The organism is Parashewanella tropica (assembly GCF_004358445.1).
GTDB classification, from domain to species: domain Bacteria; phylum Pseudomonadota; class Gammaproteobacteria; order Enterobacterales; family Shewanellaceae; genus Parashewanella; species Parashewanella tropica.
The window spans coordinates 931,675-989,345 of sequence record NZ_CP037951.1 but is presented as its reverse complement, the minus strand read 5'-3'; the positions used below and the strand labels follow the sequence as shown (position 1 = coordinate 989,345).

Here is a 57,671-nt window from a genome sequence, read left to right as displayed (position 1 = left end):
AGCAAAGTGAAGACCAACTTGGGCTCGCTTACGCTACCCTTGAAAAAAAGATGCCGCGTCGCTATCAAGTTAATGTTCTTGTTCAACAACAAAGCGAACACTTTCCCATAAAAGTCGAAGAAAGCCCAAGCTATCACAGCTTATTCGGCTATGTTGAAAATGCCACCTTTAAGGGTACGGTATTTACCGATTTTTCATTGATCAGGGCTGGCAGTCTTCATAAAGCCAATGGTGGTGTTTTGATGATCGACGCGATGAAAGTCCTAGAACGCCCTTATGTTTGGGATGGCTTAAAGCGAGCACTACGAGCACGAAAATTGGATTTAAGCTCATTGGAGCGTGAAGTCACACTATCCGGCACCATTTCCATCGAGCCCGAAGCGATTCCCCTTGATGTAAAAATCATCATGTTTGGTGACCATCAAACTTATAGCCTGCTGCAACACTACGACCCAGATTTTAAAGAGCTATTTCGAGTCACAGCTGATTTTGAAACTAGTATGCCGAGAACTGAAACCAGCGAGCAACAATACGCTAGGTTCATAGCCTCTATCATCCATGATAATGGCATGCTTCATTGTGATAAATCAGCCATTGAGCGCGTTATTGAATACAGCTCTCGTCGAGCTGATGACCAAAACAAATTGTCTTTATACTCTGCAGACATTGCCAATTTACTGCGTGAAACTAATTTTGTAGCCAAAAACTTAAATGCTAAAAAAATCAGTGCTGAACATGTGAAACAAGCCTTAGACAACCAAGAGCATAGAGTTTCCAAACTTCAAGACATGATGAAAGAAGATGTCGAGTCTGGGCGGACTTTATTACAAGTCTCTGGAGCAGCCATAGGGCAAATTAATGCCCTTACCGTTATATCAACAGGCGAGCATCGTTTTGGATTACCGAGTCGTATTACTGCTAATACAGCTTATGGTGAAGGTGAAGTGTTAGATGTTGAGCATAAAGTCAAACTGGGCGGGCAAATTCATACGAAAGGCGTATTAATTTTAACATCTTACTTAGCCTCAATACTCGGTAAAAGCGCAGAAATCCCCTTAACCACTTACCTTACCTTTGAACAGTCTTATGCAGGCGTTGACGGTGACAGTGCTTCACTTGCCGAATATTGTGCAGTGTTATCTGCCATTAGTGAGGTTCCACTAAGGCAAGATATTGCTATTACAGGCTCAATGGATCAATTTGGAGTCGCTCAGCCAATCGGTGGGGTTAATGAAAAAATCGAAGGCTTCTTTGATGTTTGTATGACCAAAGGATTCAGCGAACAACAAGGGGTGATCATCCCGCAAAGCAATGTGGATAACCTAATGCTTAGAGCCGATATTGTTGAAGCCGTCAAACGAAAACAATTTCATATCTGGGCAATCAGCCATGTAAGCCAAGCCATAAAACTACTAACAGGAAAAGGCGCTGGAGAGCCGAACAATAATGGCTTTACTAAAGGCTCAGTTTATGAAGCAGCCTATTATAAGTTATCGAAACTTAGAGAAAGTGAAGTCGAAAATTGTTAGTGTCTCATCATTTACCATTCAATATGGTAGAAAAATATTTACTTAAAGAGGTACTTTTATCAGATGTTCGTCCATTATTCTCAGTCACAGTATAACTTCCACCTGATTTAATTGTGACTTTGAATTTATGGATATCCGTTTTACCACTATGATCATTACGCACTCTAGCTTCAAAAAACTTGGTATCACTATGTCCGCCTTTGAGCTTAGCTTTAGCCACAAACCCCTTAAGTGACTCTAAATCTTTTGAAGATAGATCTGCAATTTGTCCCGATTTATATACTTGAACAAAAACAAGAGCTGAGCCGACTTTAGCCATAAATACAACCCTATGTAAATCAATGAGCTACTAGGCTAACAAATCAAGCTGACGGTAAACTGAATGAGCAATTTTATTTATTCATTAACTGCCTCAACAACCGAAATACGCTCACCCATCCCATTTAGTAAACGGCAATTGCCTTCCATCACAGCAATGATATTTTTACCTTTTCGAAATGTATTAGGCAATACGATACGGCTGTTTTCGCTGTATGGTAATTCGTGTAATACGGATGAATACAAAACAGCACCGGCAGGAGCTTCAAAATATAATACGGTGACAGTTTTTGTTTTGGGGAAGTTGTTGTTCAAATCCATGATAAGGAATTAAGCCAATCTAGTAGGTTAAAATTTTGTAGTGCTTATGTTTTGCTTGCATTATCAAAAAGTATTGGGCTAATTACAAGCAATTACAGTTTCTTTGTTCAGAATTAAACTCATCGTTTGTTTTAAATCAAAAACAATCAAATATGTGACGCACTTAACACAAAATCAGAGCTTAAAAATTGGAAACATAAGCAAATGGCTCTCTTTCTCCTGCGCCATTTAAAAAATCACAGGCACCATTAAAAACTGAAAGGATGTGTTTATTTTCTCTAAAATCATCAGGGAAAATAACCCTGCCTTTATCACTGACAGGCATCTCATGCATCACCAATTTATATACTTTATCACCGGAACGAGTATCAATATAAGTGACTGTAACCGTTGCCGTTTTAGGAATGATGTTACTTTGATCCATAAATTCCTCTAAGGTCAAATAAAGCTAACTCTTTAGTTATAGTTCAAATTGGTTGGCTCTCAACTATACACCTACAAATAAAAATTGAACCTGTTAGAATTGATGAACTTTTGATTTGAGATACAGAGACTAAGATGGGAAGAGCTTTCCAAAACCGCAAAGAGTCTATGGCCAAAACAGCAGGCATGAAAACTCGCTTATACTCACGTTACGGTAAAGAAATTTATATATGTGCCAAAAATGGTGGTGTTGAGCCTGACGGAAACATCGCGCTAAAACACCTAATCACTAGAGCCAAAAAAGACCAAGTTCCTGCTCACGTTATCGAAAAAGCGATAGATAAAGCCAAAGGTGGCGGCGGTGAAGATTACGAAGGCGCACGTTACGAAGGTTTTGGTCCGAATAACTGTATGCTAATCGTAGACTGCCTTACTGATAACGTTAAGCGTACTTATACTGAAGTTCGCCAAGCTTTCGTTAAAAACGATGCAAAATTAGGCGGCCCAGGTACTGTAGCACATATGTTTGATCACTCTGCCGTATTTGTATTTGAAGGCGATGATGATGAAGCTATCTTAGAAGCTCTAATGATGGCAGATGTGGATGTGACAGATGTAGAAGTAGAAGACGGCTTAACTAGCGTTTATGCCCCGCACACTGAATACAACAAAACTCGTACAGCACTGATTGATACTTTGGGTGACATTGAATTTAAAGTAGAAAACATCTCTTGGGTACCTCAAACCATGACTGAAATCAGCGATGCTGAGCAAATTGAACAATTCGATAAATTGGTTGCTGCGCTTGAAGATTGTGATGATGTTCAGAACGTTTATCACAACGCGGAAGTGGTTGAATAAAAGATTATTTAATTCTCAGTATCTAAAAGCAGCCAGCAAAGGCTGCTTTTTTATTCTCTATCGCTCTAAAGCTTCACCAACCTAATGATTAATAATCTTTAATCATTAAGTCATATAGCCTGTGATAATTTGTTGACAAATGCATCAGATAATCAAGGTATGAGAATGGCCGAACGGACACCACCTGTAGACCCTAGTTACGCTTATCAAGCCCCCTATAATCAATATTTACATCAAACACCAGGTCAGCAATGGGGCACCACACCTCAAGGAACCTCATCACCTTATCCACCAGCCCCCCATTACTGTTCAGGTGGATATCAGTATGGTGTAACCTCAGGCCTTTCCTCGCACTACAGTCAGCCACCAGAGGGAAACGGCTATTTTAATAATAGAAGTCATCATGAAACTGATAGCGCATGGGGTCACCAAAGGCATCATGATTATCAATGGAGTCCAACCTCACCTCATTTACCAGCAGCCACAAATGCCTATTCAGCCACTTCAAGCTATAGTGAAAGTGCTGCGAGTTCTATGAGTACGAATTCAGCAGCTCAAAGTGTGACGTCTATTCAGACTAAAATCCCCCCGATAAAAAAAGAAACTGAGCCCGAACTTATACATAGATTGTGTTTTCTACTAAAAAACAAATTAGCCCCCGTGATTGGTCATCGCTAGTAAATATGATGAGAGCATTTCCTGAAATACCAGAAGTGCTTTATGAGCCTCTTACAAAAGGGAAGCAGCCAACCATCACTGTTAAAGCAATTGTGGCACTGCTAATAGCATGGTTTGACAATGTAGAAGGGGATCAGCTTGATTCATTGGTTCTATGCATAGCTCCTGTTAACCAAAGCCTTTCTAAAAAAGTATCTGAGGGTCAAAGTGTAACCGATGACGTTTCATTAACTGAATATCAAACTTTGATTTCGGAACTTCCACAGATTGCACCTACTCACAAGGCAGCACTTCTATCTCAGTTGAAAAGAATACTATCAGATAGATTAAAAAAAGATGATATGGATTGCCTTCTGGTTCTCGCATGGTCAAAAAACATGACGAGTAACGCTTCTTTACTCAGTCTTTTGGGTGAGGATAATTTAAGTTATCAAACTGGCCAATTTGTCGATATGTGGTTTGAGCAACAGTCACAAGCAGGTTCAGATAACCCCAATGAGATTTTAGCAAGCTTAAGGGAAGCCTTATATTTCCATGTCCGTAGAGCTGATATAGCGAAGAGTCTGCCTAATCCTGCAGCAGTTACCTTATCAGTTGCAGTTCCCTCTTCATCACCACAAAGTTTGGCATCAACAACTTCCAATAATGATGATAACTCGACCATGCCCTCTTTTTCAGATAATAGCGAAAATTCTAGCGTTTCAGCTGAAACCGATGGACCAAAAAGTAAAAAACCAATGAGCTAACAACTCATTGGTTTTTTTATATTAAAAAGAGTTCAGAATTAACCTAACTTTACTCGCGCATTTCTAAACATACGCATCCATGGGCTATCTTCACCCCACTCGTCTGGGTGCCACGAGTTTGCTGCCGTTCTGAACACACGCTCAGGATGTGGCATCATAATGGTTACTCTTCCATCCGTTGTGGTTAAGCCCGTGATACCGTTTGGCGAACCATTCGGATTTTGAGGATACTGAGTCGCTACTTGTCCATGACCGTTCACATAACGAAGCGCAACGGTTCCTGTTGCTTCAGCATTTGCGAGTGCATCGGCATTAGCAAATTCCGCCAAGCCTTCACCGTGAGATACCGCTATCGGCATTCTTGAGCCTTTCATACCTTCAAAGAACAACGATGGGCTTTCTTGAACTTCGACCAAGCTGAAACGCGCTTCAAAGCGTTCTGATTTATTACGTACAAAGTGTGGCCAATGTTCACTACCCGGAATGATTTCTTTCAGATTAGATAACATCTGACAACCGTTACATACGCCCAATGCGAAGCTGCTTTCACGCGCAAAAAAAGCACTGAATTCATCACGAGCACGGCTATTAAACAGAATTGACTTCGCCCAACCTTCGCCTGCGCCCAGTACGTCACCATATGAGAAGCCACCACATGCTACAAGACCTTGGAATTCTTCTAAGCTAATGCGACCAGAAAGGATATCAGACATATGAACATCACGGCTCTCAAAGCCTGCACGATCGAATGCTGCCGCCATTTCGATGTGTGAGTTTACCCCTTGCTCACGCAAAATTGCCATCTTAGGGGCGTTACCTTTCAGAATATAAGGCGCAGCGATGTCTTCTTGAGTGTCAAAGCTTAAATCAACAGTTAAACCCGGCTCATCGGCTTGAAGTTTTAAATCAAACTCTTGTTTTGCACACTCAGGGTTATCACGTAGCGATTGCATGCGGTATGTAGTTTCTGACCACAATTGACGTAATGCAACACGGCTTTCAGAGTAAATTTCAGCACCATCAGCTTTAATGGTTACTCGGTCACCTTGCGATAACTCACCAATTACATGACAAGCCACACCACCAGCATTGTATTGAGCAGCAATTACAGCGGCTTTATCCGCTGGCACTTGAATCACCGCACCTAACTCTTCATTAAACAAACGCTCAAGATGAGTACCTGTAAGCGCAGATAAGTCGATGTCTAAGCCAGTATTACCCGCAAATGCCATTTCCACTAAGGTCGTGAATACACCACCGTCACTGCGATCGTGGTAAGCAATCACGTCTTTATCGGCAACCAACTTTTGTGTCGTTTCAAAGAAATGACGCAGCAAGGCAGGGTTAGACAAATCAGGCGCTTTATCACCTAGCTCACTATAGACTTGAGCTAAGCAAGAACCACCTAAGCGATTATTGCCTTCACTTAAATCAATGAGTAGTAACTTAGTGTCGCCTTTGTCAGTACGGAGTTCTGGCGTTACGGTATTACGAATATCTCGCACCACACCAAAGGCTGAAATAACGAGAGACATTGGCGCCGTTACCGCTTTATCTTCACCATTGTCTTGCCATGCAGTTTTCATCGACATGGAGTCTTTACCAACAGGAATGGTTAACTCAAGCTCAGGACACAACTCTTCGCCTACGGCTTTCACCGCTTCATACAGACCAGCATCTTCACCTGGGTGACCAGCAGCAGACATCCAGTTTGCAGATAGCTTAATGCGCTTCATTGAGCCAATATCCGCACCTGCGATATTCATAATCGATTCTGCTACCGCCATACGTGCGGAAGCACCAAAATCAAGAAGTGCCAATGGCGTTCGCTCACCCATAGACATCGCTTCCCCTGTGTAGCTATCAAAGCTTGAAGCTGTTACAGCGCAATCTGCTACCGGTACCTGCCAAGGCCCCACCATTTGGTCACGGTTTACTAGACCTGTAACGGTTCTATCACCAATGGTGATCAGGAAGGTTTTATCAGCAACCGTTGGCAGCGAAAGCACACGCTTAACCGCATCTGCAACATCAATCTTACTTTGGTCTAGTGCTGGGCTTTGTGCCAATTTAGATACGACATCACGACTCATTTTGGGTGCCTTACCAAGAAGCACTTCTAACGGTAAATCGATAGGCTGATTATCAAAATGTGGATCGTCTAATACTAGTTCTTGCTTAACCGTTGCTTCACCTACAACGGCGAATGGAGCACGTTCGCGCTCACAAATTTTGGTGAACGTTTCAAGGTTTTCAGGCGCTACAGACATAACGTAACGCTCTTGCGATTCATTACACCAAATCTCAAGTGGACTCATGCCACGTTCATCGGATAACACGTCACGAAGATTAAAGCGTCCACCACGACCACCATCACTTACAAGCTCAGGCAAAGCATTAGATAGACCACCAGCGCCTACGTCATGGATAAATTGAATTGGGTTTTCATCCCCCATTTGCCAGCAACGGTCGATAACCTCTTGGCAACGGCGCTCCATTTCTGGGTTTTCACGCTGTACTGAAGCAAAATCTAAATCTTCTGATGATTGACCCGATGCCATTGACGATGCTGCACCGCCACCAAGACCAATGTTCATCGCAGGACCACCAAGAACGATAAGCTTAGCGCCTTCGGTGATTTCGCCTTTTTGAACGTGATCTTCGCGAATATTACCTAGACCACCCGCCAACATAATTGGCTTGTGATAACCACGAACCTCAACACCGTTGTGGCTTGAAACTTGTTGCTCATAGGTACGGAAGTAACCTAATAGCGCAGGACGACCAAACTCGTTGTTGAATGCTGCGCCACCGAGTGGGCCTTCGGTCATAATGTCTAAAGCGCTAACAATGCGATTCGGCTTACCATAATCCCCTTCCCAAGGTTGAACAAAGTTAGGGATGTTAAGGTTAGAAACACTGAAGCCCGTTAAACCCGCTTTAGGTTTAGAGCCACGACCCGTTGCGCCTTCATCACGAATTTCACCGCCTGAGCCTGTTGCAGCCCCCGGATACGGACTGATTGCCGTAGGGTGATTGTGAGTTTCAACCTTCATCAGCACATGCATTGGCTCAGTATGATAGTTATAGGTACCGTCTTGATTTGGGAAGAATCGACCTGCAACTGAGCCTTCCATCACAGCGGCGTTATCTTTGTAAGCCGATAAAACGTGATCAGGTGTCGTTTCAAAGGTGTTTTTAATCATCTTGAACAATGATTTTGGCTGCTTTTCACCATCAATTGTCCAATCGGCATTAAAGATTTTATGACGGCAATGCTCAGAGTTCGCTTGAGCAAACATCATCAACTCGATGTCATTTGGGTTACGACCTAGTTGAGTGAAATTCTCAACCAAGTAATCAATTTCATCTTCCGCAAGTGCTAAGCCCATAGATTGGTTTGCTTGCTCAAGAGCAGTGCGACCTTCCTCTAAAATGTTTACGCTAGTAAACGGCTTAGGTTCGGTTTGCACAAACAACACGCTCGCTGATTCGATATCGGTAAATACCGCTTCAACCATTCGATCATGCAATAATCCTGAAAGCACGTTCTGCTGCTCAGAAGTTAACGCATCACTTTCAACGTAATACGCAATACCGCGTTCTAAACGGTTCACTTTGCTTAAATCACAGTTGTGGGCAATATCGGTTGCTTTTGAAGACCAAGGAGAAATGGTGCCAGGGCGAGGAGTAACGAAGAAAAGTTGACCTTGTGGCTGATGCACTTCCAACTTAGGACCGTACGTAAGCAGTTTTTCTAATTGTTGTTGCTCAGTGGTTTCGAGTGGGGCGCTAGTATCAGCGAGGTGGATAAATTCGGCGTATATATTTTGCACCGGAAGGGATTGGCTGCGACATGCTTGCAGCAATTTTTGCACGTTAAAATCCGAAAGTGCTGGGGCTCCGCGGATGATCTCCATCACGTCTGTTCACCTTATGTTTATGTTGGGGTACAGGGTGTAGTGAGTTGTTAATTTTTCAGGCACACAATCAGCCGAAAAATCAGCAAACATCACCTTTATTTTTGCGCGCTATTATAGATAATTCGATGAGTGAATTCATCCTACCCACTCTAAGATCATAGGGTTTACCGCATGTTTCTACGACCTATTTTCAAAAAACTGTTTTTTATACCATTCGTATCAATTAATTGTGCCTTAGATTGAGCTTTAGCTTTGCAACTACCGCGTTGTAATTCCTCACCATAGCTACGGCTATGATTCGTCATTGCGCCTTATATTTCCTGTGCTAAAGCTCCTCTATAAACACAATTAATTAATGTGAATGGTATTTTCTGATTAATAATCTGCTACTTGTTTGATCCAATCTTGAAAAAGTCGTTATCCAGTCTTATTTCTGTAACATTACTTACCTAGATTACGCTATAGTCTGTACAAGGAGCTGTACCTTCCGAGACAGAAAAATAAACAGTTTCTAATTACAAAGGAGTAAATCATGAGAAGAAAAATAGTGAATACAGCAAACAGACGTCGCATGCACCTTAAGCAACGTCACATGCAAGTGATCAAACGACAAAAGTTATTCTTTAACTTTCTCACTACTGAGGATTAATTTTTTCAGCAGCCTGCTCTCGTTTTAAGCGTTTTAGTTCTTTGATTTCTTGTCGGCGTTTTTTGAAAAACTGACTCAGTTGATGGCTGCATTCTTGCTCTAAAATTCCAGAGCTAAGATCGACAATATGATTCGCTGACGGATGATGCAGCACATTACACGCACTACCCGCCGCACCTGTTTTTTCATCTTTTGCACCAAACACGACGCGTCCCACTCTGGCATGAATAATTGCCCCAGCACACATGCTGCAAGGCTCTAGAGTGACATACAAAGTAGTATCAATAAGCCGATAGTTTTCTAGCGCTTTTCCAGCCTCTCTTAGACAACGAATTTCAGCATGACCACAAGGATCATGAGCCGCAATACTCAAGTTATAAGCAGAGGCGATTTCTTTGTCATCTATCACCAGCACAGCGCCAACAGGCACTTCACCTTTAGCTTCAGCTTGCTCTGCAAGCTCCATTGCGCGTTGCATCCATTTTTCGTCTGTTTGGATTGATGTTATTAATGCCATAATCGGGTTAAATTAAGTGATTTTTCAAACTGCTCAATTTCATGTAGCGAAATACATGGATGCAAGCTTACTTTTATTTTTTGTTTTAGAAATTTAATCACTGAGATTACATAAAGAATATTTTCCCTAATGTTACCATTACGAGCTTTGATCGAATTCTTACACGCCAATTTTAATTTTTCTACATGATCCCGACTAATATATCTTTCTCTATTAGTAAACCAAACTTCAAATGCCCATCTAGCGTATCCGGGTAACCCACAATTTGCACAAAAGCTAATAAAAGCATCAACACAACGTAAAGCACCTTGTGTTGGTATTATAACTTCCAAATTCATGATCATAAATCGCTGAACTTTATCAATCTTCCCTAAGTTGTAGTAAGACTGAAATAATTCTAGATACATTTCCGGTGTAGCTTGTATATGCCAATAATTCAGTTTTTCGGATATCAAAAGCTCTATTTTATCTGCTCTTTTCAGGAGACGACAACATTTCAGAAAATCAATGATACAAGTAACAGTTGGTTTTTGTTTATAAACCAGCTCAATTTGATTAAAGAGCATATCTTCAGCTAAGGGGAATCGACCATATTCACAACATAATCGAATATAACACTCGAAAACTTCACATGGGATTGGCTTTAGTATCACCATGAGAGGACAAGAAAGTACCTTATTGCACTCCTTAAATACTTGTTCTACTTTTTCAACTTGCGCAGAATAGCCACCATTATAAGTTTCGCTAACATGCTGTAAACAAGCTGTAAAGAAGAGCTTTAAAATACCTTTCGCTTCCTGTTCATCGCCTCCCTTCAAAATGTGAACAACCCTCTCCCCCCATTGTTCAAGCTTTTCATTCAAAAAATAGGACACGTCGCCATTAGTAAAAACGTCTCCTTTTTTTCTACTCATAGTACATTTTGAGTCATCGTGCTTTGGTATCTCATTGTTTGTTGGAACTGAGTTTACTAATGGAATGAGATCAGGTAAGTGTGTTGTATTTGGTTGTTGCACTGGTTCACTAATGCAAGGCCGACAAAGATTGCCCTCTGGCGTTTTGGATAATTGAATCAAGCGGAAGGCTTTTGCTTTACTCCAAGGCATACATTCTAGCGCGACATCAGGCTTTGCTTCTCTGTCACTACCATCAGAGCCACTTTTATAAGAATCATCATCCGAAAACTCATCATCAAGACTATGCTGATCTGGATCTGGTATTTGGGGAGGAATACTTTGTGAACACTGAACAAACTGATAGTCCGCGCTTTGAGGTGATGCACCACTACCATGAGCTTTAAAATATTCAGATGTTGGTACTAACACTTCATTATTACCTTGGGGAGTATAAAGCCAATCATGAGTATAATTAAGTGTCAATGCATCAAGAGGAGACAGTTGATAACTAGGGTCAAACCAGCTTTGCTCTCCTCCTAAAGAAAAAACTGGCCTACCAGCCATTGCGTACCTTGAACTTGAAATAAACAAAGTGATATTTTACAAATATATCACTTTGTTTTTACTACAAATGTGACTTTATTCAGCAGTTGTTAAGCTAAATAATAGCCAATAATCGGCATTAATAATTATTCCCACTCAATAGTAGCTGGTGGCTTACCTGAAATATCATAAACCACGCGCGAAATACCATCGATTTCGTTAATGATGCGATTCGATACTCGACCTAAGAAGTCATACGGTAAGTGTGCCCAATGCGCCGTCATAAAGTCGATGGTTTCAACGGCACGAAGTGATACAACCCAATCGTATTTACGACCATCACCCATTACGCCCACTGAACGAACAGGCAAGAACACAGTAAAAGCTTGACTGACTTTGTTATACAAATCAGCGGCATGCAACTCTTCAATAAAGATAGCATCAGCACGACGTAGCAAATCGCAGTATTCTTTTTTGATTTCACCAAGCACACGTACACCAAGACCCGGACCAGGGAATGGATGACGATAAAGCATGTTATATGGCAAGCCTAACTCAAGACCGATCTTACGAACTTCGTCTTTAAACAGCTCACGTAATGGCTCAACTAAACCAAGCTCCATATCGTCAGGCAACCCACCTACGTTATGGTGAGACTTGATCACATGCGCTTTACCCGTTTTACTTCCCGCAGATTCAATCACATCAGGATAGATGGTGCCTTGTGCTAACCATTTAGCGTTCACACACTTTTTAGATTCTTCATCGAAGATCTCAACAAAGACGTGACCAATGATCTTACGCTTGGTTTCTGGATCAGCTTCACCTTTTAAGGCTTCAAGGAAACGGTTTTCAGCATCGACATGCACGATGTTTAAACCAAAGTGATCGCCAAACATTTCCATTACTTGCTTGGCTTCATTCAAACGCAGTAAGCCATTATCAACGAACACACACGTCAGCTTATCGCCAATAGCACGGTGAAGCAGCATAGCCACAACCGATGAATCAACACCACCTGAAAGACCTAAAATAACTTCATCATCGCCCACTTGCTCTTTAATACGAGCAACCGCATCTTCGATGATGTTTGCTGGTTTCCAGTTGGCATCACACTGACAAATATCTAATACGAAGTTAGATAAAATACGTAGACCTTGACGAGTATGAGTTACTTCAGGGTGAAACTGAACACCATAAAAGCGCTTGTCTTCATTCGACATGATGGCGTATGGACATGTTTCAGTTTGCGCTACAGCTTTAAAGTCATCAGGGATTTCTGAAACCTTATCACCGTGGCTCATCCACACATCAAGAAGCGGCTTGCCATGCTCAGATACAGCATCTTCAATGTCTTTGAACAAGGCTGATTCTGAGATCATTTCAACTTGGGCGTAACCAAACTCACCTTCGCCAACACCTTGGATAACTTTACCACCCAATTGCTCTGACATAGTTTGCATGCCATAGCAGATACCCAACACAGGAACACCAGCGTTAAATACGTATTCAGGAGCGCGAGGAGAGTTTTCAGCCGTTACACTTTCAGGGCCACCCGCAAGGATAATACCGTTAGGCGCAAATTCACGAATGTCTTGTTCAGAAACATCCCACGCCCATAATTCACAATAAACACCGATTTCACGGATACGACGGGCAATAAGCTGAGTATATTGAGAGCCGAAGTCTAAGATCAGGATCTTATGCTCATGGATATCGTTCATGTTTGACCTTTAGTATGATAAATCACTCCCATTCGGAAGTAATTATGATTCTTTATTTTCTGATAATTATGATGTTCATTTTAGATAAAAGCGTCGACTTATAAGGGGCGACTTTGCCATAAGACAACCGTCCGTGACAGGAAGTCACGGTCGTCAGCACAAGGACGTGCGCTTCAGTTGGCGTTGGCAAAGTTGCTCCTTAGAACACTCTCTAAAACCTACACACCAGTACGGTAATTAGGCGCTTCTTTCGTCATGGTGACATCATGCACGTGCGACTCACCCATGCCTGCTGAAGTTACTTTTACAAACTCAGCTTTGGTATTCAGCTCTTGAATCGTGGCACAACCTGTTAGCCCCATGCATGAGCGCAAACCGCCCATTTGCTGGTGGATGATTTCTTTTAAGTGCCCTTTGTAGGGTACTCGACCTTCAATGCCTTCTGGCACTAGCTTGTCAGCGGCATTATCGGTTTGGAAATAACGGTCTGATGAACCTTGAGACATCGCTCCTAAAGAACCCATACCACGATATGACTTATAAGTACGACCTTGGAATAAAATGGTTTCACCCGGAGCTTCTTCTGTACCCGCAAACATAGAGCCTGCCATGATGCACGATGCACCAGCGGCTAGTGCTTTAGCTAAATCACCAGAAAAACGAATACCACCATCAGCAATCACGGGAATATCCAAATCTTTTAACGCTTCAGCGGCATCAGAAACCGCCGTAATTTGAGGAACACCAACACCTGTAACGATACGAGTGGTACAAATAGAGCCCGGGCCAATACCCACTTTTACCGCATTTACGCCCGCTTCAACTAAGGCTAAAGCCCCTTCCGCGGTTGCTACGTTGCCGCCCACGATTTGTAAATCAGGATACTTAGCACGAGTTTCACGAATACGCTGAAGAACACCTTCCGAGTGACCGTGAGATGAGTCAATCAACAACACATCAGCGCCAGCTTTAACCAGCGCATCTACACGCTCTTCGTTACCTGCACCAGCACCAACGGCTGCACCAACACGTAATCGACCAAGCTCGTCTTTACAAGCATTAGGCTTACGCTCGGCTTTCTCAAAATCTTTAACTGTGATCAAACCTTTGAGTTTGAAGTTATCATCGACCACTAAGATTTTTTCAATACGATTGGTATGCATTAGCGCTTGAACATCAACCAGAGCTGTACCTTCTTTCACGGTAACTAAACGCTCTTTTGGTGTCATCACTTGTTCAACCGTGATGTTCCAATCAGTAATAAAGCGAACATCACGACCAGTGATAATGCCTACTAATTCGTTTGAATCATTGATAACCGGATAGCCAGCAAAACCATTACGGTGAGTTAACTCTCTCACTTCTTTTAGGGTTGTACTTGGTGAAACGGTAACAGGTTGCTGAATGATGCCTGCTTCATAAATTTTTACTTTTCGAACTTCTTCAGCTTGTTGTTCGATGCTCATATTTTTATGAATAAAACCTAAACCGCCTTCCTGAGCCATTGAAATCGCTAAGCGAGCTTCGGTTACGGTATCCATAGCAGCGGAAACGATTGGCACATTAAGATTGATGGTTTGAGTTAGGCGAGTTTGTAAATTGGCTGTGTTTGGGAGGACTGTAGAATGAGCAGGCACGAGTAATACATCGTCAAACGTGAGCGCTTCTTTTTTGAGTCTTAGCACGGCAACATCTCCCTTGAGGTGTAGGGTTGAAGGTGAAATATTGCGGACGGATTATACCCAGATACCAAGTCTGGGTAAATGTATAATAATCAAAAATTAATTTTTGTATTTTGAAACGACAAGAAATCTTGCAGCCATTTGGTGGTACTTTAGAAATTAAAACTGAAGTTATTCAGCCCACCTTCAATAGCCACAATCGCTTTTTTTATCCCTTTAATACTAAAGGTATAATGAACATCGGTGTGACCTAGAGTTACTGAGAAAGGCTTTCTTGTGTTAAGTAGCTTATCAAATATCGTTTGAATAAATGGTAAGGGATAGCCTGATACTTTCCACTGATTGTTTTTGCAAACACTCCCAATAAATCCATCCGATGAATCAATATCTAAATATAAAGGCATTTTAGAGCCTGTTTTACAGGAGTATTGGGCAGAAAACTGAATGAAACAATTTTGATGATCTGCACTACAGACCAAACTAAGCGCAGCTTCGGGATGATTCGAAGACGTTGAACGAGCAGTAATGTCCTTTGCAGAAGTAATAATCTTCCAATCGCCATAATGAATGTCTGCACTATTGGCCATAGCTGGAAACATGACTATCAACATGCTTAAGAGTATGCCTTTCACCTTCTTCCCCTTTTATAAATGAAATAAAGCGGCTTAATCACAACGCCTAATTCATAAAATTTAAAAGCTGAAATTGTTTTGTTGTCCCTCAAGGATATTGATGACTTTAGTCAAATTTACCGTATTGTAATCAGCAATTATTCCATAACCAAAATCGACTTTGAGCGAAGATGTCGTGTTCTTGAGCGCATCAAACACTTGCCCACCATATAGTTGAGAAGCATCAGCCTTCCATCCATCATTGAAACTCGTACAAGTTGTTTTTATCCCAAAGTAATGCTTATCTGCAATAAGTGCTACAGTGTTTTCTGCATCAGCATTACAACCGTTTGGGTCGGTAAAAAGGACTGAGCAATTTTTATGATCTAACCCACAATCTAAAACAATAAATCGTCCAGGCTGATCAGTTGAATCAGAAATCGCTCTGATAGATTGATCGGATTCAACCACTAACCAACTACCGTATTGATGAACCGGACCACTTGCTAGTGCAGGTAAAGCCACAAACATCATACCAAATAGTAAATTTTTCATAATACTGCCTCCCCTATTTGTTAAAAGGAAATGCTGATGAATTGAAATTACTTCGCTGTAGACCAGACGGAAGCATTAACATAATGATGTGTGTACCTCCCTTTATGCCAAAATCCATCTTACCTGTAGGCTTTTTCAACCAAACATACATGTCTTGTTTGGGCTCTCTAAATGTCTGCTCAACCGATGTGAAGATCTTCTGAACCACTTTGAAGTCTTTTTTGTTATCAGTATCCCAATGAAACTCTCCATTTTTACACTGACTCTTTATTTTCGAAGTTTTGGGGAATCCATCTGTAACAGTAAGATTGTAAGTTGCAGCATCATTACAGCTTTCACTATGCACTTTGAGCCAAACAGCGCACTCGTTTCGAAGCTGATTACAGCCTAGCCACAGGTCATTACCTGATTTCAATTTGTCCGTTGTAGAAGCGTAAATCCAACTCCCTTGTTCAGAGGTGTTCCAATCATAATATTTTGCCGCCATGGCAGGCGTTGCCAGTAAAGCCGAAGCTAATATCAAGAATTTCATAAGCGTCTTTGTAGTAAAAACAGTCTTGAGATACTATTCCGAAAGCTTTATTTGTTAAAATTCTTCAAGGATAAAAAGACCAAATTTTCAGCTGCTATTCAACTTTGTCAAAACCACAAAAATTACCCATTTGTTACTAATGTCCCGATCCATTTGTATCCATATTTCAACATGGCAATGGTTAGCCATTGATTTAATATGTAATTAATTTACATTTTTATCTTGGCAACTTAGCTCTAGTATGCGAATTTAGTGCAAGATATAACGAAAAAGAGATAGGGAAATATGTGTTCGATCTTTGGTATTCTTAACATTTCGACTGATTCAGAAAAATTAAGAACAAAAGCAATAGAGTTATCCAGTTTGATGAGACATCGTGGACCTGATTGGTCAGGTGTTTGGTCAAATGAAAATGCGGTATTGGCTCATGAGCGTTTAGCTATTGTTGGCTTAGAAAATGGTGCACAACCGCTTTTTAATCAAAATCGAACCCATATCTTGGCGGTTAATGGCGAGATATACAATCACCAAACTCTTCAAGATACCCTTACTCCAAATTACCCTTATCAGACTCGTTCAGACTGTGAAGTCATTTTGGCTTTATATGAACAAGAAGGTCATGGCTTTATTGATAAGCTAGAAGGCATGTTTGCTTTTGTATTATATGACAGCGAGCAAGACAGCTTTCTTATCGCTCGTGATCATATTGGTATCATTCCATTGTATTACGGTTATGACACTGAAGGACAAATTTATGTCGCGTCAGAGATGAAAGCTCTGGTGCCTGCTTGTACTTCAATTAAAGAATTTCCACCGGGACATTATTGGGATTCTGCTGAAGGTGAAATCAAGCCTTATTATCAAAGACAGTGGGAACACTTTGATGCGGTAAAAGACAATGCAGGTACTGCTCAAGACATTCATGATGCACTAACTCACTCAGTAAAAACTCACATGATGTCAGATGTACCTTATGGCGTATTACTTTCTGGTGGCCTAGATTCATCAGTAATTTCTGCGATTGCGCAAAAGTTCTCCCAGAAGCGTGTTGAAGATCATGATCGCAGCAAAGCATGGTGGCCGCAATTACACTCCTTTGCCGTTGGCTTAGAAGGCGCACCAGATTTAAAAGCCGCACGCTTAGTTGCCGATTATATTGGTACCATTCACCATGAATTGCATTACACGGTACAAGAAGGTATCGATGCGATTCGCAAGGTCATCTATCACTTAGAAACCTACGATGTCACCACTATCCGAGCATCCACACCTATGTATTTAATGGCGCGAAAAATTAAAGCCATGGGCATAAAAATGGTGCTTTCAGGTGAAGGGGCTGATGAAATTTTTGGTGGTTACTTGTATTTCCATAAGGCACCTAATGCCAAAGAGTTCCATGAAGAAACCGTACGAAAACTCAAGCGCTTACATATGTTTGATTGTGCCAGAGCCAACAAAGCCATGTCGGCTTGGGGCGTTGAAGCACGCGTTCCATTTTTAGATAAGACCTTTATGGACGTCGCTATGTCCATCAACCCAGAGCTCAAAATGTGCGGTAATGGCAAAGCAGAAAAACACATCCTTCGTGAAGCATTTGAAGGCTATTTACCTAAAGAAGTCTTATGGCGTCAAAAAGAACAGTTCTCTGATGGCGTAGGTTATAGCTGGATTGATTCATTGGTCGCATCAGCTGAAAAATCAGTGACAGACCAAATGATGGATAGTGCTGAACATCGATTCCCACATAATACGCCAGAAACGAAAGAAGCCTATTATTATCGTGCCATCTTCGAAGAGTTATTCCCTCTAGAAACCGCCATTAAGTGTGTGCCAGGTGGTAAGTCCGTAGCCTGTTCTACACCTGAAGCCATTGCATGGGATAAAGCTTTTGCCGCCAATGCCGACCCATCTGGTCGAGCCATGTTTGATGTTCATAATGATGGTTATGAGAAAAAGTAAAGGTAGCTGCTAGGGACTAAGTCCCCTAATAGCAATTGTAAAGACGCCAACAGAAGCGCACGTCCATGTGCTCACGACCGTGACTTCCTGTCACGGACGGTTGGCTTACCTCACAATTGCTCCTAGTATCATCAACTGCATTCGACTCTTCTTAGAAAGAGAAAAATCGTAAACCATTAAAGGGAGTTACCTTTGACATAAAAACATCATTTTTTATGAATGGCACCTACCAATTAAGAAACTTTGCTCTCACCATAAAACCCAGTATGATTCTTATTACTTATCATTGATGAATTTTACTGTGTCGACCACCAAAACAATTTTTACGGTTTCCCGCTTAAATGGCGAAGTAAGACGAATTTTAGAAAAAGAAATCGGCGAAGTTTGGCTGAGTGCCGAGATCTCTAATTTTTCAGCTCCTAGCTCAGGGCATTGGTATCTCACCTTAAAAGATCACTTCTCACAGATCCGTTGTGCCATGTTTAAAGGTCGTAACCGTCATGTGAGTTTTCGCCCGGCTAATGGTCAACAAGTCTTGGTCAAAGGCAACATCAGTGTTTACGAACCTCGTGGTGACTATCAACTCATCATCGATTCAATGCAACCAGCTGGCGACGGTTTACTCTCGCAGCAATTCGAAGCCTTGAAAATGCAACTGGCTGCAGATGGCTTATTTGCCACCGACTGCAAACAACCTTTGCCTAGTAACATTCAACGTATCGGAGTGATCACCTCGCCCACAGGCGCTGCGATTCGTGATGTTTTGCATGTACTCAATCGTCGAGATCCATCACTAGAAATCATCATTTACCCAGCCCAAGTTCAAGGTGAACAAGCATCACTGCAAATTCGTCACGCAATAGAAACAGCGAATGAACGTCAGGAAGTCGATGTGTTGTTACTTACTCGCGGCGGCGGTTCATTGGAAGATTTATGGTGTTTTAACGACGAGTTACTCGCACATACGATTTTTAATTCAGAGCTGCCGATCGTCAGCGCTATAGGTCATGAAGTAGACACAACCATAAGCGATTATGTTGCCGACGTTCGAGCACCAACCCCTTCAGCGGGTGCAGAACTGCTATCCAACGACACTGAAAATAAGCAGCAACATTTGCAGCAACTACAGCAGCGTTTGAACCAATCGATTCATCATCTACAACTTGCTCACTCTCGACGATTAGAGCAGCTATCCCATCGACTGCAACGCCATGAACCAGAACACCAACTTCAACAGTGGCAACAACGCTTTGATGAAATGCAGCTACGACTCACTTCGTTAATACAAAAACGAATCGATAATACGAAGTTGCATCAATACAATTTAGCAGCACGACTTCAACAGCAATCACCAGAACATCAAATTCGTATTGCACAGGAAAAATTGGGACATTTAAACAATCAAATGCTCAATGCTATTTCTCATAAAGTACAGCAATCAGAATCAAAATTTCAGCAAGTGAGTCAGCAGCTTGAGCTTGTCAGTCCTTTAGCCACCTTAACCCGTGGTTATAGCATCACAACCAATGATAAAGGAAAAGTTGTAACCAGCTCGAAGCAAGTTGGCCAAGGTGACGTATTAAGAACCAAGCTGAGTGAAGGTGAGCTTGTGTCTACTGTTACAAAAGTTAACTAACCCCAAACGCTAATTTTAAGCTTTGCAGAAAGTGACTATCAATGCTCATGGTTTTACCTTGAGCATCGGATATTTTGGCTACAGGCTTGCCATTACAACTGACCAACTTCAGTACCATATTGAGTGGCTGACCACCAACATCATTAGTTAACCAAGTGCCGATGCCAAACTGGGTATTCACTCTGGCTTTAAACTGCTGGTGAATGTTTAGGGCTTTTTCAAAGTTCAAGCTGTCACTAAACACAAACGTTTTGCTTTTAGCATCAATTCCTTGAGATTGATAATGAGATAATGCCAATTCTCCCCACCATATTGGATCACCAGAGTCTTGCCTTAATCCCTGATAAGTATCTGATAGTTGACCGTCAAAATCTCTAAGAAATGCCTTCATGCCAATAGTGTCTGTAAGCGCAATGCTGAGTTTATTAGGGTATTCATGTAGCCAAACTCGTAATGCTTGCTTTTGACTTTGAGATAAATCCTTAACCAAAGCTTGATGTGCTTGTAGCCATTCATGTCCCATTGTGCCTGTCACATTGAGGTTTAACTCTTTAGCCAACCACATATTACTGGTTCCAGCTAATGACTCTGAAGTTTGTTGTTTAATGATTTCCAGTAATTGTTTGTGCCACGCTTTACTGTAACGACGGCGAGTACCAAAATCACTAAATTGAAACCCTAAATGCTGTTGGTTTTTCAATTGTTCTAACTTCAAGTGCAACCGTAGACTCCCTTGCTCAATAGAAGCCTTTGGTTGTGCTTTCTGGCTATAGAGTTCGCTAATAATGGTCAGTATATAAATTTCAAATAAGGTGGTTTCAAGCCAAGGGCCTTTTACCCTGATACTTAACTGACCATCAGAAACGCTTACGACAACTTGTTTGGGGTTTAAGCGAAATTCTTTGAGCCACTCAAGGTAATCCAACTGAAATACACCGAGAGATTTTAACCACTGAATCTCATCTTTGGTCAGTGTTAACTCTGATAAATGCTCAACTTGATCTCTCACTTCAGTCTGTAACCACGATAAATCCACATCTGAACGACAATGAAATCTAGCTTCGATTAGAGTGTTCGGATAGTGATGGAATATCGCTTGTTGCATGGTGAATTTATAAAAATCCGTATCCAATAAACTCGTAATGATTGGGGTCACTTTGTACTTACCACTAATTGCTCACAGCTATTGATAATCTTGATACCCTGCCCTTGCATTTGTTTCAAGGCTTGATTAATAGATTCGGGATCTAACCCTCTGGTAGCAGCCAAATTCACCACTACCTCAAAGCCTGCATTCGATAATTGCATCACAGTTGCTCGTACACAATGCTCTAATGCTAATCCTCCGACAATGACGGTCGTGATCTCTTTAGCCTGTAAAAATTCAATGACTCCTGTAGTCAGCTTTTCTTCAAGATCATGAAAACAGCAGCCATACGGGTGTAAATCTGGCTCGACACCTTTCCATACAAAATAGTCATACTGCTCAGGTTTAGGCAATCCTTCGATAAGTTGACTTCCGAAAGTCCCCGCAATGGCATGACGAGGCCAGTGAACATCAACATTTTTTGCATCGACTGGAGACAGCATAGGATGCTCTGAACTGACTTCCCACAACCCATTAAGTGGATGAGCGTCTTTAGAGCCCACTCGAATATGAGCAAAGCACGCTTGACGGTTGAGTTCCTCAGCAATCAAATTTCCATCAGGAACAGGCAATTCATCTGGGCACAAAGAAGTAAAGGCGTTTTGAGCATCAACATCTAAAGAGGCGATGTATTTTTTATCAGGTAAGCACAATTGCGGCATTCTATAAAAATAGGTTTTAAAACGGATAGCAGATAATGAAAAGGCTTTGCTTATCGGTCAAGCAAAGCCTTTTTCTTGGTAAGTCTCAGTTAAGTTGCTTTAACCTCAGCTCTGCATAAGCCACCCTCTACAGCACAGCTACTTATGCGTATTTCTGTGTTAGAACAGCTCGAAATAGACTAGCTATTACGAACTGTTCTGCCTTGAACTACACAAAATTAGCAGCACTGTAGATAAAAAATTAATGTTTGTATTGTAAATAATAATGTTATGGATTTTGTTATACAGAGCTGAGGTTACTTTAGGAATCGACTCATTTCCTCTAAAGCACTCTTAAGGGTTTTAGTTGGAATATCTTTATCTACGTGACGATTGTGTTTATCCAAACAGTCAAACATACCACCCAGTGAGCCTGCAAAAATATTATGCTTATCAATGATCGCAAGTTTGTTATAGCTTGATGCGATAAACCAATCCCTTTGTTTGACTGGCGCAAAAAGATCAATGCCAGTTGAATAGTCGGAGGTTGGATTTTTAACACCTAAGTAATGGGTTAACAAGGTTGGCACTACGTCTTCATGGGAGCTATATGCATTTACATAATTTTGAAATCCCTGCGGTTTAAGATCTGGAGCAATGATGGCAAATGGCACTTTGATTTGAGCTTCAGTAAAGTTACCGTTATGCCCCCAATAATTTTGGTGGTTATCATTAATTTCTTGGCTGTGATCACCAGTAATAACAACTACAGTATTGTCTAAACGTCCCGACTGCTTCAACTTGTCATACACACGCTTTGCTAACGTATCAACAAACTGAACACTGGTCTTGTAACGGTTCATGATTGGAAGAGGATCAGTCTCATTATCCAATGACAAATACTTTATTGAATCAGCCATTGGCTTAAAGTTTTGTGGAAAGTCCGCAGGGAAATCATAGCCATGCGGAGCGTCAAAGAATAAAAACGAAAATCGGCTTTGATCTTTTGGTGCATTATCAAACCATTTTTCCCAGTCACTGACTAAATCAAGATCACGCTTGTATGGGCTATCCCCTTTTGAATTTAACCTTAGGTTAGGAACATTAGTAAAGATGGTCTGATTAAACTCTGGATTTTTCAGTTGTGCCGAAGCAAAAATACCAATGTCATAGTTCAATGCCTGTAATCGGTCCATGAACACAGGTGAACGACGATTGGCTAAAAATGAATGCCAATAGGTGCCAGGCATACCATAAAACAAACCAAATAAACCTGTACGAGTAGAGTTCCCCGTCGACATGTGTTGATGGTAATTTATCCCTTGTTGCCCCCAACGCCACAAATTAGGAGTCACTTCTGGACTAAACGTGTCATAACGCCATGAATCAATCACCAAAAATAATATGTCTTTGGGTGTATCGACATTCTCAGTAACCAAAGGCTTAATGGGATAATTGATGTCTTCAGCCTTCTTAGTTAGCTTAATTTTACTATCTTGCTGTTTAGTATTGACTAGACCTAATTTGTCTAACAAAGAGTTAGCTCTTAATGGGTAGTACAGTGGCAAATAACGCTGCATCGTGGTGATGGATTTTTCAGAGTTAGCCACAGCATAAGCGTTCATTAAATTAGCACTGAAAAATGCAGCAAATAATCCCCACAGAACGTTTTTTCGATGACGATTTAACACCGTGAGCTTTTCTATTTTTGAGATTAATAACCATTGCCCTAAAAAGACAACAATAATCGCTGCCGCAGCCTTTGCGATATCTGCAAAAGCAAAAGACACAATATCACCCGATGTTACTAACTTAATGATGATAGGGTTGATATGAAAGCGATATTGCTCAAATACCATAACATCAACCAATAACCCAGCTATAAAGCCCGTAAACAGTAAAGCCACGAGTACATTGGTCAATTTTTTTGGCAAAAAATACAATGGAATACAGACAAGCAGCAACAAAAATACCAGTAACGCCGCTTGGCCAAAAACCGCAAACGCAGCGTAAATCACAGAGCCTGTATTAATAAAACCTTGTGGAAAGTACTCAAAATAATTAATAAACAATAAGGCAATAATGAAGGTATTAACGATTAATAGATTTGAAAAAACACCTTTGCTGAAAGAAAACTTCATTGATACAACCTAAATAACGAAATGTTGAACAATCACATATCCCCATGCCGTACAGCACAGAAGAAGACTAATCAGGACCGCCAAAGAGCCTAAATCTTTTGCCAAACCGGAAAGTTCATGATGCTCTAACCCGACTCTATCAACAACAGCTTCAATTGCCGTGTTAACGACTTCAGCAAACATCACAAAAATCACGCTTGAGATCAGTAATAATTGCTGCGCCAATGAATCAGAAATAATAAAACTAAGAGGTATCGAGAAAAGTAATAACCAAGCTTCTTGCTTAAACGCCGCTTCGTTTTTTAACAACCACCCAAGTGCACGGTTAGAGTTTTGAAAAGCTGATATTAATCGCTTAAATCCTTGTTGTTTTTCCACTCAACACCCCAAATATTTCTGTTATATGACAAGGGGAGCGGATATTAGCATAAAATTATCAGAGTGAAAAAATGTGATGAAGAAATACAGTGGCAGTCATATTTTGAACTTTAATATTCACAAAAAAGGCTCTAAACATATTCTGAGTAGAGCCTTGTTCTTGAAGAATGTTAGAACCTATCCTAACTCCTCTTCTAGTTTCTGAGTCACTGAACTTGGCGTTCCAGTGTTTCGCGCTAGTAACCCATAAGCAGCAGGCACAACGACTAACGTAAAGAAAGTAGCCAGCATAATGCCAAATAGCACCACAACACCGATAACAAAGCGGGTTTCCGCCCCTGCTCCTGTTGCCATTACCAAAGGAACTGCACCTGCGGCTGTTGTGATACCTGTCATCAAGATTGGGCGTAAACGCTGGCACGAGGCCTGAATAACGGCTTCGTTAAACTCAAGCCCTTTATCCCGCAGCTGGTTCGCGAACTCAACTATCAAAATACCATTTTTAGCCGCTAGACCAATCAACATAATGATCCCGACTTGGCTGTAGATATTGATGCTTTGACCTGTAACATACAAGCCAATTAACGCACCAACAATCGCCAGTGGAACCGTCAACATAATGATGGCAGGATGAACATAACTCTCAAATTGTGCCGCCAAAACAAGGAACACTACGCCAAGTGCCAGAACAAAAACAAAGTAGATTGAAGAGCCTGATTCTTGATAATCCTGAGATGCGCCTTTATAGCTAACAATAGCCTCATCCGGTAAGTAATCTTTTACTAAGCCATTAAGATAACTTAACGCTTCACCTAATGAATAATCATCAGCAAGGTTAGCCGAAAAGGTAATGGCCCGCATACGATTATAGCGATGTAAGGTACTGGCATCTGCAAACTCTTGCACCGTCACTAAGTTAGATAATGGGATCAACTTTTGTGAGGTATCTGAACGAACATAAATGTTCTTCATGTCATCGGCGGTATTTTGCTGTTTGCGAATACCTTCTAATACCACATCATACTCTTTGCCGTCCCGCATAAAGGTGGTGACAACTTTCGATCCCAACATGGTTTCTAATGTGCGACCTATTTGCGATACCGACACACCCATTTGTGCAGCACGATCATGGTTGATGACGACTCGTAATTGAGGTTTAGTTTCTTTGTAATCATCATCTAAACCAATTAATTTGGGATTGTCCTTGGCCTTTTCCATAATGATGTCACGCCAATGGGCTAATTGTTCATAATCAGGCCCACCAATGACAAATTGCACTGGCTTATTCAAACCTCGGCCAAAAGCTTGTCGCATAATTGGAAAAGCACGAACACCGGATAAATCGGCTATACGGCTACGAATATCATTGATAATGGCATTAGCAGGACGACGTTGACTCCAGTCATTTAATACAATGATCCCAAAACCACCAGAGAAATCGGCCGTGCGACCAAAACCTCTTGGCGCTCGCATTAATAGGCGTTTGATATCACCAGACTTAACCAGAGGCATCAAGCGCTTTTCAATTTCATTCATGTATTCTTTGCTGTATTCGTAACTGGCACCTTGAGGGCCTGATACGATTAAGAAAATCGAACCACGATCTTCTCTTGGCGACACTTCTTGAGGCAGCTTTTTTATCAAACCGTAGCTCATCCCGACGGCAATTAAAGCAATAATGGAAATCAGAGCAGGACGACGTAGTGAGAACTCCAAAGCGCCACGATATTTTTCGATTAACCAATTCATGCCACCATCAACTTTACGCACCATCCAAGTATCTTCACTGGCTGGACGCAACAATTTGGAACACATCATTGGGCTGAGGGTTAACGCTACAATGCTTGAGAAAAACACCGCGGCACTCATGGTCACCGCAAACTCTTTAAATAACTGCCCTAAATCACCGTCTAAGAAAGTGATCGGCATAAACACCGACATCAATACCGCAGTCGTCGCAATCACCGCAAATGAGACTTGTCTAGAACCTAAAAACGCTGCGACCAATGGAGATTCACCGTCTTCGATTCGACGGTGAATATTCTCTAGCATCACAATGGCATCATCCACCACCATACCAATCGCGAGGATCATCGCCAGCAAGGTCAATAAGTTAATGGTGTAACCGAACCAATAAAGAACAATAAAGGTACCCATTAATGACACTGGCACAGTTACCGCAGGAATGAACATGGCTCGCACACTACCCAAGAACAAGTAAATCACAATGATCACTAAGGTAATGGCAATAAACAGTGTGTTATATACCTCCTGCACTGACTTTTCGATGAACACCGAACTATCATATGAACGTATGATCTTCATCCCTTCAGGCAAGGTTGGATTGATTTGATCAACCAACTTATTCACTTGGCGTGCAACGCCTAAAGTGTTAGCAGTAGACTGCTTGGCAACACCAAGTCCCACCATGTTCTGACCATTACCGCGGAACATCAACCGATTTTCTTCCGCCGCAACTTCAACTTTGGCCACATCACCTAATTTAACAAGGTAACCGTCACTGCCTTTTTTCAGTACTAAGCCTTTAAAGTCATCCGCCGTTCTGAATCCTCTTTGCAATCGAACGGTAAATTGACGATCTTTTGATTCAATCGACCCTGCTGGAAGTTCAACGTTTTCCGATCTCAGCTTATTCTCAACATCATTGACGGTTAGGTTACGCGCCGCTAATGCTTTTCTGTCTAACCAGACACGCATAGCATATTTTTTTCCACCACCAATGATGATATTAGACACGCCATCAACAACGGAAAATCGGTCTTTTAGATAACGGTCTGCATAATCGGTTAACTGAAGCGTATTCATGCTGCCGGAAACGAGGTTCAACCACATCACGACTTCATCACCACTATCCGCTTTTTCTACTTCAGGTGGATCGGCTTCAACAGGCAAGCGGTTTCGCAATCCCGATATACGATCACGAATATCGTTGGCCGCAGAATCCAAATCAGTTTTCACCGTAAATTGCAGCGTAATACGAGAACGACCATCCTGACTGTTTGAGGTAATGGTTTTTAAACCTTGAACGCCACTAATGCGGTTTTCAATAACTTGAGTAATTCTGCTTTCTACAACTGCCGCACTGGCACCACGGTAACTGGTAGAGATGGAAACAACAGGAGGATTAATATCTGGGTACTCACGTAATGGTAGCTTATCAAAAGCAACCAAACCGAAAACCACCAAAAGCAAACTGATAACCGAAGCGAGAACCGGACGCTTAACAGAGAGATCGGTCAGTATCATGCTTCTTCCCCTTGGGCGTTTTGCTTAAAGGTAAAGTTTTCTTGAGTATGAGGCTGCACCGTCATCCCCGGTCTCACTTTAAGTTGACCACGTGTAATAACCGACTCGCCCTCTTTCAAGCCAGAGGTGATTTCAACAATACCAAATTTACGTATACCTACGGCAACTTGCTTTTGCACAACTTTATTATTGTCATCAACGACATAAACGTAATGGCGGTCTTGTCGAGGAATAATGGCATCTTCGGGTAACACTAATGACGTTTTGTGATCTCTAATTAGATTCACTGTCATCAACATGCCCGGCAATAATTTCATATTGGGATTTTTCAACACCGCGCGGATAACCACGGCACGAGTTTCAGGGTCAATGCGACTATCAATCGATTTAACCTTTCCTTTGAAAGTTTTCCCCGGATAAGCGATAGCTTTGGCTTCAACTTCTTTGCCAACTTGTAAGGTCTGCAGGTAACGCTCTGGTACTGAGAAATCGAGTTTTACCGTAGACAAATCATCTAACGTTGTAATAACAGTCGATGGCGTCACTAACGCCCCAACACTCACTTGTCTTAAGCCTAGACGGCCAGAAAATGGCGCAACAATCTTACGATCCCTAACATCGGCAATCGCACTTTTCACTTGAGCTTTTGCAGTATCAATTTGAGTTTGAGCTTGGTCTTTTTCGGTTTCCGCAATGGATTTATCTTTTACCAATTGCACAATACGGCGCAAATCTCTTTCATCATTGGCCAACGCCACTCTTGCTTGTCGTAATGCCGCTTGCTGGCTAGCATCTCTTAGCTGAACGAGTAGTTTCCCTTTTCGTACCATTGCACCATCATCAAAATACAAATGGGTAACCAATTCACTGACCTTAGACGTCAAATCAATCGATTCATTGGCTTTAATATTGCCCAAAGCTTCAAGCTCGTCAGTCAATTGTTTTGTTTCAACTTTAGTGACAACCACTGGGGTGATGATATTACCGAAACGCTTTTGTTGAGGAGACTGAGATTCAGGATTAAAGATGTAATATCCCAAAACACAAAGTGCAACCACAAGAGAAATTAGAGAGAGCTTTTTCATAAAATCCTATACGAAAAAAAGAGTGAGATTTTGTTCAATTTTACTGAACCCGATAGCGCACGCAAGTAGCTTTACTTTTGCTTACAAATTTAGGGCGTATTGATCTTTCAGGATTGAATTTTGTGCTATTTGAGCACTTTTCTGTTCAAGGCGTGAGCAGTGAAGCTTAGCCATCTAAGTAAGCTGCTCACAACACAGAACAGGAAGTGCTCAAAAGCATCAAAGACAGCGTAAATTTAGTCACTTCTGCTGCGTTATCTTTTGTTTATGTGGAGCAACCACACGGCACAAACTCTGCCTTGCATAAAGTAACCAATTTGTCGCTGCAAAAATAATCCCGAAAGTTCAGCACGCCCTATACTTTTTTTCTATTGAGAATCATTTCATTGAACTGACAATTTAATCTTTGATTTCCATTTATGGACATAAGGGAAGGTTGGATCAATTCAATTTAGAACAAGCTTTAAAATGTAAAAACATCTTTTCATAATGTTAATTCATTTAACAATGTAGTGGATTTAACACTTATAAATGGTAATTAACGCTGAGAATTTAAACTTAGCAAAATTTATTTTCACTTTTAAAAACAACCTAACTCCTTGTCATGACTAAATAAGGCTTTTTCTTAGTATTTCAGCTCTAATAAAGTTCCGTTTCTAGTGTGATTGCTCTTTAAAACCAATGATAAAATCTTGTGAAATAAATCAATTAATCAGCCTATTTATTACATTGCTAACATTTCAGTAAGTGATTGGCGCTTAGTTTTTATCGTACTGGTAATCAATGTAAATGCAATTTTTAAATAAGGTAATCGATACATTCATTAAACATAGTTTGAGGGGACACATGTTTAAAACCATTTTAAAAAGTCGCGTTGCGCTTAGCATTTTACTTGCGACAACAACTGCTGCTAATGCTGAAGAAATTAGTTATTTTAAAAACTTCGTACAGCCAGATAATTATGTAGCAGAAACACACTATAACATCGCTAACAATTTCAGCCGTCCACTTCGCTCTAGTGCTGACCGTCCAATGTGGCAACATGTTGATTTAAAACATTCAAATAAATTCGAAGAAGAATGGAAGTCAGTCAAATGGTACGGAATTCTTGTTAGAGATTTTGGCATAAACGGGCATGAAAAAGCCATTGCCGACCGCAGTAAAAACTACGCTGATTACTTAAAAATGAACTTCCAAGTGGTTCTTAGAAAACAAGCACCACATACCTTTATTGGTTCAAATCCAAGTCAAATCAGTGATGTGATTGCAACAGGCATTCACAATGATTACTCATTTGTTGGTAAACCTGCAGCCAAAGTCGTACGCGAGTGGGTTTTCCCAGTGCCACAAGACTATAACGTAACAGATGAAGTTCATGAGAATACCACTCTTGTTCGCTCAAACAAGCCTGGGGACTTCTTTTGGCCTACCACTCGCGTTTATCTAATGGAATTTTCAGCCAACGTTCCGGTAACTAAACTGAAAAAAGGCAACTACTTCTTAACCATTAACCCACTTATCGGTAAAGATGAATTTTCTGAAGGTCGCACCTATTGGCATTGGGTTGTGAATGATATCAAGGAAGCAGAAGCAACGCCGCGTGAAACTGATAACAATGCAAATCACTATTCAGCTGAATTGAAGAATGCTATGCGCATGCTAAATGGTATTCCTCACGCAGCATTAAGCCGTGGTTTTACTGCTTCAATGGGACTTTTTGATGATGAACTTACAAATATTCCTACCTTAAAAGCACATAGCCTAAGTGAGCTGGACTACAAAGCCCGAGCAGGCTCTGCTGCAGATGCTGAACTGAAAGAAGAAAACAAGCAGTTAACCACACGTAATGCTGATCTTAGTACTCAATTAAGCTCGGTTAATAACCAACTTACGGCTCGTACTAATCAAGTTAACCTATTAACCAACCAAGTGAACAAAGCCAATACACTCTCTGAGCAGTTAACACAGCAAAAGCAACAGCTAACGCAACAGAAGCAACAACTTGAGCAACGTAACAACAGCCTAAATGCTGAGAAAAACACGCTTCAAGCTAACTTAAACAATGCGAATAACCGCATTGCTGAAATTACAGGCTTCCAAGAGAATAATGTTTTCCGTATTCGTGGTCATGCATCAGGCAAATGTTTAGATGTAGCTCACTTCCGTTTAGCCAATAACACCAATGTACTGAGTTATCAGTGTCACGGTGGTAATAACCAGAAGTGGGTATTTAATCCAACTACAGGTCAGATCAAAACTAAGCTTGGTAACCAATGTTTAGATATTGGTGGTAATCATAATAGTGGTGCAAACTTAAAAACATGGGAATGTTTACCTTATGGACACCCTCATATGAAAAACCAGAGCTTTATTCTTAATGGTCATTTGATTCACTCTAAAGCCAACCCAAGAATTGCATTTGATTCTATCGGCAACCATAACAGTGCTAACGTAATCATGCACCATGTACATGGTAATGCGAATCAACGTTGGGATCGTATTAAGTAATTAATACCAATCTTGAATACCAAAAGGCTGAACAAAAGTTCAGCCTTTTGTTTTTTTGGCTATATCAAATTAAACCACTCTATCCTGATAAATTTTCCCTGTTGGAAATACGTGCTTAATTTGCTCAGAGTTAAGTTGCCAATGTTGTGATAGAGCTGTTGCTAGCCAATCAAAGGTATTGGTCGTCGGCATTAAATCTCGGTTTTGGAATAACTGGTCATCTTTCAATCCAGGCCATTTACCAAGTACCTGACCTCCCTTCACACCGCCACCCGCTAAAAACATGACTCCGCCGGTGCCATGATCGGTGCCTTGAGTTCCATTTTCTCTCGCTGTTCGACCGAACTCGGTGGCAATCGCTACAACTGTATTTTTCCATTCTTTGCCCATCGCTTGTTTTAGCGATAATAAACCAGCATCTAACTCTCTTAGCTGCCGATCTAAGCGACTATGTTGAGCATTATGAGTATCCCAGCCTACGGTTTCTAGCATCGCACAATCCATAGTTTTACTTTTTAATAGTAGATTGGCGCAGTCAGCGGTTAATTCTGACAACGAGCCTTTTTTGGCTTTACTGTCTTTCATTCCACCCGCATTGGCTTTGAGCTCTAACCCGCCCTTCAAGCTTGCAGTAAGACGTTTATCTCCTTGATAAAGTTTCTCAAGGGTGGAAAACACATCGTTGTCAGCTTCTTTAAGCTTAGAGGGGTACCAAGTGGTAACTTTACTTGAGCCTCGTAAACTTACTGGCTTAGCGTAATCAATCGCTACCGCCTCAACTTGTTTTTGATCGACAGCTCTAGCTAACCAACCCGATTTAATATTTTGAGTACCGGTTCCACCTTCTAAAAAATCTTGCCCATCAAAATGTGAACGACTCGGATAACCACTACCTACAGCTACAATGGGTAATAACTCTTTCTGTTGATAAAGCTTATACATATTTTGCATGGCTGGATTAAAGGCAAAGCCTTTACCAATTTTCAAAGTAGGTTCAGTGATTTGTTTTGAGAGCCTTGGACGCAGTTTGGTGTACTCGCTGTCAAACTCAGGTATCACTGTATGTAATGAGTCCATAGCCCCACGTAAAATGATCCAAATAAATTTTTTGTTGCGATCAGTCGCCATTGAGGGAGAAGCAAACACCAATCTAGGGCTTTGCATCAATAAAATAGTGCCACCAACGACTTTAAAAAAATCACGACGTTTCATATTACTCTCCTCATTAGCGGCGCAAGAACTCAGGACTCATTAACATCACGGTCAGAGCTTGTGGGCGACTTTCAGCACGTTTCACCGCTAATTCAGTGGTGTTACTCACTTGCTCTCCCAACAATTGCCTCATTGTGTATACGGGATCGAGAAAACCACGGCTTTTCGCTATTTGTGATGACCAATTTGCCCGTGACATAACTGCACTAGGACCATTCCAATCGGCTTCAATATCGCCATAGCCTTCAGGGGAATTAGCTTGAAACGGGCTTTGCCCCAAGCTCTTCAAAAACCACAAAAACGCTTGCTGCTTTTTAGGTTGAAAATTCAAAGCCCGGCAAGTTGAGATCACGTACTCCCGCGGAGACTTAAATTTCTGACGTTCTTGATGCCAAGCTTCATCTGATTTTATTAAAGTAATCATAACTTCTTTCAGATTGCCATCTGTGTCCAGCCAACGATCAGTCATTTTTTTAATAAGCGATTCGGGTGGATTATCTGACACAAAATGACGAGCAAGTTGAGTAGAAACATGCTTTGCTGTTGCGGGGTGACGAGCAACCGCTTTGATCATGGCAACTCCTTGTGCTTCTCCACCTTGACGATAGGTTTTACCTAGTAACACTCGATGACCGGGTTCGTGACCATTGGCTCTAAACATAAACCCAGTCGTATCGTCTCGCTGTGGTCTTGCCACGCTCCAGCCTGTTATACCTTTGGCCATTTCAATCACGTCGGCTTGAGTGTAACCAGAGCCAACGCCCATGGTATGTAGCTCCATCAACTCGCGACCTAAATTTTCATTGAGACCTTTACCACGTCTGCCAATTCTAGAATTGGGACCAAACGACTTATCATTATTCAAATAAACCAGCATCGCAGGGTGATGCATTACCGCCAGCACCATTTCATGGAAAGGACCGAACATGCGAGGTGCAATGGCTTCACGTTCTAACGTTGGCGCTAATACTCGCATCATTTGGCCTTTGGCAGTCACACTAAAATGATTCGACCAGAAATCCAGTAACCGCCACGCTAATGATTGCTCTGAATGAATCGCTCTTTGTAAAGTGTCACAACATAAGGCTCTAAAATTTCCACCAAGATATCGACGGATTTGCTTTTGCTGCTTGGCGAAATCTTTCGCTTGTTCAGAGTCAGGTTCTTTCTTCATCAAGCGCTTTTGTTGTTGATAATTGGCTAAATGAATAGAGAGTTGATCAGAATTAGGGAGCTTTTCATTAAAGCTGATTGGCTGTAGTTGGTCGATGAGATATTGAACCGGATCGCGACTGGCTTTTTCCAATTCCCCTTTTCTGGCTCCCATACCAAAACGATTGACCGCTATAACGGCATCCGCAGACATGATGATATTCTCCGCAAAAATGGCTGTTTATTTGACCATAGAGAATTTGTCAGAGAAGTCGAGTAGCTTTACAACTCTTTACTTTTGACTAAGAAAGTTCATATTCAATGAACATACAGGTTAATTTGATAAATTAAATTATTAAAGTGCCGATGAGACTAGCAGAGCCGTAACAATGAAAGCATTAATTCTTTTAGCTGTACTCAGTGCGCCAGCATTTGCAGGTGGTTCTATCAAAGTCTTTGGAGATTGGAAGGTCATTAGTGATAATGGAGCGCAAGTGATGACTGCTACTCCAACCAATTCATCTGATCGTATTTTTTCAATGGCCTGTACCTATCACGCTCATTGTTTTGTTTCTTATACTGTTCCATCATTAAAGTGTAATACGAGTATATCTAACCATCTCAGAGCCACGGCAAACTATCATTCAATCGAGTCACCTTTCGATTGCAAAGACCATGAGTGGGTTCAAAGTTCCAGTGATTTTATGAAAGTGATAAAGCTAAATCTTCTTGATGCTCAGGCTATTACCATTAATTTACCCGACTATCCAAATACCAAAAATACTTACCGAACCAATGGCTTTGCTCATGCAATGAAGTTTATATTAGGGACTTCCAACAACTTCAACCAATAATTCATAGTTCCCAAAGTATGGAAAGAAAACCTAGAGGGTGCCCCTAATCAAAGCGTTTTGATTAGAGCGTCCCTCCAGACAAAAATTAGCAATTTTTTTCCATAGCTAACTGCCTTTCTGTTTTAACTCCCATTTTCTTGAAAACAAGTGCCATTGGACAAAACCCAGTAAAGCTGAATTGAAAAAGGTTGGCTCCCACAAAAACGGTAAACCAAATAAAATATGGACTGACATAGACGGTTAATGCCACTGATAACAGCACCATAAAACCGGCAAATCGATAAATGGCTTTTTCTATACTCATTGTGTTCTTCCTTATATTTCCATCTTGTTAGTAACTCGCCCGTATTCGTAACCATACGTTGGAGTTATCTCTGTGTTGTCCAAAAAAGCTGTAACTTTTAGAGCCGCCAAATACGTTGGCTCCAAGGTTTATTTGCCACTGATCATTCATTTGATAAATCACACTAGGCTTGAGATAAAAATCTTTATCCGTTGGCGACCAAAAACTGAAGAGTTTCCAAGTAAGGGTTTGCTGTAGAGTTTGCCAAGTCAGTCTCATCGTCATCAGTTGGCGGTTTTGTTTAGGTTCAAATTGAGGAAAACGGCTGTGTTCAGTCAGCCTTTTGTGATTTAAGGTTCGCTCTAAATAATATTGACCAGACAAGGTTAAATTAGAGATCAACTCTCTTTCATAACCGATAAGCGCTCGAAATTGGGAATTAGCAATCGCAGGATTATTACCTGAGCGATCTTCTCGACTGTCATACCAAGCAATTTCGGAGTTAAATACGCCAGATGCGAGTGGGCTTAGAATACTGGCTCCCCATACAGAGAGCTTTGGAAAATAAGGTTTACCAACCGTATTAACGCCAACAGGCGTGTTCCATCTTCCCCAATAGCCATAGAGCGCATATTCCACATTGTTATGAGTTGATGCGACTTTCATTGCCCAAGTAGGATCACTGGCTTCATCTACACTAAGTTTGTTTGCTGCTTGAGCTGCAGTGCGCGGTGAAAAATACGAGAATCGTTCACCATTGATATATTCATCTGGGGTAAACTCTGGTGTCGACACAAGGTGAATGCTGACATCATTGTGATACCAACTGGCTTTGATACTATTAGAGCTGGCTTTCAGATATTCATCATCACGACCAGAAAAAAAGGATTGCCAATCTTTAGGGAATAAATCATTGAGAAAGACATAATCTCCCGTTCCCCAAGTCAGCACCTGACGACCTAATTTGATATCCATCGAAGAATTGAGTTTGTGATCTACACTCGCGACTCGAACATTAAGCTTGGTTTTATTAATCACATTATCAAACAGCAAGTCTGTTCGAGATTCAAAGCGCCATTCTGGATGCTCTGGATTTTGATAATTCAGCGCTAATCGACCACGGATTTCCTTTAACGTTGAGCTCTTTTCGATAGCTGGATCCGTTTTAGTTCTACGACCGTAGGCACCTTCTAAGAAACCATAATACTCCCATGAACTTGTCTCTGCCTCGTCATCCCAATCTTCCCATTCATCATTGCTTTCACTCACTTCTACATCATTTGCATAGGCAGTAAATGTACCGCTGCCCAAAATCAAAATGAGTGATAACCAAAACTTATTCATGGCTTTTACCTCAACCACTTAATCGGAGGATTTTTCATGCTACGTTCAGAGAAAATGGCTTGTGGTAACCCCAAATCAAATTTGATCCGACGCATTTGCATTAAGGTAGTGCTGCCAGTGTCAAAGTTCTTCATTTCGGCACTCACTGCAATGGGGTGTCCCTGAATCACTTTGGTTTTTAGCACTTTCATTTGGCGGTATAGCTTGCCATTTTGGTCGTAATACTTAACCAACATAGGTAAGAATGTTTGCTTATCAATCCATGACTCATAACGACTGAATTCAACCAATGATGGATCTTTCGGTGTGCTCGATAAATGGAATTGCTCACCATTATCTTTCAGTAATTTGTGAGTATCAGCATTGGTGTTACGACCAGAAATGTCTTCGTAAAAGAAATCTGCCCCCACAAACGATGTCCGTTTGTCTCCCGATGAAATGCGTTTTACCAAGTCTAAGCTTGGTAAATACAACCAACGACTATCATCCGTTTCAGGTTGGCGGATCACTCGAAAAGCGGTATTTTTAACGTCCGTTGGACGCGAGAAAAACACCAACATTTGTTGTTGACCACCATCTTCATCATCTCTTCGTAAAATAGTGAATTGGCGTAATCGTGTTCTTCCTTGAGCATCCGTGATTTTCATTCTGGCTTCAGCTCGACCATCGTCCCCCGCATAATAAGAACTTAAGTTCGCTTTACGAATGATCTCATCCGCCGTTAACTTCTCGGCACTGCTTGTAAAGCTAACCAATGAAAGCAAGGCAAAACCTAATAATTGAATCATTTTCATACTTTGCTCCTTTTGAATGAGAGAATGGCTGGCAGTACTAATAAAGTCACTAAAGCAGAAGCCGCCATGATGCTGGCGAGGAATAAACCAACGGTGATGTATGGAACTAAAGGGGCAAATAACAGCGGAGTAAACCCAACAGCAATTACGATGGCATTGCGAGAAATGGCTCTAGCGGGCTCTTCAAACATGGCTTTTAGGGCTTCAGAAACTGAGCCAAACTGGGCTAAGTTCACTCTAAACCGTTCAATAAAGTGGATAGCAAAGTCCACCGATAAGCCTAATGTCAAAGCTGAAAGTACCGCAATAGGCATGTCATAATCTTTACCAATCCAGCCAATCAGCCCGTATATCATGGTAATGGTGAGTGTGAGTGGCAGCATGGCCAATAGTCCGTACTTTATTGAGCGGAACAGCAATACCATCATCAAAAACACCACCAAAAACGATGACAGCAAGCTCTCCAACATTCCGTTGACCATGGCTTTTTGCCAAATCACATTGATGTAAGCCTTACCCGCCCAATTTAAGGAAATCCCTTCAGGTAATGGGCGTTGCTTTACATAGCCATCCACAAAATCAATCACTTTTGACATATGCTGGTTATCACCACTGGTAAGCTGCAACCACATTAAGCTTGAGCGATAATCCGGAGTGACAAAATGCCAAAGATCTTGTGGGCGATGCGACGATTGATATTGCAACAGTGTTTGGGCAATTGCAGGTTGAGTACTTGGTAAAACAAAGTGATGCGGCTCGCCACCTTTTAGTTCTCGATTAACTGTTTTGATAATATCTGGCAGTCCGTTGACTTTGCCGACTAAAGGCGAATCAACCAAAGCCTGATTTAGCCCTTCCATCCAATTAAGAATTTTGGGCGATAAGAATTGTTGCTGTTGTGATTTGAGTTTATCGACAGTCGCTAGCAATGACTCCAATTTACCAAGCTGCTCACCTTCGGTATCAAACATTTTGTCGTCAATCAAGGTCGCTAACGATTGCAACCATTGTGGATCATTATCGCGACGCGCATGGTTCAGTGCTTGATGAATATCTTCGTCATTCAACTGCTGAGTTTGTAGCAGCCTACGTAATTGATTTATCGACTGTTGCTTATTGTCATCATCATAATTAAGTACCAACCAAGCATCATAAGTGCCTGCAAAATGCTGGTTCAGAGCTTTATCGGCAACGCGAATTTCATGACTGGGTTTAAACCAATTGATCGGATTGTCATTAACTTGAATTTTACTTATCCCAATAAGACTAATGGCAAATAAACTCACAAATGTAACCAGTATCAACTTACGCTTGCCAACAGCCCCAGCTCCGATTTTAGCAACAACACTATCTAATTTTCCCTTACGATTCATGGCTTGTTGCAAATTGGCTAACGCTTGAGGAGACATTCGACCGATATAGGCAGGAATAAAGAAAATCGTCAGAATAAAGGCCAATAAAATCCCAAAGGCGATAAAACTACCAAAGACTTTTACAGGCGGAATTGGCGTTAACGTCAAGGATAAAAAGCCCACGGCCGAAGTTAACGACGTAAACAATATCGGCTTATACAGCTCTTTGATCACTTTCTTAATGACATTTTTAGCATCTTGATCTTTTCTGTAGTGATCGGCAAATTCAGAAAGAATGTGGGTTGAGTCCACCACCGCAATGGGCATCAAGAAAATCGCAATCATTGACGACATTATATGAACGGTAAAGCCCATGCCAATGAGAGCGCCCATAGTGATGATCACGGTTGCCATCGCCACAATCATTGGACCTATCACTAACGGCAAGCTTCTAAAAAACCACCACATCAAAATAAAAATAGCCACACCAGCTAAAGGGGCGGCTATTGCCATTTGTACAAACATTTCACTGCCAAATTGATCTTCGGCAACCGGTAAGCCCGTGATGTAATACTCGTCAGAGGAATTCAAACTTGGCAGGAATTGACGAATGTTCTCAGCAATTTGATAGCTGTACTTTTTATTTTCAACTGCGACATAAATGGCTGCGGCTTTGCCATCATTTGACACTAAGGTATTTGCCAGTAAAGGCAAGCGCTCCACCGCTTTTCGTATTTGATTTGACTGCTCTTGAGTCTTCGGCGCAGTTTTCATCAACCACTGAAATCGTATGCCACCTTGCTCAGCCTGAGTGATGTTATCGACGGTATCGAGTGAAAGTTGATCGCTGGCTCTTACATGCTGAATGGACTGAATAAAGCGGGATAATTTATTGAGTTCAGCCAGTGAGTTAGGGTTGTAAATTCCAGAATTACTATGACTTACAGCACCAATCACAATCATGTCATACATGGCGAATGCTTGTTTCGCTTGATTGTGGAACAAACGTGCAGGATCACTTGCAGATAGCATGTTTTCAGGATCGGTATCAATCTGTATCTTTGGAAACATGGCTAAACTAAGTGCAGTGACCAATAACATAATGACGTAAATCGTTTTTGGTCTGTGTAACGCTATGTTGGTAATGAGATCTTTCATGGGATACCAATATTAGATATTTCTAATATAAATTACATTAGAAAAAACTAATATTCAATGTGAAATTTTTCTTTCATAAAAGACATAGATAAAGGAGTTATCAAAAGTTGAAGCTTGGGAGAGTGAACCAATAGGTGTATAGAATCCTATTGGTCCTATATTGAACTGCTATTTCTGTAGTCGAAATGAAGAGTGCTGGCTTAAAAATTAAAAACCTAAGGCATACTTGAGCACTTTCTGTTTAATTGGTGAGTCGATATTTGCCACCTTCAATGCCAAATTCCTTATCGCTTTAATAGGCATAACATTATTACTAAAGGCTTTGTAAAACACATCCATACCGGTTTGCATCATCAAATTATCTTTATATCTTAAGCTTTGATATTCAGATAATACTGAGCTTTGATACCAGATTTGATTGTCCCCTAATGCTTTGGCTACCACTGACAATAGGGCATCGACGTCTTTAAAACCTAAATTCACTCCCTGCCCTGCAAGCGGGTTGATGGTATGCGCTGCATCTCCCAATATCACTACATTATCGGCATAATATTGGTTGGCATGTCTACGTGTTAATGGAAAGGCACCTTTATCTAATACAATAAAATTAGGATCTAATCGCTCTGGGAAATGAGCTCTAATTTGCTCAGCCAATTGCACAGGATTTGATTGCATTAATTTGGCGATGGTTTGTGGAGAGTCATACCAGACCAACGAAGCATGATTACCCGGCAGAGGTAATAAACTGCGAGGACCATTAGGCGTAAATTGCTGCCATGTCACATCTTGTTGTGTTGTTTGAGTTTCAATGTTAATCAGCATACAAGATTGCTTATAGTCCCAACCAGTAATGCCGATACCAGCCCATTGACGTACACTCGAATTAGCCCCATCACAACCAATCAATAAATTGGCAATGCGCTGTTTTCCTGATTCAAGGCTGACCTTAACCTGCTGAAACGATCCTTGCTGGTATTCAAATTGATTGACTTTTTCAGGACAAAGCATTTCCACATTATCCATTTGTTGGAGCTGTTCCCACAGACCAAGCTGGATAACTCGATTCTCAACAATATGCCCTAAATGTTCTTCATGAATTTGTTCACAATGAAACTGAGTGATGAACCCATCCAACTCCCACGTTTCTAATCCACGATAAACCGCATGGCGCTTATTAAATACGCCTTCCCAAGCACCTAAACGATTCAGTAATTTTTCAGACGCCGCACTAATCGCCGACACTCTAACGTCTAATGGCTGATTTTCCTCGAAGGGTTGCGGTGCAACACTTTCAATGACTGAAACAGAGAGTCCCAACTGTGCTAACCCAAGCGCTGTTGCAGCACCCACCATGCCACCACCAATCACAATGGCATCTTTGTATTTAAGTTGAGAATCAGTTGTCATCAGTTTCAAGCCTTAGGAAATTTGGCTTAGTTTACACCTCAGCGAATACCTTGTTAAGAAAGTGTTCTTTCAATTGTTTTTTAATATGTCGATAAGCATCAAGTAATTGTGCTTTTTGTGCTCGATTTAAATGACGCTCTTCTATTTTGAGTGAGTATATTCTCTCTAGCCTTTCCATTGGAGAGTAGCGGCAACCTTCAGAAACAGAAAAGGTAGGTGTTGCCCCATACGATAAAAGAACTTGTAGCATTTTATAGTCAAGCTTACTTATCGCGAAATCAACGGCACTTTCATTAAAACCAGGGATATTAGGGTTAGTTCTTGCATTAACATCAGCACCACATTCCAGCAAGCTTATTACCGTTTCAGTATGCCCATTCCAAACAGCAAGATGTAAAGGAGTAAGGCCTTCCCTGTTATATGTGGACAGTCTATGTGGCTCTAGTATCTTTCTATATGTTGGTATCAGTTGGCTGTAGCCATGCTCCGCTACTGTATGAAGCTCTGTTTGTCCGAATTGATCCATTCTCTCTGGACAGCACTTACCTTTGCTAAGAACAAATTGCATCCCTTCCCTAGCTCTTTGTTTTTCATCCTCGCTACCAGCCTCATTTATAGCCATAATCGCGTGTTGTAGAGGAGTTCTAAGATCAGATTCATCCTCTTTTGCCAATGACTCTAAACCACCTAACATTTTAACTGTTCGAAAAAGATTACCATCACACTGATTGTATACAGACATAATGGTATCTGATGTCCTTATTTCAAAATACTTACAAATGGAAGTAGAAATAATATCTGCAACCCTTAAAGGAAAAGCTTCCGGCATAGAATCACTTTGTCTGTTAACGTCACAACAACGATTGCCAATCATCCTCATCCGATAGGAAGTGAGTCCATGTCGGGTTTGTATTTGTACTATATCTCCATCCTGAATCGAGCCTCTTTTGCATACAGCACTCAACAGGTTATAAGCAACCGTTAAGTTTTCGTTTAATCTCGCAGCTATCGCTTCAGACATAGCACATCCACTTAAATTAGGTTTAGAGCGTCAAATAACTTTGAATTTATACTTAGTTACGTCATTTTCAAATTAATTAAAATTCATAGCGATAAATAAAATCAGAAGTTAAATCTGAGCATTCAACTCAAGTATTTTTAGCTAAATCACACTCTACTGCGTACAAAAGCTGGTCAGGCGGGAAATCTGGCGGTAAAATATGCCGCTATTTTTTGAGGTATGAGTAACACAAACTGATGAGTAAAAAACTCCACATTAAAACCTGGGGCTGTCAAATGAATGAGTATGACTCAGCTAAGATGGCCGATTTAATGGATGAATACGAAGGTTATACCCTAACCGACGAAGCAGAAGAAGCCGACGTGCTGCTACTGAATACTTGTTCTATCCGTGAAAAAGCACAGGAAAAAGTGTTTCATCAGTTAGGACGTTGGAAAAACCTAAAAGACAAAAAACCAGGCTTGATCATTGGTGTAGGCGGCTGCGTAGCATCACAAGAAGGTAAACACATTAAAGAGCGTGCTCAATGTGTTGATTTAATCTTCGGCCCACAAACCTTGCACCGTTTACCAGAAATGGTTGACCAAGTTAAGCGTGGTGAAAAAGCGGTTATTGATGTTAGCTTCCCAGAAATTGAGAAGTTCGACCGCCTACCAGAGCCAAAAGCAGAGGGGCCAACCGCATTTGTTTCTATCATGGAAGGTTGCAGTAAATACTGCTCATTCTGCGTAGTGCCATACACGCGTGGTGAAGAAGTCAGTCGTCCTTTAGATGACGTAATTCTTGAAGTGGCTCAGCTTGCCGAACAAGGCGTACGTGAAGTAAACCTACTTGGTCAAAACGTAAATGCTTACCGTGGTGCAACCTTTGATGGTGATATCTGTACTTTTGCAGAATTACTACGCTATGTTGCCGCGATTGATGGTATCGACCGTATTCGCTTCACCACCAGCCACCCAATCGAGTTCACTCAGGACATCATTGATGTGTATGCCGATACCCCTGAGCTGGTCAGCTTCCTTCACTTACCTGTTCAGTCGGGTTCAGACCGTATTCTTGCGGCAATGAAGCGTGGTCACATGGCACTTGAATATAAGTCGATTATTCGCCGTCTGCGCAAAGCTCGTCCTGAAATTCAAATCAGCTCTGACTTCATCATTGGTTTCCCGGGTGAAACTAAGCAGGATTTCGAAGATACCATGAAGCTGATTGAAGATGTTAACTTCGACCACAGCTTTAGCTTTATTTACAGCGCTCGCCCAGGTACACCAGCGTCTGATTTACCTGACGATGTCGATTTAGAAGAGAAAAAACAACGTCTGACTATTCTACAAGACCGCATAACTCAACAAGCCATGCGCTACAGCCGCCACATGATGGGAACAGTGCAGCGTATCTTGGTTGAAGGTCCATCGGTTAAAAACCCAATGGAACTTCGTGGTCGTACTGAAAACAACCGCGTGGTTAACTTTGAAGGACAACCTCAGCACATTGGTAAGTTTGTAGATGTTGAAATTGTTGATGTCTACACCAACTCGCTTCGTGGTAAGTTTGTGCGCGCTGAAGAAGATATGGATCTTCGCCGTGAACTACGTCCATCTGACGTGCTGGCAAAGCATAAAACCGAAGATGATTTAGGTGTTGGAACATTTCAGCCTTAAATTATTTCTGTACTTGATGAGTGATTGAAGTAAGTTCCAACGAATTACTGATAGGAGCAATAGTGTGATAAGACAACCGTCCGTGACAGGATGTCACGGTCGTCAGCACATGGACGTGCGTTTCAGTTGGCGTTCACACTATTGTTCCTTAACCGTTTACTAAATTATTTACTTATCAAGTCAGTGATAAAAAAATTAACTAAACTTAAGGGCAGTAACACTGCCCTTTTTTATCAACTTTGATAAGATAACAACGCGAACACAAACGACTTTTGGAGCCTTGCTTGTCCAGTAAACTGACTACGTTAAATCTGTACTTAGAACCTGCCGAACCACGCCGTCTAGCTTCACTTTGTGGTCCTTTTGACGATAACATCAAACAAATCGAACGCCGAGTTGGTGTAGAAGTCAGCTATCGTGATAACCATTTCACTATTGTTGGGCAACCGCAAAATACCTTAACTGCTAATAATTTATTGCGTGATTTGTACGTTGAAACTCAGCCTGTTCGTGGCAGCACGCCTGATATCGAACCTGAGCAAGTGCATATTGCGATTCAAGAAGCGGTTTCAGTTGAAGCCTACGACAGTGCTGACGATAAAGAGCTGTTTATCAAAACCAAGCGCGGTGTCATCAAACCAAGAAACCCAAACCAACGCCAATATGTGGCTAACATTGTCCGTCACGATATAACGTTTGGTGTCGGTCCTGCGGGAACGGGTAAAACTTACTTAGCAGTTGCAGCCGCAGTAGATGCGCTAGAACGCCAAGAAGTGCGTCGTATTCTTCTTACTCGTCCAGCAGTTGAAGCTGGCGAAAAACTCGGTTTTCTACCGGGTGATTTAAGCCAGAAGGTCGATCCTTACCTTCGCCCACTTTATGATGCTTTATTTGAAATGCTGGGCTTTGAAAAAGTGGAACGTTTGATTGAGCGTAACGTGATCGAAGTCGCACCACTGGCCTACATGCGTGGCCGTACTCTAAACGATGCCTTTATTATTTTGGATGAAAGCCAAAACACCACGGTTGAGCAGATGAAAATGTTCCTAACCCGTATTGGCTTTAATTCTCGCGCAGTGATCACAGGTGATGTTACCCAAATCGACTTACCTCGCAACACTAAGTCTGGTCTGCGTCATGCTATTGAAGTGCTAAGTAAGGTCAATGAAATCAGCATCAATTTCTTTGCATCACACGATGTGGTTCGTCACCCTGTTGTGGCTCGTATTGTTGAAGCTTACGAAGAACACGACATGAACCAGCAAGCCGCTAAAGCACGTCGCGAACAAGCCGAAAAGAAAGCGCAACAAGCAGAAGGCGACATAAATGAAGCTTGATGTCGATTTACAACTGGCTTGTGATGCGCCCAATTTACCATCGCAAGTTGAGTTTGAACTTTGGGCGAGCACAGCTATCCAACCCCATATGTCGGTTGCAGAACTGACAATTCGCATTGTTGAATCGGATGAAAGTCAGCTGCTAAACCATCAATACCGGGGAAAAGACAAACCCACTAATGTGTTATCTTTTCCATTTGAAGCACCAGAAGGTATTGATTTACCACTACTTGGTGATTTAATAATCTGCGCTGATGTGGTAAAAAAAGAAGCTGAAGAACAAAATAAACCACTACAAGCCCATTGGGCACACATGGTTGTACATGGCTGTTTGCATTTGCTAGGGTATGACCATATTGACGACGACGAAGCCGAAGAAATGGAATCGTTAGAAACTGAGCTGATTGAAAGCTTAGGATTTGAAAACCCTTATAAGGAACAATAATAGGTCTATTATCGACCTAATGAAAGACTATGAATGACGATATCCCCCCGAGTACCCACGCCCAGAAAAAGGGCTGGTTTGATAAAGTAAGCCAACTGTTTCAGGGCGAACCTCAAAACCGAGAAGAACTCGTTGATGTGATTGAAGACGCTGAAGAACGCGATTTAATCACCGAAGACACTCGAGAAATGATCAAAGGTGTTTTAGAAGTGTCGGATTTACGAGTGCGCGATATTATGATCCCGCGCGTTCAAATCGTCACTTTAGACATTGATGACTCCATTGAAAAGCTTCTCAATACCGTTATTTCCTCTGCTCATTCACGCTTTCCTGTGATCAATGATGATAAGGATCACATCGAAGGTATTCTCCTAGCCAAAGATTTACTCAAATACGGCTTTAATCAAAGTGATGAACCATTTGATCTCAGTAAAGTGATTCGTCCTGCGGTTGTTGTTCCTGAGTCAAAACGCGTTGATATTCTATTAAAAGAATTCCGCAGTGAGCGTTACCACATGGCCATCGTTGTTGATGAATATGGCGGTGTTTCAGGCTTAGTGACCATTGAAGATATTCTTGAAGAAATCGTCGGTGAAATCCAAGACGAGTTTGATCACGACAGTGAAGAAGAATGCGAAATTCGCAAAATCAATGACTCGGCTTATATGGTCAAAGCATTAACGCCAATTGATGACTTCAACGAGCATTTTGGCACCGAGTTCAGTGATGAAGAATTTGATACCGTTGGCGGTTTAGTCTCTCATGCTTTCGGTCATTTACCTGAGCGTGACGAAGACATCACCATAGGTAACATTAACTTTAAAGTCACCAGTGCTGATACTCGCCGTTTAAATCAATTAAGAGTTAAGTTTTTGAAGGATCAAACTTAAGTGAGTTTTATTTCTAAATTACACGGCCACAAGTGGACACGCTTAGTGGCCGCTTTTTTAGCTGGTAGCAGTTGTACTCTTGCATTCGCTCCTTATGATCTTTGGGGTGTATTGCCCGTAGCATTTGCTATCGCTTTATACCTAGGTCACTCTCTCAATGCTAAGCAAAGCTTTGTACATTGGCTCAGTTTTGGTTTCGGTTACTTTGTTGTCGGCATTAGCTGGGTTCATGTCAGCATGGCGGAATATGGCGGAATGCCACTAATCGCCTCGCTGCTATTAATGGCGTTACTTGCACTGTATTTGGCACTGTTTCCCGCACTAACTGGATACCTAAGCCGTCGACTTTCTCCAAAAAGTGGTTGGCAACATGATGTTTTACTCTTTCCAGCATTATGGGGACTGATGGAGTGGGCAAGAGGCTGGGTATTAACCGGATTCCCTTGGCTTTGGGCGGGCTACAGCCAAACTGAAGGTCCACTTGCTCCAATAGCCGCGGGCTTTGGTGCCATTGGCTTAAGCTTCCTTATCATCTTTATCGCTGGTGCATTGGCACAACTATTTAAAAAGCGTTGGCAATCGACGGCGATTTGTTTGCCTTTAGCTGTGGTTCTTATCTTCATTTCGCCTCAATTTTCGAATGTCACCGCAAGTGGCAAAACCATGAAGGTGGCAATGGTGCAAGGGAATATTCCCCAAAGCACTAAATGGCATCCTGAAATGCTATGGCCAACCATGATCAAGTACATGGATTTAACCCGAGAGAATTACGATGCTGATGTGATAATTTGGCCAGAAGCCGCAGTTCCTGCTCCCGAGCATTTAGTTGATGATTTTTTAGTTACAGCCAATAAATCCGCCAACCTCAACGATAGCGCGATTGTAACAGGCATTATTAGTCAAACCTCTGAAACTACCTTTTACAATGCCTTAATTGTACTGGGCAATATGCATAAAAAGCAGCAAGCTCACGGTGATTATGTCCTGCATGGAAGTAACGAATATAAAAAGCATCACTTATTACCCATTGGTGAATTTGTCCCGTTTGAGGATTGGTTAAGACCCATAGCACCTCTGTTTGACTTACCCATGTCTTCGTTCACTCGTGGGAGTTATGTTCAGCCAGATTTACTTGCTTTGGGTTATCACATTACACCCGCCATTTGCTTTGAAATTACCTTCCCTGAACAGGTAAGAGATAACCTTAAAGCCAATAGTGATGTGATCCTAACTGTATCTAATGACGCTTGGTTTGGGACTTCAATCGGTCCATTGCAACATATGCAAATCGCTCAAATGCGAGCGATTGAGCTGGGTAAGCCTGTACTAAGAGCCACGAATAACGGCGTTACTGCAATCGTAAACCCTCAAGGCAAAATCACAGAACAATTGCCTCAATTTAAAACCGGTGTTTTGCAAGCAGAAGTTCCGTTAATGAAAGGGGAAACTCTATTTTATCGACTCGGCCAATTACCAGTTTTGCTGTTTTGTGGACTACTTGTCGTCGCAGGGTTTGTTTACAGTCGCAAAAAAACTGCAACTGATTAACCTCAATATCATGACCCATAATGTCAGCGTTATGGGTCATTTTTTGAAAGACACACCAATAGCACTCAACATGCTTCACAGATTGAAGCTACAGCAATAAATTTTCAAAAAGAAAATATTCGTTAAAATCATAAAGATAAGTTTTCAAATTCTAATTTGATTGATATTTATCAACTAAAACATAAATTTTCAACTTGAAAATTTAAATAAATGTTGTAACTTTGATCATCACAAAATGCATTGTTACAAACAGAGTCGCAGAAAATGAATACAAAAGAGCAAGCTTCCCGTTTTTTAATGCAAGCTACATTGGGAGCAAATCACCAGCTGATAGAAAAGGTCAGTCAAGATGGAATTAGTGCTTGGCTTGATGAGCAATTAAATCATCAAGTACAGGTTGAAAACGGTTTTGTAAAAGACGGTTTTTATCAAAAAACGCATGATATCTGGCGTGGTAAGTCGAAAACTAAAGGCTTCAGAGCAAAAATTAACGCAGCCTATCCTAATGTTCCAATCAACGGTGAAAGCGGAAGTAACCCTGCTCTTCCTTATAATTATTACTTTAGACAAGCGTGGTGGCACAAAACCCTAGTACAGGGTAACTTGCCTGAAGACTCGACTCTTGATACTGACTTTACAGAGCAGCCCAAAATTTCCGCTTCTGAAGCCAGTTCGGATAATCTGGTTCGTCATAGAGTTGCCCAAGCATTAAGTGAAATTCTCGTTATTTCTGATAACTCGATTCTAGAGTTAGACGCTGAAGGCATGGCGAGCTATTACGACTTGCTATATAAACATGCGCTTGGTTCATACACGGATTTATTAACTGACGTCTCGCTGCATCCTTGTATGGGCGTGTATTTGACTCACATAAACAACCGTAAAGCCGTGCCTGCTGAAAACATTCACCCTGATGAAAACTACGCACGTGAAATCATGCAGCTATTTACCATCGGATTATTTGAATTGAATGCCGATGGCAGCCATCAACAAGCGAATGGTAAAGATATTCCGACTTATAACAACGATGACATTAAAGAAATGGCTCGTGTTTTCACTGGAATAAAAGCCTCGGAATACAGTTATGAATATCCAAACGCCACCATCAATGGCATTGATTTAAGTACCATCGAAGGTGACCCGATTGAGTTTGCCGACGGCGTCAGTAACACAGTAAAAATGCTCCCATATGTGTCCATGATAAAGCCTATGACCACAGAGGATGCCTTCCATGATCTTGAGCCTAAAAAACTGCTCAATGGCTGGATTAACTTACCTAAGCGTACTGCAAACGGTGGAGCGGCGACACTAGCTGATATTAAAGAAGCGGTTAAACGCCTTGTAGAACATAAAAACACTGCCCCATTTATCGCTAAAAAGCTCATTCAGCAATTAGTAACATCAAACCCGACTCCAGCATATATTCAAGCTGTGGCTAGTTCTTTTGGCACAAAGGGTGATTTAAAAGCAGCGGTAAAAACCATTTTGACTTACCCACTAAGCAATGCTGTGACTATTGGGGATTCAGCAGTCGGTAACATTCAAAAGTTAAAGTCGCCATTATTGCGCGTCACTCAACTTTTACGTGCATTTAATGTTAGTAATGAGCAAAAGCGTTTATGGATGATCGGTAGCGATATTAAAGAGGATTTAAATCATCATATTCTTTCTTCGCCTACGGTATTTAACTTCTACAAGCCTGACTTTATTCCTCACGGGGATGTTGAAAAAGAAAACAAAGTTGCCCCTGAGTTCGAACTTTATAACGCCCACACTTCTATCAGTTACGTAAACATGGTTTATCGTTGGTTGTTTGGTGAAGCACTTCCACTTGTCAGTACTGAAATTAAAGTGGCAACCCCACCTCATATCGTGCCGGAGTTAGATACTGAAACTTTGCTACGAAATGCACAAAGCCGTTTAAATCTCAATTTCGATGCCGAGCTTCCATTGGCTGCTGATAAAAACAAGTGGTCACAACTTATTGAGCGTGTTTCTCTGGTGTTAACTGGCAAAGAGCAAAGCTCAGTAAAAGCAAACATCCTCGATGCACTCGATAAACAAAACGATACAAGTAATCCAAAAAACAGCCTTTGGATTGTTCAAACAGTGGTATTTATGATCGCCGTATCACCTGACTTTGCTATTCTGGAGGCTTAATCATGTCGAACAAAAATTATACTAGACGTCAGTTTTTACACACCTCCACAGTCTTTATGGTGGGGACAACTGCAATGCTCACAGGCTGTGGCGGTGGAGGCAGCTCTGCAGGTACGCCTGTAACGCCTCCTGTAAATCCACCAGTGAACCCGCCTGTAAATCCGCCTGTGGCTGGACCGTTGAAAGTAGCCAAACAAGCTAAGAGTCTTGTATTCATTATGCTTGATGGCGGTAACGACAGCTTCAATATGCTAGTGCCACGTACAGCTGCTGATTATGCACAGTACCAAGCCACGCGTGGAGCATTAAGCATTGATAAAAGCAAACTGCATAACTTGAATGACGTAAGTAATCAGCAGGGTAAACAATTCGGTTTGCACCCTGCACTACCAAAAACTCAGAAGTTGTTTAACGATAAAAAACTATCATTTATCGCCAACGTTGGCCCTATGGTAGAAAGAGTGACTAAAGCCGAATACAGAGCCAACTCTAAGCCTCTGCCTTTAGGTCTAATGTCACACTCTGATCAATTTAAGCATTGGCAAACCTCTCGCCCTAGCGAGCGCTTAAACTCAGGTTGGTTTGGAAGCATCGCTGATGTGGTTCAACCAAATAAAGCCAATGATGATATATCAATGAATATCTCACTCGCGGGCAGTAACATCATGCAAAATGGTGTGAAAAGCCGTGAGTACGCCATCACCAAATCTGGTAGTGTCGGTTTATCTGTTAAAGATAATGCCAACCCCGCACTTAAAGATCTGAATGATGTTCTATTAAAAGGATTCAACGACATGCTTGAATCAACTTCAGGTTCAAGCTTTGATAAAACCTACGTCAATGGTGTGAAATACTCTCAAGCTCAATTTGAGAAGTTTGAGGAAGCTACTAAAACTATTACTGTAGATTGGAAAGGCGGTGATTCTGAGCTAGCCCAACAACTTGAAATGGTGGCGAAAACCATTAAAGCAAGAGCGGCACTGGGAATGGCTGGTCAGCAACAAACCTTCTTTGTGCGCTACATCGGCTGGGATCATCACAGTGAGCTACTCAAAACCCACAACAAGATGCTAGGCATTGTTGATGATGCGCTTTCTGGCTTCCAACAAGCGTTGGATGACTTAGGAGTCGCGGATGAAGTGGTTACCTTTACAGGCTCTGATTTTGGTCGCTCATTAACCTCAAATGGTAATGGTACTGATCACGGCTGGGGTGGTAATACTTTAGTAATGGGTAATGCCGTTAAAGGTGGTGAAGTATTTGGACAATACCCTGCACTCAACCTAGGTGATGCTAACGAGTTAGATGTGGGTGGTGGTGTACTGATCCCAACGACATCAACCGATGAAGTTTATGCAGAACTCGCCATGTGGTTTGGCGCAGAAAAAGCCACGCTACCAAAACTTTTCCCTAATTTGGGTAATTTTTATAATGTAACTTCAAGTGACAAACCGCTTGGGTTTATTAAATCGTAAAAATCAAAAATTAAGGCTCGGTATATTCCGAGTCTTAGTTTTCACACCGTTGAGCTAAAAATGATTGTATCTCAGGGACACTATTGAGCTTTAATCTAATCGCTTCATCTTTTATAAGCGTGTTTAGCAGCGAATAATCGCCTTCCAACGCACCATCAATGATGTCAAATTTACTTTCGTGCAATAAGCGATACAAAGAAAATAGTGATAAAGCATCAGGTCGCTCATCAATGCTTGTTAAGCCAGCTAAAGGGAGAAACTCTGTGACCGTCCAGAATCCATTTAACTTTTTCACTTCATCCGAAGCCAAATTCACAGGTTGCAGCAACTCATAATTATCAATACATAGCTTTAACACTAAAGCCCAGTTTCTCTTTTGAGCGGCATCAAAGATCAACATTTCACAAGATACATCTTCAAATGCATGTAATCTCGGCGGAATCAATTGCTGTCCAAAAGCTTCCATATAACCTTTACTTTTTTCATGATAGCTTCCTATAACCAACTTCTGCCCTATAACCTGAAAAGCGGACTTACCCTGCAAATTTCTTGTGTCTAATTTAGCCCCATTTTTAACTAATATTGCGGCATTATCTATACAACCACTAGCCAGAGAAAAGTGAAGTGCAGTATTACCCTGATTATCTGTCACAAGTGGATTAGCTCCTTTTTCCAAGATAAGCCTTAGTACAGCAGGGTTTTGGTATTGGGCTGCAAACATTAAAGGAGTGATGCCCGTCAGTTCTTCCATTACATCAACGGAAGCACCATGCGTCACTAATAATGTAACAAGCTGCTCTCGATTAGTAGGGCGGCTTAACATCACCCTTATTAATGGCGTATTAACATCTGACTTACAGGTATTAGGGCAAAACCCAGCCTTTAAGATTGCCTCTAATTGAGTAGGAAAGTGTAATTGAGAGCACAATTCGACATAGGTTTCATTAGCCGTCTCTTTTATCGGTGAACCTTGACGTTGTGCGCAATCAACAATCGCTTTGATCATTTTTTTTGATGCCTGATGCCGACAAGCTAACACTAAAAGTGGTTGTTTTTGATACAAAGTGTCAACCCCATTCATTTTGATAAATTCAATCGCTTTATCAACATTATTCTTAGAAAATGCTTCTAAAAGTGCTTCTGATTTTGCATCTGAAATTGAGGTATTCTCTGGAGCGGCATGGTTCTCGGGGGCCAGCGAAACATAATCACTCACCAGCTGGTTATGATTTTCAACCTCAGAGCCTTGAGTGTTAAGTTGATATTGAGTTTCATCGGCAGTGAATGACGGTTTTTCAGGCTCTTGAATGTTTTCATCTAATGCAGTACCAGCTTGCAACGTTAAATCAGCACACCTATCAACCAAACCAGCCATATTTACCTCAATATATGCTTATATTGAGGTAAGATTTAAACTTAAAGTAGAGATTAAGCAAGTTAACTCTTATTTAACTTGTCCCTTATGGATTTAAGGGCTGTCTGATAAACTCAGTACTATCACACTCCGGGCAACTGGAGATGATCGATGGAAATTCGATATCCATTCCATGACCGCAATCTTCACATATCATGCGACCTTGGCTTACTATCTCACCCGCTTTATAAGTGCCTGCTTGCTTCAACTCTTTTGACAATTCATGCCACTCAACTTGGCTTCGATCCGTTATCTCACCCAGCCAATGAAACAGGCTATTTTCTAGCATTAAAAATGTTGGGCTCGTACTGATGTCTTGCTCATGCTGATGTTTAACAAACTCAGAGATTTCACGATGCAAAAATGCCTTAACCAGATCCAACTCAGTTTCATCAATATCGTCCTTCATCGACAAAAAAGTTGCGCCTTGTTCGACTGATTGCATCAAGTCATTTACGGTTAATGAAGTATCGTTTTCATACTCTTGTTTAACCTGCTGAATGAGTTGCTGGTATAAATCCAATAATGCTTGGCTTTTTTCTGTCATCGTCTTCTCTCCTTAATTAGAGGAATTCATCAAAATATTGTTCAAGCAAAGTCATACCCTATAAGCGCTACATATTGTGGTATCACGGGTATATATAGTTTATCCTATGCCTATTTCCTAACGCTAACCTAGTGTTAGATCAAATTAATCAGCATTGCCGGAAGAAATTGATGCAAGAGCAATATACTCCCTCAGATATCGAATCGAAAGTTCAGCAACATTGGGCTGAACAAAAAACCTTTGAAGTCACCGAAGATCCAAGCAAAGAGAAATTCTATTGCTTATCTATGTTCCCATACCCATCAGGTCGACTGCACATGGGTCACGTGCGTAACTACACCATTGGTGATGTGATCGCTCGTTACCAGAAACTTCAAGGTAAAAACGTACTCCAACCGATTGGTTGGGATTCTTTCGGTCTTCCCGCTGAAAATGCCGCAATCAATAACAAAACCGCGCCAGCACCTTGGACGTATGAAAATATTGATTACATGAAAAACCAGCTAAAAATGCTGGGCTTTGGTTATGACTGGAGCCGTGAGCTAGCAACTTGTACCCCAGAGTATTACCGCTGGGAACAATGGTTCTTCACTAAGCTTTACGAAAAAGGCTTAGTTTACAAAAAGACCGCACAAGTAAACTGGTGTCCGAATGACCAAACCGTTCTAGCGAATGAGCAAGTACAAGACGGTTGCTGCTGGCGCTGTGATACTCCAGTAGAGCAAAAAGACATTCCACAGTGGTTCATTAAAATCACCGCATACGCAGAAGAACTGCTGAATGATTTAGACGATCTTCCAGATTGGCCTGATCAAGTTAAAGCCATGCAGCGCAACTGGATTGGTCGTAGTGAAGGGTTAGAAATCACCTTCAATGTGACAGACAGTGAAGAGTCATTTGATATCTATACGACTCGTCCAGATACCTTAATGGGCGTAACTTATGTTGCCATTGCAGCAGGTCACCCACTGGCAGAGCAAGCGGCTGCGAATAATCCAGAGCTGGCTGCTTTTATCGAAGAGTGCAAAAACGCTTCAAGCTCAGAAGCTGATATCGCCACTATCGAAAAGAAAGGTGTATTTACAGGTCTTTACGCCACTCACCCAATTTCAGGCAAGCAAGTGCCAATTTGGGCTGCCAACTTTGTATTGATGAACTACGGTACTGGTGCGGTAATGTCAGTTCCAGCACACGATCAACGTGACTTTGAATTTGCTAACGCATACGGCTTAGACATCGAAGCCGTCATCAAGCCAACGGATAGCGATCTCGACATCAGCGAAGCTGCATTCACTGACAAAGGCGTCCTGTTCAACTCTGGTGAGTTCGATGGTCTAGAATTCGACAAAGCCTTTGATGCAATTGCGACTAAGCTTGAAGCCGACAACAAAGGTACTCGTAAAGTTAACTACCGCCTACGTGACTGGGGCGTATCTCGTCAGCGTTACTGGGGCGCACCAATCCCGATGGCGACTTTGGAAGATGGCACGGTAATGCCAATTCCAGAAGAGCAACTTCCAGTTGTACTGCCTGAAGATGTGGTAATGGACGGTGTTCAAAGCCCAATCAAAGCCGACAAAGAGTGGGCGAAAATCCAAATTAATGGTCAAAACGCGCTGCGTGAAACCGATACCTTCGACACCTTTATGGAATCAAGCTGGTACTACGCTCGCTACTGTAGCCCGCAAGCCGATCAAATGTTAGACCCAGCTAAAGCCAACTACTGGCTGCCTGTCGATCAGTACATTGGTGGTATCGAACACGCGTGTATGCACTTACTGTACTTCCGCTTCTTCCACAAACTATTGCGTGATGCTGGTTTAGTTGATTCAAATGAGCCTGCTAAACAACTGCTAACTCAAGGTATGGTATTGGCCGAAGCCTTCTACTATACCAACGAGAAAGGCGGTCGCGTTTGGGTTTCTCCACTCGATGTAGCTGAAATCGAACACGATGAAAAAGGTCGTATCACCAAAGCGGTAGACAAAGACGGTAACGAGCTGGTTTACACTGGCATGAGCAAGATGTCGAAGTCGAAAAACAACGGTATCGATCCTCAAGTTATGGTTGAAAAGTACGGTGCTGATACAGTTCGTCTATTTATGATGTTTGCAGCACCACCAGAACTAACGCTTGAATGGCAAGAGTCTGGCGTTGAAGGCGCACACCGTTTCTTACGTCGTCTATGGAAATTAGCCGCCGATCATATTGCTGCGGGTGAGACTCCAGCGTTGAATAAAGACAGCTTAACTGGCGATCAAAAAGCACTGCGTCGTGAGCTTCATAAGACGATTCAAAAAGCCACTGATGATATTGGTCGTCGTCAGATGTTCAACACCGCTATTGCTTCGGTAATGGAATTGATGAACCATCTACAAAAGGCGAAAAAAGACGGTGAGCAAGATCGTGCTATCATCGGTGAAGCACTGTCGGCTATCGTACGTTTACTTTACCCAATCACTCCACACATGAGTTTTGAATTGTGGAATCAACTAGGTAATGAAGGTGCGATTGAAGACAGCCGTTGGCCTGAAGTTGACGAATCAGCATTAGTTGAAGACAGCAAACTTATCATTGTTCAAGTAAACGGTAAGTTGCGTGCTAAAATCACTGTTGCAGCTGATGCCAGCAAAGAAGAAGTTGAAGCGACGGGTTTAGCCGATGAAAACGTGAAGAAATTCACCGATGATAAAACGGTGCGTAAAGTGATTTATGTTCCAGGCAAACTGCTAAACATTGTTGCTAATTAATTATACCGTCACACCTGCGAAGGCAGGTGTCCAGTGACTTTTTTATAAATTAAAAGGCACTAGGCTCCTGCCTTCGCAGGAGCGACGAGCTTAAATATTTTAAGGACAGTTGATACGAATGCTAATCAAACGCATAGGTTTCTCCATGATAGTGCTGAGCATTATGCTCACTGCCGGATGTGGTCTAAGGCTTCAGGGAAGTTACTTGATCCCATCAAAGCTGCAAACCATGGCGCTAACCAGTCAAGATAAATACAGTAAACTGACTCGTTTAGTGAATGAACGCATGCGACTCAATAACATAAAAATTGTTGAATTAGATAAATCAACGCCTAGGCTCAATTTGATTTCTGATTCATTAGAACGCTCAACGCTATCCTTCTACCCTACGGGTAACGTTGCTGAGTATGAGTTGATGTACCATGTTAACTTTACTATTCAAATGCCAAATGAAGAAGCCAAGCCGTTTCAAGTAGAAATTCGTCGAGATTACCTCGATGACCCTCGTACCGCATTGGCAAAAAGTCGTGAAATGAATTTGCTGGTTAACGAAATGCGTATACAGGCCGCAGATAAAATCGTTCAAGCCATTGCCGCATTCAAGCAATAACTAAGGAGAAAAGATGAAGCTGTTTCCTGATCAGCTATATAAAAACCTTTCTCCTTTTAAATCTGTCTACTTGTTATTTGGTGACGATCCTTGGCTTATCGAAAATTGCAAAAGCCAAATTCTCAACGAAGCAAGAAAACAAGGGTTTGAAGAGCGAATTCAGCTCCATCAAGAAAACCAATTTAATTGGAATGACTTAGTCAATGAGTGGCAAGCCATGAGCTTATTTGCCAGTCGCCGGATCATTGAATTATCGCTACCAACGTCAAAACCGGGGACGGAAGGCGCCAATGTACTGAAAGAGTTAATGGCACAGCCAAACCCTGACACCTTGCTTATCATTCACGGTCCAAAAGTTACTGCCGAGCAAACTAATAGTAAGTGGTTTAAAGCCCTTGATGCTAACGGGTTATATTTACCCTGTAACACACCTGAAGGCCCGCAATTTCAACGCTGGCTTGACGGTCGAATTAATTATTTTGGTTTGCGTTTACAACCCGATGCCAGAGCTATGCTGGTCACTTTATATGAAGGTAACCTGTTAGCCGCAGATCAAGCATTGCAGTTATTACAACTGCTTTCTGATAAAGATCCTGTATCCGCCGAGCAATTAAACCAATATTTTGAAGATCAATCTCGCTTTACGGTATTTCAACTCGTCGATGCATTACTGATCAATAAAAAGAAAAAAGCCATGCACATGCTGGCACAGTTAAAAGCTGAAGATACAGCCATGCCGATCATTCTGTGGGCATTGTTCAAAGAGTTATCCACCTTACAGCAACTCAAACAAGCGCAAAAGAATCGAGAAAATTTAACTAACCTTTGGAAAAAGTTACGTATATGGGATAAACGCAAGCCCATGTACCAAGATGCTCTCAACCGCTTAAGTCTGTCTAATATTGAACACATGCAGGCAATGGCTTCGGAAATTGAGCTCAACTTGAAGCAACATGGTATTGAAGATTGGACTGCCACCAGCCATTT

45 protein-coding genes (2 of these 45 only partly in view) are annotated in these 57,671 nt (G+C 41.6%); 18 read left to right on the top strand and 27 right to left on the bottom strand.

The features are described 5' to 3' along the window. Window positions 1–1,529, top strand: the 3' portion of a protein-coding gene (locus E2H97_RS04090) for a Lon protease family protein (protein ID WP_133405954.1). It extends 886 nt beyond the left edge of the window; 1,529 of the gene's 2,415 nt are visible here — the last part of the coding sequence; the start codon falls outside the window, past its left edge; its stop codon occupies window positions 1,527–1,529. A 7-nt stretch (window positions 1,530–1,536) separates the two neighbouring features. On the opposite strand, the gene E2H97_RS04085 is transcribed toward E2H97_RS04090, so the two are convergent. The 3 genes from E2H97_RS04085 to E2H97_RS04075 all read right to left on the bottom strand — a co-directional run bounded on the left by E2H97_RS04085 (window position 1,537) and on the right by E2H97_RS04075 (window position 2,592). After that, a complete protein-coding gene (locus E2H97_RS04085; protein ID WP_133405953.1) occupies window positions 1,537–1,848 on the bottom strand; it encodes a hypothetical protein in 312 nt (103 codons plus the stop codon). A gap of 77 nt (window positions 1,849–1,925) precedes the next feature. After that, window positions 1,926–2,168 (bottom strand): TIGR02922 family protein, encoded by a 243-nt coding sequence (locus E2H97_RS04080; protein WP_133405952.1) that lies wholly within the window; start codon window positions 2,166–2,168, stop codon window positions 1,926–1,928. A gap of 181 nt (window positions 2,169–2,349) precedes the next feature. Further along, window positions 2,350–2,592, bottom strand: a complete 243-nt coding sequence (locus E2H97_RS04075; RefSeq protein WP_133405951.1) for a DUF2375 family protein — start codon at window positions 2,590–2,592, stop codon at window positions 2,350–2,352. Window positions 2,593–2,726: 134 nt separating this feature from the next. On the opposite strand from E2H97_RS04075, the gene E2H97_RS04070 reads away from it, so the two are divergent. The 3 genes from E2H97_RS04070 (at window position 2,727) to E2H97_RS04060 (ending at window position 4,876) form a co-directional block, all read left to right on the top strand. Next, window positions 2,727–3,452 (top strand): YebC/PmpR family DNA-binding transcriptional regulator, encoded by a 726-nt coding sequence (locus E2H97_RS04070; RefSeq protein WP_133405950.1) that lies wholly within the window; start codon window positions 2,727–2,729, stop codon window positions 3,450–3,452. A gap of 165 nt (window positions 3,453–3,617) precedes the next feature. Continuing rightward, window positions 3,618–4,130 (top strand): hypothetical protein, encoded by a 513-nt coding sequence (locus E2H97_RS04065; protein WP_133405949.1) that lies wholly within the window; start codon window positions 3,618–3,620, stop codon window positions 4,128–4,130. Continuing rightward, a complete protein-coding gene (locus E2H97_RS04060; protein ID WP_133405948.1) occupies window positions 4,082–4,876 on the top strand; it encodes a hypothetical protein in 795 nt (264 codons plus the stop codon). The genes E2H97_RS04065 and E2H97_RS04060 overlap by 49 nt, the downstream gene beginning before the upstream one ends. Before the next feature lie 38 nt (window positions 4,877–4,914). On the opposite strand, the gene purL is transcribed toward E2H97_RS04060, so the two are convergent. The 8 genes from purL to E2H97_RS04020 all read right to left on the bottom strand — a co-directional run bounded on the left by purL (window position 4,915) and on the right by E2H97_RS04020 (window position 16,508). Next, window positions 4,915–8,796, bottom strand: a complete 3,882-nt coding sequence (gene purL, locus E2H97_RS04055) for a phosphoribosylformylglycinamidine synthase (RefSeq protein ID WP_133408566.1) — start codon at window positions 8,794–8,796, stop codon at window positions 4,915–4,917. Window positions 8,797–9,434: 638 nt separating this feature from the next. Then, a complete protein-coding gene (tadA, locus tag E2H97_RS04050; RefSeq protein ID WP_133405947.1) occupies window positions 9,435–9,965 on the bottom strand; it encodes a tRNA adenosine(34) deaminase TadA in 531 nt (176 codons plus the stop codon). Further along, window positions 9,956–11,425 (bottom strand): hypothetical protein, encoded by a 1,470-nt coding sequence (locus tag E2H97_RS04045; RefSeq protein WP_133405946.1) that lies wholly within the window; start codon window positions 11,423–11,425, stop codon window positions 9,956–9,958. Before E2H97_RS04045 ends, tadA begins: the two co-directional genes overlap by 10 nt. A gap of 125 nt (window positions 11,426–11,550) precedes the next feature. After that, window positions 11,551–13,128, bottom strand: a complete 1,578-nt coding sequence (gene guaA / locus E2H97_RS04040; protein WP_133405945.1) for a glutamine-hydrolyzing GMP synthase — start codon at window positions 13,126–13,128, stop codon at window positions 11,551–11,553. A gap of 218 nt (window positions 13,129–13,346) precedes the next feature. After that, on the bottom strand, window positions 13,347–14,813 hold the full coding sequence (gene guaB, locus E2H97_RS04035) for an IMP dehydrogenase (protein ID WP_133405944.1): 1,467 nt from the start codon (window positions 14,811–14,813) through the stop codon (window positions 13,347–13,349). Window positions 14,814–14,962: 149 nt separating this feature from the next. Next, on the bottom strand, window positions 14,963–15,442 hold the full coding sequence (locus E2H97_RS04030; protein ID WP_133405943.1) for a hypothetical protein: 480 nt from the start codon (window positions 15,440–15,442) through the stop codon (window positions 14,963–14,965). 60 nt (window positions 15,443–15,502) lie between these two features. Then, on the bottom strand, window positions 15,503–15,976 hold the full coding sequence (locus tag E2H97_RS04025) for a hypothetical protein (RefSeq protein ID WP_133405942.1): 474 nt from the start codon (window positions 15,974–15,976) through the stop codon (window positions 15,503–15,505). 13 nt (window positions 15,977–15,989) lie between these two features. Continuing rightward, window positions 15,990–16,508, bottom strand: a complete 519-nt coding sequence (locus E2H97_RS04020) for a hypothetical protein (RefSeq protein WP_133405941.1) — start codon at window positions 16,506–16,508, stop codon at window positions 15,990–15,992. Between the two features lie 285 nt (window positions 16,509–16,793). On the opposite strand from E2H97_RS04020, the gene asnB reads away from it, so the two are divergent. Both asnB and xseA read left to right on the top strand, forming a co-directional pair. Continuing rightward, complete coding sequence (gene asnB / locus E2H97_RS04015; protein WP_133405940.1) at window positions 16,794–18,467, top strand: asparagine synthase B; 1,674 nt, start codon at window positions 16,794–16,796, stop codon at window positions 18,465–18,467. Window positions 18,468–18,768: 301 nt separating this feature from the next. Continuing rightward, window positions 18,769–20,103, top strand: coding sequence for an exodeoxyribonuclease VII large subunit (gene xseA, locus E2H97_RS04010; RefSeq protein ID WP_246029054.1), 1,335 nt, complete (start codon window positions 18,769–18,771; stop codon window positions 20,101–20,103). On the opposite strand, the gene pncB is transcribed toward xseA, so the two are convergent. The 6 genes from pncB to E2H97_RS03980 all read right to left on the bottom strand — a co-directional run bounded on the left by pncB (window position 20,096) and on the right by E2H97_RS03980 (window position 28,762). Next, window positions 20,096–21,259 carry a nicotinate phosphoribosyltransferase gene (pncB, locus tag E2H97_RS04005; protein ID WP_133405938.1) on the bottom strand — a complete coding sequence of 388 codons (1,164 nt, stop codon included), beginning with the start codon at window positions 21,257–21,259 and terminating at the stop codon, window positions 20,096–20,098. The genes xseA and pncB overlap by 8 nt on opposite strands. Then, the gene (locus tag E2H97_RS04000) at window positions 21,256–21,912 is read right to left on the bottom strand and encodes an isochorismatase family protein (RefSeq protein ID WP_133405937.1); all 657 of its coding nucleotides are present in this window, start codon (window positions 21,910–21,912) and stop codon (window positions 21,256–21,258) included. The genes pncB and E2H97_RS04000 overlap by 4 nt, the downstream gene beginning before the upstream one ends. A 296-nt stretch (window positions 21,913–22,208) precedes the next feature. Beyond that, complete coding sequence (locus E2H97_RS03995; RefSeq protein ID WP_133405936.1) at window positions 22,209–24,032, bottom strand: sulfatase-like hydrolase/transferase; 1,824 nt, start codon at window positions 24,030–24,032, stop codon at window positions 22,209–22,211. Window positions 24,033–24,041: 9 nt separating this feature from the next. Continuing rightward, window positions 24,042–24,410, bottom strand: coding sequence for a diacylglycerol kinase (locus E2H97_RS03990; RefSeq protein WP_133405935.1), 369 nt, complete (start codon window positions 24,408–24,410; stop codon window positions 24,042–24,044). Window positions 24,411–24,587: 177 nt separating this feature from the next. Beyond that, window positions 24,588–27,677, bottom strand: a complete 3,090-nt coding sequence (locus E2H97_RS03985; RefSeq protein WP_133405934.1) for an efflux RND transporter permease subunit — start codon at window positions 27,675–27,677, stop codon at window positions 24,588–24,590. Further along, on the bottom strand, window positions 27,674–28,762 hold the full coding sequence (locus E2H97_RS03980) for an efflux RND transporter periplasmic adaptor subunit (protein WP_133405933.1): 1,089 nt from the start codon (window positions 28,760–28,762) through the stop codon (window positions 27,674–27,676). The genes E2H97_RS03985 and E2H97_RS03980 overlap by 4 nt, the downstream gene beginning before the upstream one ends. A gap of 846 nt (window positions 28,763–29,608) precedes the next feature. Here E2H97_RS03980 and E2H97_RS03975 point away from each other — a divergent pair. Continuing rightward, a complete protein-coding gene (locus tag E2H97_RS03975; RefSeq protein ID WP_170308243.1) occupies window positions 29,609–31,270 on the top strand; it encodes an RICIN domain-containing protein in 1,662 nt (553 codons plus the stop codon). Window positions 31,271–31,339: 69 nt separating this feature from the next. Here E2H97_RS03975 and E2H97_RS03970 read toward each other — a convergent pair whose 3' ends face one another. Together E2H97_RS03970 and E2H97_RS03965 are read right to left on the bottom strand one after the other, a co-directional pair. Then, window positions 31,340–32,482, bottom strand: coding sequence for a DUF1501 domain-containing protein (locus E2H97_RS03970; protein ID WP_133405931.1), 1,143 nt, complete (start codon window positions 32,480–32,482; stop codon window positions 31,340–31,342). 13 nt (window positions 32,483–32,495) lie between these two features. Further along, a complete protein-coding gene (locus E2H97_RS03965; RefSeq protein WP_133405930.1) occupies window positions 32,496–33,848 on the bottom strand; it encodes a DUF1800 domain-containing protein in 1,353 nt (450 codons plus the stop codon). Between the two features lie 175 nt (window positions 33,849–34,023). On the opposite strand from E2H97_RS03965, the gene E2H97_RS03960 reads away from it, so the two are divergent. Beyond that, window positions 34,024–34,488: a hypothetical protein gene (locus E2H97_RS03960; RefSeq protein WP_133405929.1), complete on the top strand. Its 465-nt coding sequence runs from the start codon at window positions 34,024–34,026 to the stop codon at window positions 34,486–34,488. Window positions 34,489–34,573: 85 nt separating this feature from the next. Here E2H97_RS03960 and E2H97_RS03955 read toward each other — a convergent pair whose 3' ends face one another. The 6 genes from E2H97_RS03955 to E2H97_RS03930 all read right to left on the bottom strand — a co-directional run bounded on the left by E2H97_RS03955 (window position 34,574) and on the right by E2H97_RS03930 (window position 41,847). Continuing rightward, the gene (locus E2H97_RS03955) at window positions 34,574–34,792 is read right to left on the bottom strand and encodes a YgaP family membrane protein (protein ID WP_133405928.1); all 219 of its coding nucleotides are present in this window, start codon (window positions 34,790–34,792) and stop codon (window positions 34,574–34,576) included. Window positions 34,793–34,819: 27 nt separating this feature from the next. Next, entirely contained in the window at window positions 34,820–36,115 is a 1,296-nt protein-coding gene (locus tag E2H97_RS03950) for a hypothetical protein (protein WP_133405927.1), read from the bottom strand. 5 nt (window positions 36,116–36,120) lie between these two features. Further along, a complete protein-coding gene (locus tag E2H97_RS03945; RefSeq protein ID WP_133405926.1) occupies window positions 36,121–36,909 on the bottom strand; it encodes an outer membrane lipoprotein-sorting protein in 789 nt (262 codons plus the stop codon). Continuing rightward, window positions 36,906–39,419, bottom strand: coding sequence for an efflux RND transporter permease subunit (locus E2H97_RS03940; protein WP_133405925.1), 2,514 nt, complete (start codon window positions 39,417–39,419; stop codon window positions 36,906–36,908). Before E2H97_RS03940 ends, E2H97_RS03945 begins: the two co-directional genes overlap by 4 nt. A gap of 207 nt (window positions 39,420–39,626) precedes the next feature. Beyond that, the gene (locus tag E2H97_RS03935; protein ID WP_133405924.1) at window positions 39,627–40,826 is read right to left on the bottom strand and encodes an FAD-dependent monooxygenase; all 1,200 of its coding nucleotides are present in this window, start codon (window positions 40,824–40,826) and stop codon (window positions 39,627–39,629) included. A gap of 31 nt (window positions 40,827–40,857) precedes the next feature. Next, window positions 40,858–41,847: an ankyrin repeat domain-containing protein gene (locus E2H97_RS03930; protein ID WP_133405923.1), complete on the bottom strand. Its 990-nt coding sequence runs from the start codon at window positions 41,845–41,847 to the stop codon at window positions 40,858–40,860. 236 nt (window positions 41,848–42,083) lie between these two features. Between E2H97_RS03930 and miaB the strand changes: the two genes are divergently transcribed. The 7 genes from miaB to E2H97_RS03895 all read left to right on the top strand — a co-directional run bounded on the left by miaB (window position 42,084) and on the right by E2H97_RS03895 (window position 51,363). Then, window positions 42,084–43,508, top strand: coding sequence for a tRNA (N6-isopentenyl adenosine(37)-C2)-methylthiotransferase MiaB (miaB, locus tag E2H97_RS03925; protein WP_133405922.1), 1,425 nt, complete (start codon window positions 42,084–42,086; stop codon window positions 43,506–43,508). Window positions 43,509–43,792: 284 nt separating this feature from the next. Next, the gene (locus E2H97_RS03920) at window positions 43,793–44,845 is read left to right on the top strand and encodes a PhoH family protein (protein WP_133405921.1); all 1,053 of its coding nucleotides are present in this window, start codon (window positions 43,793–43,795) and stop codon (window positions 44,843–44,845) included. Then, on the top strand, window positions 44,835–45,290 hold the full coding sequence (gene ybeY, locus E2H97_RS03915) for an rRNA maturation RNase YbeY (RefSeq protein WP_133405920.1): 456 nt from the start codon (window positions 44,835–44,837) through the stop codon (window positions 45,288–45,290). The genes E2H97_RS03920 and ybeY overlap by 11 nt, the downstream gene beginning before the upstream one ends. 29 nt (window positions 45,291–45,319) lie before the next feature. Then, window positions 45,320–46,180 (top strand): CNNM family magnesium/cobalt transport protein CorC, encoded by an 861-nt coding sequence (corC, locus tag E2H97_RS03910; protein WP_133405919.1) that lies wholly within the window; start codon window positions 45,320–45,322, stop codon window positions 46,178–46,180. Continuing rightward, window positions 46,181–47,728 (top strand): apolipoprotein N-acyltransferase, encoded by a 1,548-nt coding sequence (lnt, locus tag E2H97_RS03905; RefSeq protein WP_133405918.1) that lies wholly within the window; start codon window positions 46,181–46,183, stop codon window positions 47,726–47,728. Window positions 47,729–47,992: 264 nt separating this feature from the next. Continuing rightward, window positions 47,993–49,888, top strand: a complete 1,896-nt coding sequence (locus tag E2H97_RS03900; RefSeq protein ID WP_133405917.1) for a DUF1800 family protein — start codon at window positions 47,993–47,995, stop codon at window positions 49,886–49,888. Between the two features lie 2 nt (window positions 49,889–49,890). Then, window positions 49,891–51,363, top strand: coding sequence for a DUF1501 domain-containing protein (locus E2H97_RS03895; protein WP_218938236.1), 1,473 nt, complete (start codon window positions 49,891–49,893; stop codon window positions 51,361–51,363). A 34-nt stretch (window positions 51,364–51,397) separates the two neighbouring features. Here E2H97_RS03895 and E2H97_RS03890 read toward each other — a convergent pair whose 3' ends face one another. Next, window positions 51,398–52,738, bottom strand: coding sequence for an ankyrin repeat domain-containing protein (locus E2H97_RS03890; protein ID WP_133405916.1), 1,341 nt, complete (start codon window positions 52,736–52,738; stop codon window positions 51,398–51,400). Window positions 52,739–52,823: 85 nt separating this feature from the next. Next, window positions 52,824–53,324 (bottom strand): zinc ribbon-containing protein, encoded by a 501-nt coding sequence (locus E2H97_RS03885; RefSeq protein WP_133405915.1) that lies wholly within the window; start codon window positions 53,322–53,324, stop codon window positions 52,824–52,826. A 170-nt stretch (window positions 53,325–53,494) separates the two neighbouring features. Here E2H97_RS03885 and leuS point away from each other — a divergent pair, with 170 nt between their 5' ends. The 3 genes from leuS to holA all read left to right on the top strand — a co-directional run. Beyond that, a complete protein-coding gene (gene leuS, locus E2H97_RS03880) occupies window positions 53,495–56,074 on the top strand; it encodes a leucine--tRNA ligase (RefSeq protein WP_133405914.1) in 2,580 nt (859 codons plus the stop codon). A 118-nt stretch (window positions 56,075–56,192) separates the two neighbouring features. Further along, window positions 56,193–56,684, top strand: coding sequence for an LPS-assembly lipoprotein LptE (locus E2H97_RS03875; RefSeq protein WP_133405913.1), 492 nt, complete (start codon window positions 56,193–56,195; stop codon window positions 56,682–56,684). 13 nt (window positions 56,685–56,697) lie between these two features. Further along, window positions 56,698–57,671, top strand: the 5' portion of a protein-coding gene (gene holA / locus E2H97_RS03870; RefSeq protein ID WP_133405912.1) for a DNA polymerase III subunit delta. 58 nt of this gene lie beyond the right edge of the window; the window shows 974 of its 1,032 coding nt (coding positions 1–974); its start codon is at window positions 56,698–56,700; the stop codon falls past the right edge of the window.

What these genes read in the sequence shown, in the direction of transcription:
- E2H97_RS04000 (WP_133405937.1), bottom strand. Translation starts at nt 21,912, where the DNA reads ATGCCGCAATTGTGCTTACCTGATAAAAAATACATCGCCTCTTTAGAT.
- guaA (WP_133405945.1), bottom strand. Translation starts at nt 13,128, where the DNA reads ATGAACGATATCCATGAGCATAAGATCCTGATCTTAGACTTCGGCTCT.
- E2H97_RS04065 (WP_133405949.1), top strand. Translation starts at nt 3,618, where the DNA reads ATGGCCGAACGGACACCACCTGTAGACCCTAGTTACGCTTATCAAGCC.
- asnB (WP_133405940.1), top strand. Translation starts at nt 16,794, where the DNA reads ATGTGTTCGATCTTTGGTATTCTTAACATTTCGACTGATTCAGAAAAA.
- E2H97_RS04045 (WP_133405946.1), bottom strand. Translation starts at nt 11,425, where the DNA reads ATGGCTGGTAGGCCAGTTTTTTCTTTAGGAGGAGAGCAAAGCTGGTTT.
- E2H97_RS03980 (WP_133405933.1), bottom strand. Translation starts at nt 28,762, where the DNA reads ATGAAAAAGCTCTCTCTAATTTCTCTTGTGGTTGCACTTTGTGTTTTG.
- E2H97_RS04020 (WP_133405941.1), bottom strand. Translation starts at nt 16,508, where the DNA reads ATGAAATTCTTGATATTAGCTTCGGCTTTACTGGCAACGCCTGCCATG.
- E2H97_RS03965 (WP_133405930.1), bottom strand. Translation starts at nt 33,848, where the DNA reads ATGTCTGCGGATGCCGTTATAGCGGTCAATCGTTTTGGTATGGGAGCC.
- E2H97_RS03945 (WP_133405926.1), bottom strand. Translation starts at nt 36,909, where the DNA reads ATGAAAATGATTCAATTATTAGGTTTTGCCTTGCTTTCATTGGTTAGC.
- purL (WP_133408566.1), bottom strand. Translation starts at nt 8,796, where the DNA reads ATGGAGATCATCCGCGGAGCCCCAGCACTTTCGGATTTTAACGTGCAA.
- E2H97_RS03940 (WP_133405925.1), bottom strand. Translation starts at nt 39,419, where the DNA reads ATGAAAGATCTCATTACCAACATAGCGTTACACAGACCAAAAACGATT.
- E2H97_RS03885 (WP_133405915.1), bottom strand. Translation starts at nt 53,324, where the DNA reads ATGACAGAAAAAAGCCAAGCATTATTGGATTTATACCAGCAACTCATT.
- E2H97_RS03995 (WP_133405936.1), bottom strand. Translation starts at nt 24,032, where the DNA reads ATGAAGTTTTCTTTCAGCAAAGGTGTTTTTTCAAATCTATTAATCGTT.
- E2H97_RS04085 (WP_133405953.1), bottom strand. Translation starts at nt 1,848, where the DNA reads ATGGCTAAAGTCGGCTCAGCTCTTGTTTTTGTTCAAGTATATAAATCG.
- miaB (WP_133405922.1), top strand. Translation starts at nt 42,084, where the DNA reads ATGAGTAAAAAACTCCACATTAAAACCTGGGGCTGTCAAATGAATGAG.
- E2H97_RS03975 (WP_170308243.1), top strand. Translation starts at nt 29,609, where the DNA reads ATGTTTAAAACCATTTTAAAAAGTCGCGTTGCGCTTAGCATTTTACTT.
- E2H97_RS03960 (WP_133405929.1), top strand. Translation starts at nt 34,024, where the DNA reads ATGAAAGCATTAATTCTTTTAGCTGTACTCAGTGCGCCAGCATTTGCA.
- E2H97_RS03955 (WP_133405928.1), bottom strand. Translation starts at nt 34,792, where the DNA reads ATGAGTATAGAAAAAGCCATTTATCGATTTGCCGGTTTTATGGTGCTG.
- ybeY (WP_133405920.1), top strand. Translation starts at nt 44,835, where the DNA reads ATGAAGCTTGATGTCGATTTACAACTGGCTTGTGATGCGCCCAATTTA.
- E2H97_RS03970 (WP_133405931.1), bottom strand. Translation starts at nt 32,482, where the DNA reads ATGAAACGTCGTGATTTTTTTAAAGTCGTTGGTGGCACTATTTTATTG.
- E2H97_RS03985 (WP_133405934.1), bottom strand. Translation starts at nt 27,677, where the DNA reads ATGATACTGACCGATCTCTCTGTTAAGCGTCCGGTTCTCGCTTCGGTT.
- E2H97_RS03900 (WP_133405917.1), top strand. Translation starts at nt 47,993, where the DNA reads ATGAATACAAAAGAGCAAGCTTCCCGTTTTTTAATGCAAGCTACATTG.
- E2H97_RS04070 (WP_133405950.1), top strand. Translation starts at nt 2,727, where the DNA reads ATGGGAAGAGCTTTCCAAAACCGCAAAGAGTCTATGGCCAAAACAGCA.
- tadA (WP_133405947.1), bottom strand. Translation starts at nt 9,965, where the DNA reads ATGGCATTAATAACATCAATCCAAACAGACGAAAAATGGATGCAACGC.
- E2H97_RS04080 (WP_133405952.1), bottom strand. Translation starts at nt 2,168, where the DNA reads ATGGATTTGAACAACAACTTCCCCAAAACAAAAACTGTCACCGTATTA.
- E2H97_RS03895 (WP_218938236.1), top strand. Translation starts at nt 49,891, where the DNA reads ATGTCGAACAAAAATTATACTAGACGTCAGTTTTTACACACCTCCACA.
- E2H97_RS03875 (WP_133405913.1), top strand. Translation starts at nt 56,193, where the DNA reads ATGCTAATCAAACGCATAGGTTTCTCCATGATAGTGCTGAGCATTATG.
- E2H97_RS03935 (WP_133405924.1), bottom strand. Translation starts at nt 40,826, where the DNA reads ATGACAACTGATTCTCAACTTAAATACAAAGATGCCATTGTGATTGGT.
- E2H97_RS03930 (WP_133405923.1), bottom strand. Translation starts at nt 41,847, where the DNA reads ATGTCTGAAGCGATAGCTGCGAGATTAAACGAAAACTTAACGGTTGCT.
- leuS (WP_133405914.1), top strand. Translation starts at nt 53,495, where the DNA reads ATGCAAGAGCAATATACTCCCTCAGATATCGAATCGAAAGTTCAGCAA.
- corC (WP_133405919.1), top strand. Translation starts at nt 45,320, where the DNA reads ATGAATGACGATATCCCCCCGAGTACCCACGCCCAGAAAAAGGGCTGG.
- E2H97_RS04075 (WP_133405951.1), bottom strand. Translation starts at nt 2,592, where the DNA reads ATGGATCAAAGTAACATCATTCCTAAAACGGCAACGGTTACAGTCACT.
- E2H97_RS03950 (WP_133405927.1), bottom strand. Translation starts at nt 36,115, where the DNA reads ATGAATAAGTTTTGGTTATCACTCATTTTGATTTTGGGCAGCGGTACA.
- E2H97_RS04025 (WP_133405942.1), bottom strand. Translation starts at nt 15,976, where the DNA reads ATGAAAAATTTACTATTTGGTATGATGTTTGTGGCTTTACCTGCACTA.
- E2H97_RS03890 (WP_133405916.1), bottom strand. Translation starts at nt 52,738, where the DNA reads ATGGCTGGTTTGGTTGATAGGTGTGCTGATTTAACGTTGCAAGCTGGT.